The 56608-nt window shown below is 64.9% G+C and carries 50 protein-coding genes (1 of these 50 cut by a window edge); 26 read left to right on the top strand and 24 right to left on the bottom strand.

Features of this window, described 5'->3' with window-relative positions:
* From petA to AC0L3A_RS26275, 5 genes are all read left to right on the top strand, one after another.
* Positions 1 to 138 carry the 3' end of a ubiquinol-cytochrome c reductase iron-sulfur subunit gene (petA, locus tag AC0L3A_RS26295; RefSeq protein WP_007595042.1) on the top strand. 393 nt of this gene lie to the left of the window's left edge, so 138 of the gene's 531 nt are visible here — the last part of the coding sequence; its start codon lies off the left edge, out of view; the stop codon is at positions 136 to 138.
* A 62-nt stretch (positions 139 to 200) separates the two neighbouring features.
* Entirely contained in the window at positions 201 to 2273 is a 2073-nt protein-coding gene (gene fbcH, locus AC0L3A_RS26290; protein WP_219684503.1) for a cytochrome b/c1, read from the top strand.
* A gap of 144 nt (positions 2274 to 2417) precedes the next feature.
* Positions 2418 to 3092 (top strand): dienelactone hydrolase family protein, encoded by a 675-nt coding sequence (locus AC0L3A_RS26285; RefSeq protein ID WP_007595039.1) that lies wholly within the window; start codon positions 2418 to 2420, stop codon positions 3090 to 3092.
* 396 nt (positions 3093 to 3488) lie between these two features.
* The gene (locus AC0L3A_RS26280; protein ID WP_007595037.1) at positions 3489 to 5654 is read left to right on the top strand and encodes an anthranilate synthase component I; all 2166 of its coding nucleotides are present in this window, start codon (positions 3489 to 3491) and stop codon (positions 5652 to 5654) included.
* An 8-nt stretch (positions 5655 to 5662) separates the two neighbouring features.
* Entirely contained in the window at positions 5663 to 6202 is a 540-nt protein-coding gene (locus tag AC0L3A_RS26275) for an adenine phosphoribosyltransferase (protein ID WP_007595035.1), read from the top strand.
* Positions 6203 to 6241: 39 nt separating this feature from the next.
* Here the strand turns inward: AC0L3A_RS26275 and AC0L3A_RS26270 are convergent, their stop codons facing one another.
* From AC0L3A_RS26270 to AC0L3A_RS26230, 9 genes are all read right to left on the bottom strand, one after another.
* Positions 6242 to 6910 (bottom strand): hypothetical protein, encoded by a 669-nt coding sequence (locus tag AC0L3A_RS26270; RefSeq protein ID WP_007595033.1) that lies wholly within the window; start codon positions 6908 to 6910, stop codon positions 6242 to 6244.
* Between the two features lie 60 nt (positions 6911 to 6970).
* Positions 6971 to 7723 carry a P-loop NTPase family protein gene (locus AC0L3A_RS26265; RefSeq protein WP_007595031.1) on the bottom strand — a complete coding sequence of 251 codons (753 nt, stop codon included), beginning with the start codon at positions 7721 to 7723 and terminating at the stop codon, positions 6971 to 6973.
* A gap of 205 nt (positions 7724 to 7928) precedes the next feature.
* Entirely contained in the window at positions 7929 to 9167 is a 1239-nt protein-coding gene (locus tag AC0L3A_RS26260; RefSeq protein WP_007595029.1) for a M48 family metallopeptidase, read from the bottom strand.
* A gap of 150 nt (positions 9168 to 9317) precedes the next feature.
* The gene (locus AC0L3A_RS26255) at positions 9318 to 9878 is read right to left on the bottom strand and encodes a LemA family protein (protein ID WP_007595027.1); all 561 of its coding nucleotides are present in this window, start codon (positions 9876 to 9878) and stop codon (positions 9318 to 9320) included.
* Positions 9879 to 10041: 163 nt separating this feature from the next.
* Positions 10042 to 10512 carry a hypothetical protein gene (locus AC0L3A_RS26250; protein WP_007595025.1) on the bottom strand — a complete coding sequence of 157 codons (471 nt, stop codon included), beginning with the start codon at positions 10510 to 10512 and terminating at the stop codon, positions 10042 to 10044.
* A 14-nt stretch (positions 10513 to 10526) separates the two neighbouring features.
* Complete coding sequence (locus tag AC0L3A_RS26245; RefSeq protein ID WP_007595023.1) at positions 10527 to 11495, bottom strand: small ribosomal subunit Rsm22 family protein; 969 nt, start codon at positions 11493 to 11495, stop codon at positions 10527 to 10529.
* 112 nt (positions 11496 to 11607) lie between these two features.
* Positions 11608 to 15072, bottom strand: a complete 3465-nt coding sequence (smc, locus tag AC0L3A_RS26240; protein ID WP_007595021.1) for a chromosome segregation protein SMC — start codon at positions 15070 to 15072, stop codon at positions 11608 to 11610.
* A 217-nt stretch (positions 15073 to 15289) separates the two neighbouring features.
* Positions 15290 to 15946 carry a DsbA family protein gene (locus AC0L3A_RS26235; protein ID WP_035995178.1) on the bottom strand — a complete coding sequence of 219 codons (657 nt, stop codon included), beginning with the start codon at positions 15944 to 15946 and terminating at the stop codon, positions 15290 to 15292.
* A gap of 127 nt (positions 15947 to 16073) precedes the next feature.
* Positions 16074 to 16568: a DUF721 domain-containing protein gene (locus tag AC0L3A_RS26230; RefSeq protein WP_007595017.1), complete on the bottom strand. Its 495-nt coding sequence runs from the start codon at positions 16566 to 16568 to the stop codon at positions 16074 to 16076.
* A gap of 122 nt (positions 16569 to 16690) precedes the next feature.
* Between AC0L3A_RS26230 and mutY the strand changes: the two genes are divergently transcribed.
* Entirely contained in the window at positions 16691 to 17791 is a 1101-nt protein-coding gene (mutY, locus tag AC0L3A_RS26225; protein ID WP_035993278.1) for an A/G-specific adenine glycosylase, read from the top strand.
* A 68-nt stretch (positions 17792 to 17859) separates the two neighbouring features.
* On the top strand, positions 17860 to 18282 hold the full coding sequence (locus AC0L3A_RS26220; protein WP_007595007.1) for a PaaI family thioesterase: 423 nt from the start codon (positions 17860 to 17862) through the stop codon (positions 18280 to 18282).
* 211 nt (positions 18283 to 18493) lie between these two features.
* On the opposite strand, the gene AC0L3A_RS26215 is transcribed toward AC0L3A_RS26220, so the two are convergent.
* Positions 18494 to 19771, bottom strand: coding sequence for a flavin-dependent oxidoreductase (locus tag AC0L3A_RS26215; protein ID WP_007595005.1), 1278 nt, complete (start codon positions 19769 to 19771; stop codon positions 18494 to 18496).
* Positions 19772 to 19912: 141 nt separating this feature from the next.
* Here AC0L3A_RS26215 and AC0L3A_RS26210 point away from each other — a divergent pair, with 141 nt between their 5' ends.
* Positions 19913 to 20533 carry a glutathione S-transferase family protein gene (locus tag AC0L3A_RS26210; protein WP_007595003.1) on the top strand — a complete coding sequence of 207 codons (621 nt, stop codon included), beginning with the start codon at positions 19913 to 19915 and terminating at the stop codon, positions 20531 to 20533.
* A gap of 126 nt (positions 20534 to 20659) precedes the next feature.
* Here AC0L3A_RS26210 and AC0L3A_RS26205 read toward each other — a convergent pair whose 3' ends face one another.
* Positions 20660 to 21577: a LysR family transcriptional regulator gene (locus AC0L3A_RS26205; RefSeq protein WP_007595001.1), complete on the bottom strand. Its 918-nt coding sequence runs from the start codon at positions 21575 to 21577 to the stop codon at positions 20660 to 20662.
* Between the two features lie 90 nt (positions 21578 to 21667).
* On the opposite strand from AC0L3A_RS26205, the gene AC0L3A_RS26200 reads away from it, so the two are divergent.
* A complete protein-coding gene (locus tag AC0L3A_RS26200; RefSeq protein ID WP_473255437.1) occupies positions 21668 to 22111 on the top strand; it encodes a nuclear transport factor 2 family protein in 444 nt (147 codons plus the stop codon).
* Between the two features lie 335 nt (positions 22112 to 22446).
* Positions 22447 to 24456: a HAMP domain-containing methyl-accepting chemotaxis protein gene (locus AC0L3A_RS26195; RefSeq protein ID WP_007594997.1), complete on the top strand. Its 2010-nt coding sequence runs from the start codon at positions 22447 to 22449 to the stop codon at positions 24454 to 24456.
* A 58-nt stretch (positions 24457 to 24514) separates the two neighbouring features.
* Here AC0L3A_RS26195 and AC0L3A_RS26190 read toward each other — a convergent pair whose 3' ends face one another.
* The 3 genes from AC0L3A_RS26190 to AC0L3A_RS26180 all read right to left on the bottom strand — a co-directional run bounded on the left by AC0L3A_RS26190 (position 24515) and on the right by AC0L3A_RS26180 (position 26958).
* Positions 24515 to 25201: a glutathione S-transferase family protein gene (locus tag AC0L3A_RS26190; protein ID WP_007594996.1), complete on the bottom strand. Its 687-nt coding sequence runs from the start codon at positions 25199 to 25201 to the stop codon at positions 24515 to 24517.
* A gap of 132 nt (positions 25202 to 25333) precedes the next feature.
* The gene (locus AC0L3A_RS26185) at positions 25334 to 25660 is read right to left on the bottom strand and encodes a hypothetical protein (RefSeq protein ID WP_007594994.1); all 327 of its coding nucleotides are present in this window, start codon (positions 25658 to 25660) and stop codon (positions 25334 to 25336) included.
* Positions 25661 to 25827: 167 nt separating this feature from the next.
* The gene (locus AC0L3A_RS26180) at positions 25828 to 26958 is read right to left on the bottom strand and encodes a DNA methyltransferase (RefSeq protein WP_473255436.1); all 1131 of its coding nucleotides are present in this window, start codon (positions 26956 to 26958) and stop codon (positions 25828 to 25830) included.
* Between the two features lie 410 nt (positions 26959 to 27368).
* Here AC0L3A_RS26180 and ypfJ point away from each other — a divergent pair, with 410 nt between their 5' ends.
* Together ypfJ and moaB are read left to right on the top strand one after the other, a co-directional pair.
* Entirely contained in the window at positions 27369 to 28304 is a 936-nt protein-coding gene (gene ypfJ, locus AC0L3A_RS26175; protein WP_007594991.1) for a KPN_02809 family neutral zinc metallopeptidase, read from the top strand.
* 155 nt (positions 28305 to 28459) lie between these two features.
* On the top strand, positions 28460 to 29023 hold the full coding sequence (gene moaB / locus AC0L3A_RS26170) for a molybdenum cofactor biosynthesis protein B (protein ID WP_007594989.1): 564 nt from the start codon (positions 28460 to 28462) through the stop codon (positions 29021 to 29023).
* 184 nt (positions 29024 to 29207) lie between these two features.
* On the opposite strand, the gene AC0L3A_RS26165 is transcribed toward moaB, so the two are convergent.
* Together AC0L3A_RS26165 and AC0L3A_RS26160 are read right to left on the bottom strand one after the other, a co-directional pair.
* On the bottom strand, positions 29208 to 30134 hold the full coding sequence (locus AC0L3A_RS26165; RefSeq protein WP_007594986.1) for a bifunctional helix-turn-helix transcriptional regulator/GNAT family N-acetyltransferase: 927 nt from the start codon (positions 30132 to 30134) through the stop codon (positions 29208 to 29210).
* Between the two features lie 61 nt (positions 30135 to 30195).
* On the bottom strand, positions 30196 to 30771 hold the full coding sequence (locus AC0L3A_RS26160) for a glycosyltransferase family protein (RefSeq protein ID WP_007594985.1): 576 nt from the start codon (positions 30769 to 30771) through the stop codon (positions 30196 to 30198).
* A gap of 323 nt (positions 30772 to 31094) precedes the next feature.
* Between AC0L3A_RS26160 and AC0L3A_RS26155 the strand changes: the two genes are divergently transcribed.
* On the top strand, positions 31095 to 31934 hold the full coding sequence (locus AC0L3A_RS26155) for an RMD1 family protein (protein WP_007594984.1): 840 nt from the start codon (positions 31095 to 31097) through the stop codon (positions 31932 to 31934).
* A 132-nt stretch (positions 31935 to 32066) separates the two neighbouring features.
* Here AC0L3A_RS26155 and AC0L3A_RS26150 read toward each other — a convergent pair whose 3' ends face one another.
* Both AC0L3A_RS26150 and AC0L3A_RS26145 read right to left on the bottom strand, forming a co-directional pair.
* Positions 32067 to 33347, bottom strand: a complete 1281-nt coding sequence (locus AC0L3A_RS26150; protein ID WP_473255435.1) for an acetate/propionate family kinase — start codon at positions 33345 to 33347, stop codon at positions 32067 to 32069.
* An 8-nt stretch (positions 33348 to 33355) separates the two neighbouring features.
* Positions 33356 to 35770 carry a phosphoketolase family protein gene (locus tag AC0L3A_RS26145; protein ID WP_007594982.1) on the bottom strand — a complete coding sequence of 805 codons (2415 nt, stop codon included), beginning with the start codon at positions 35768 to 35770 and terminating at the stop codon, positions 33356 to 33358.
* A gap of 211 nt (positions 35771 to 35981) precedes the next feature.
* Here AC0L3A_RS26145 and AC0L3A_RS26140 point away from each other — a divergent pair, with 211 nt between their 5' ends.
* The 4 genes from AC0L3A_RS26140 to AC0L3A_RS26125 all read left to right on the top strand — a co-directional run bounded on the left by AC0L3A_RS26140 (position 35982) and on the right by AC0L3A_RS26125 (position 40152).
* On the top strand, positions 35982 to 37145 hold the full coding sequence (locus AC0L3A_RS26140; RefSeq protein WP_007594981.1) for a PA0069 family radical SAM protein: 1164 nt from the start codon (positions 35982 to 35984) through the stop codon (positions 37143 to 37145).
* 24 nt (positions 37146 to 37169) lie between these two features.
* Positions 37170 to 37625 (top strand): VOC family protein, encoded by a 456-nt coding sequence (locus AC0L3A_RS26135; protein ID WP_007594979.1) that lies wholly within the window; start codon positions 37170 to 37172, stop codon positions 37623 to 37625.
* A gap of 83 nt (positions 37626 to 37708) precedes the next feature.
* A complete protein-coding gene (locus tag AC0L3A_RS26130; RefSeq protein WP_354162095.1) occupies positions 37709 to 38545 on the top strand; it encodes a ribonuclease HII in 837 nt (278 codons plus the stop codon).
* Between the two features lie 98 nt (positions 38546 to 38643).
* On the top strand, positions 38644 to 40152 hold the full coding sequence (locus tag AC0L3A_RS26125) for a glycosyltransferase family 39 protein (protein WP_007594977.1): 1509 nt from the start codon (positions 38644 to 38646) through the stop codon (positions 40150 to 40152).
* 120 nt (positions 40153 to 40272) lie between these two features.
* Here the strand turns inward: AC0L3A_RS26125 and AC0L3A_RS26120 are convergent, their stop codons facing one another.
* Positions 40273 to 41082, bottom strand: coding sequence for a uracil-DNA glycosylase (locus AC0L3A_RS26120; RefSeq protein WP_007594976.1), 810 nt, complete (start codon positions 41080 to 41082; stop codon positions 40273 to 40275).
* Between the two features lie 135 nt (positions 41083 to 41217).
* Between AC0L3A_RS26120 and AC0L3A_RS26115 the strand changes: the two genes are divergently transcribed.
* The 3 genes from AC0L3A_RS26115 (at position 41218) to AC0L3A_RS26105 (ending at position 45984) form a co-directional block, all read left to right on the top strand.
* A complete protein-coding gene (locus AC0L3A_RS26115; RefSeq protein WP_007594975.1) occupies positions 41218 to 42879 on the top strand; it encodes an electron transfer flavoprotein-ubiquinone oxidoreductase in 1662 nt (553 codons plus the stop codon).
* Positions 42880 to 43210: 331 nt separating this feature from the next.
* Positions 43211 to 45013: a tetratricopeptide repeat protein gene (locus AC0L3A_RS26110; protein WP_007594974.1), complete on the top strand. Its 1803-nt coding sequence runs from the start codon at positions 43211 to 43213 to the stop codon at positions 45011 to 45013.
* Between the two features lie 86 nt (positions 45014 to 45099).
* Positions 45100 to 45984 carry a 4-(cytidine 5'-diphospho)-2-C-methyl-D-erythritol kinase gene (locus AC0L3A_RS26105; protein ID WP_007594972.1) on the top strand — a complete coding sequence of 295 codons (885 nt, stop codon included), beginning with the start codon at positions 45100 to 45102 and terminating at the stop codon, positions 45982 to 45984.
* Here AC0L3A_RS26105 and AC0L3A_RS26100 read toward each other — a convergent pair.
* From AC0L3A_RS26100 to AC0L3A_RS26080, 5 genes are all read right to left on the bottom strand, one after another.
* Positions 45981 to 46841, bottom strand: coding sequence for an alpha/beta fold hydrolase (locus AC0L3A_RS26100; RefSeq protein WP_007594970.1), 861 nt, complete (start codon positions 46839 to 46841; stop codon positions 45981 to 45983). The genes AC0L3A_RS26105 and AC0L3A_RS26100 overlap by 4 nt on opposite strands.
* Before the next feature lie 7 nt (positions 46842 to 46848).
* Entirely contained in the window at positions 46849 to 47481 is a 633-nt protein-coding gene (locus AC0L3A_RS26095) for a LysE family translocator (protein ID WP_007594968.1), read from the bottom strand.
* A gap of 60 nt (positions 47482 to 47541) precedes the next feature.
* Positions 47542 to 48798, bottom strand: coding sequence for a beta-ketoacyl-ACP synthase II (gene fabF / locus AC0L3A_RS26090; RefSeq protein WP_007594967.1), 1257 nt, complete (start codon positions 48796 to 48798; stop codon positions 47542 to 47544).
* Between the two features lies 1 nt (position 48799).
* Positions 48800 to 49315, bottom strand: a complete 516-nt coding sequence (locus AC0L3A_RS26085; RefSeq protein WP_007594966.1) for a winged helix-turn-helix transcriptional regulator — start codon at positions 49313 to 49315, stop codon at positions 48800 to 48802.
* Between the two features lie 315 nt (positions 49316 to 49630).
* Positions 49631 to 50638: a polyprenyl synthetase family protein gene (locus AC0L3A_RS26080; protein ID WP_007594965.1), complete on the bottom strand. Its 1008-nt coding sequence runs from the start codon at positions 50636 to 50638 to the stop codon at positions 49631 to 49633.
* 132 nt (positions 50639 to 50770) lie between these two features.
* Between AC0L3A_RS26080 and AC0L3A_RS26075 the strand changes: the two genes are divergently transcribed.
* The 6 genes from AC0L3A_RS26075 (at position 50771) to glyS (ending at position 56426) form a co-directional block, all read left to right on the top strand.
* Complete coding sequence (locus tag AC0L3A_RS26075) at positions 50771 to 50998, top strand: putative signal transducing protein (protein WP_007594964.1); 228 nt, start codon at positions 50771 to 50773, stop codon at positions 50996 to 50998.
* Complete coding sequence (locus tag AC0L3A_RS26070) at positions 50991 to 51761, top strand: tRNA1(Val) (adenine(37)-N6)-methyltransferase (protein ID WP_007594958.1); 771 nt, start codon at positions 50991 to 50993, stop codon at positions 51759 to 51761. The genes AC0L3A_RS26075 and AC0L3A_RS26070 overlap by 8 nt, the downstream gene beginning before the upstream one ends.
* Before the next feature lie 211 nt (positions 51762 to 51972).
* The gene (locus tag AC0L3A_RS26065) at positions 51973 to 52881 is read left to right on the top strand and encodes a S49 family peptidase (protein ID WP_473255434.1); all 909 of its coding nucleotides are present in this window, start codon (positions 51973 to 51975) and stop codon (positions 52879 to 52881) included.
* Between the two features lie 118 nt (positions 52882 to 52999).
* Positions 53000 to 53191 (top strand): hypothetical protein, encoded by a 192-nt coding sequence (locus AC0L3A_RS26060; RefSeq protein ID WP_007594955.1) that lies wholly within the window; start codon positions 53000 to 53002, stop codon positions 53189 to 53191.
* Positions 53192 to 53391: 200 nt separating this feature from the next.
* On the top strand, positions 53392 to 54327 hold the full coding sequence (locus AC0L3A_RS26055) for a glycine--tRNA ligase subunit alpha (protein WP_007594954.1): 936 nt from the start codon (positions 53392 to 53394) through the stop codon (positions 54325 to 54327).
* Positions 54327 to 56426 carry a glycine--tRNA ligase subunit beta gene (gene glyS / locus AC0L3A_RS26050; RefSeq protein ID WP_007594953.1) on the top strand — a complete coding sequence of 700 codons (2100 nt, stop codon included), beginning with the start codon at positions 54327 to 54329 and terminating at the stop codon, positions 56424 to 56426. Before AC0L3A_RS26055 ends, glyS begins: the two co-directional genes overlap by 1 nt.
* Positions 56427 to 56608 lie beyond the last annotated feature (182 nt).

Genomic DNA, 56608 nt, shown 5'->3' with positions numbered 1-56608 from the left:
AATTACGACGGGTTCTTCTGCCCCTGCCATGGTTCGCAGTACGATTCGTCCGGCCGCATCCGCCAGGGGCCCGCGCCCGCGAACCTGCCGGTGCCGCCGTACCAGTTCGTTTCCGACACCAAAATCCAGATCGGCTGAGCTTCGGGCCCTCGTCCGAAGCTTCGCGCCGTCTCGTCGTACTATTTCCTCAGGATCGCATCATGAGCGGACCATCCGACTACCAGCCGAGCAATCCGGCCCTGCAATGGATCGAGCGACGTCTGCCGATCCTCGGCCTCATGCACTCTTCCTTCGTGGTCTATCCCACCCCGCGCAACCTGAACTATTGGTGGACCTTCGGCGCCATCCTCTCCTTCATGCTGGGGATCCAGATCCTGACCGGCGTGATCCTGGCGATGCACTACACACCGCATGCCGACCTCGCCTTCAAGTCGGTCGAGTTGCTCGTCCGTGACGTCAATTACGGCTGGCTGCTGCGCAACATGCATGCCGTCGGCGCCTCGATGTTCTTCGTCGCCGTCTACGTCCACATGCTGCGTGGCCTTTATTACGGCTCCTACAAGGAGCCGCGCGAGGTGCTCTGGATCCTCGGCGTCATCATCTACCTTCTGATGATGGCGACCGGCTTCATGGGCTACGTGCTGCCCTGGGGCCAGATGAGCTTCTGGGGCGCAACCGTCATCACCAATCTGTTCTCGGCCATCCCCTATGTCGGCGAGAGCATCGTGACGCTCTTGTGGGGCGGCTATTCGGTCGGCAACCCGACGCTGAACCGCTTCTTCTCGCTGCACTATCTATTGCCGTTCCTGATCGCGGGCGTCGTCGTGCTCCACGTCTGGGCGCTGCATGTCTCCGGCCAGAACAACCCTGATGGCGTCGAGCCCAAGACGGAGAAGGACACGGTTCCGTTCACGCCGCATGCGACCATCAAGGACATGTTTGGCGTGTCCTGCTTCATGCTGCTCTACGCCTGGTTCATCTTCTACATGCCGAACTATCTGGGTGACGCCGACAATTACATTCCGGCGAACCCGGGCGTGACGCCGCCGCACATCGTGCCGGAATGGTATTACCTGCCCTTCTACGCGATCCTGCGCTCGATCCCGAACAAGCTCGCGGGCGTGATCGGGATGTTCTCGGCGATCATCATCCTGTGCTTCCTGCCCTGGCTTGATGCTGCCAAGACCAAATCGTCGAAGTACCGTCCGCTGGCCAAGCAGTTCTTCTGGATCTTCGTCGCGGTCTGCATCCTGCTCGGCTATCTCGGCGCGCAGCCGCCGGAAGGCATCTATGTGATCGCCGGCCGGGTCCTGACGTTCTGCTACTTCGCCTACTTCCTGATCGTGCTGCCGCTGCTCTCGCGCATCGAGAAGCCGCGTCCGGTGCCGAACTCGATCTCGGATGCCGTCCTGGCCAAAACCGGGAGCAGGTCGACGCCGATGGTGTCGAGCGCGATCGTGCTTGCGCTGGCGGGCGCGTTGTTTGCGGGCTCAGCCGATAGCGCGCGTGCCTCCGAAGGCAGCGACAAGCCGCCGGGCAACAAATGGTCGTTCGCCGGTCCGTTCGGCAAGTACGACCGCGGCTCATTGCAGCGCGGCCTGAAGGTCTACAAGGAAGTCTGTGCCAACTGCCACGGCCTGTCCTATGTCGCCTTCCGCAACCTCGCGGAAGCCGGCGGTCCCGGCTATTCGGTCGCGCAGGCTGCAGCCTTCGCCTCCGACTACAAGGTCAAGGACGGTCCGAACGACGCCGGCGATATGTTCGAGCGCCCGGGCCGGCCGGCGGATTATTTCCCCTCGCCATTCCCGAACGAGCAGGCCGCGCGTGCGGCGAATGGTGGCGCGGCGCCGCCGGATCTGTCGCTGATCACCAAGGCGCGCTCCTACGGCCGCGGCTTCCCCTGGTTCATCGTCGACTTCTTCACCCAATATCAGGAGCAGGGTCCGGACTACGTCTCGGCGGTGCTTCAGGGGTTTGAGGACAAGGCGCCCGAAGGCGTGAGCATCCCGGAGGGGTCCTACTACAACAAGTATTTCCCGGGCCACGCCATCAAGATGCCGAAGCCGCTCAGCGACGGTCAGGTGACCTATGACGACGGCTCGCCGACCACGGTCGCGCAATACGCTAAGGACGTCACCACGTTCCTGATGTGGACCGCCGAACCGCACATGGAAGCGCGCAAGCGCCTCGGTTTCCAGGTCTTCATCTTCCTGATCATCTTCGCCGGCCTGATGTACTTCACCAAGAAGAAGGTCTGGGCCGACTCGCACTGAGCGGCCTGAGGCGAGAATGAAGAGGCCCCCGCAAGGGGGCTTTTTTGTTGGGCACGAGAGTGTGTTGTCAGGCGCGATTGCCTATCGCCCGCTCAAACGCCAAAATGCCGCCAACCGCTCCCCAAAAACTCGTCGGAGGACATCATGGGAACCGCCATCACCTTCAAGCGCCCGGACGGCAAGGACGCATCGGGCTATCTCGCCAATGCCGCGCGCGGCAACGCGCCGGGCGTGGTGGTCATCCAAGAATGGTGGGGCCTGTCGGACCAGATCAAGGGCCTGTGCGACCGCTTCGCGCTGGCCGGGTTCGATGCGCTCGCGCCCGATCTCTACAGGGGCAAGGTGGTGCCGTATCACGACACGGACGCGGCCGGCAAAGAGATGAACTCGCTCGATTTCATGGACGCCACCACGCAGACGGTGCGCGGCGCCACGCAATATCTGTCGCGCAACGGCGCCAAGGTGGGCCTGACCGGCTTCTGCCTCGGCGGCGCCGTCACCATCATCGGCGCGGTGCATGTGCCGGAGCTCGCCGCCGGCGTGGTGTTCTACGGCATCCCGCCAGAGCAGGCGGCCAAGCCCGCCGACGTCAAGATCCCGCTCCAGGCCCATTTCGCCAACAAGGACGATTGGTGCACGCCGGAACTGGTCAATGGCTTCGAAAAGGCCATGAAGGCCGCCGGCAAGTCGCTGGAGCTGTTCCGCTATGACGCCGAGCACGCCTTCGTCAACGAGCAGCGCCAGGCCGTGCACGACCGCGAAGCCGCCGAGCTGGCCTGGGGCCGGGCGACGGAGTTTTTCCGCAAGCATCTGGGGTAGGTTGGGCGCCAATCGCGCTACAATTTCGGTGTCGTCCCGGCGAAGGCCGGGACCCATAACCACAACACTTTGTGGTCGGGGCGAGCTGCCACTGCGAGTCTTCGCCAAACTCAATTTTGTGGCTATGGGTCCCGGCCTTCGCCCGGACGACGGTGGAGATTGACATCACTGCCGGGCTACGGCGCAGGGGCCTACCCTTGACGCCGTCCCCGCGCCATGATGAGTATCCGTCCATGAGCACCGCCGTCCGCCCATCCCGTCTTTGGTGGCGCACCTCCTGAGAGGTGGCCGGTGCGATTTATTCTCCCAAAATCGTCTGAGGTCGCCCACGCAGTGCGGCGGCCTGATCGTTTGTCCTGTGTGGCGTTCCCTCGACAAGTTTCGTAAGAGGACCCCATGAACAGGACCGTCTTTGCCCTTCCGGCTCGAAGCGACTATGTGACCCGCGCGGGGCTTGCGATCACGCGCGTGGCGGAACAGTTTTCCGGCGGCGCCAACCGGCTCGACGATCTCGTCAACCTGCTCGACCGCCGCCGCGGCGTGGTGCTGTCCTCGGGTACGACCGTGCCCGGCCGCTACGAAAGCTTTGACCTCGGCTTCTCCGATCCGCCGCTCAAGCTCGAGACCACTGGCGTCAATTTCAAGCTGGAAGCGCTGAACGCGCGCGGGGAGGTCCTGATCGCCTTCCTCGCCGACGTCTTGCGCGAACCCTGCGTCGTGATCTCCGAGAAGACGCCCACGCGCCTTGCCGGTCATATCATCCGCGGCGAAGCCCCGATCGACGAAGATCAGCGCACGCGGCGCGCCAGCGTGATGTCGCTGGTGCGCGATCTCGTCGCCGCTTTCTCCGCCAATGACGACGGGGTGCTGGGTCTGTTCGGCGCCTTTGCCTACGACCTCGTGTTCCAGATCGAGGACCTCGTGCAGAAGCGCGCACGCGAGGCCGACCAACGCGACATCGTGCTCTACGTCCCCGACCGGCTGCTCGCCTATGACCGCGCCACCGGCCGCGGCGTCGTGCTCACTTACGATTTCGCGTGGAAGGGCAAGTCCACCGCGGGCCTGCCCCACGAGACCGCCGAGAGCCCCTACCTCAAGACACCGCGCCAGGGTTTTGCCGATCACGCGCCCGGCGAATATCAGGCTACGGTCGAGACCGCGCGCGCTGCCTTTGCACGTGGCGATCTGTTCGAGGCGGTGCCGGGGCAACTCTTTGCCGAGCCCTGCGACCGCTCGCCGGCAGAAGTGTTCCAGCGGCTCTGCGTCATCAACCCGTCGCCTTACGGCGCGCTGATGAATCTCGGCGAGGGCGAATTTCTCGTCTCGGCCTCACCGGAAATGTTCGTGCGCTCGGACGGACGCCGGGTCGAGACCTGCCCGATCTCGGGGACGATCGCGCGCGGTACCGATGCGATCGGCGATGCCGAGCAGATCCGCCAGCTCCTGAACTCCGAGAAGGACGAGTTCGAGCTCAACATGTGCACCGACGTCGACCGCAACGACAAGGCGCGCGTCTGCGTCCCCGGCACGATCAAGGTGCTGGCACGCCGGCAGATCGAGACCTATTCAAAACTCTTCCACACGGTCGACCATGTCGAAGGCATGCTGCGTCCCGGCTTCGATGCGCTCGATGCGTTCCTCACCCATGCCTGGGCCGTCACCGTCACCGGCGCGCCAAAGCTCTGGGCGATGCAGTTCGTCGAGGATCACGAGCGCTCGCCGCGCCGCTGGTATGCCGGCGCGATCGGGGCGGTGAATTTCGACGGCAGCATCAACACCGGCCTCACCATCCGCACCATCCGGATGAAGGAAGGCCTCGCGGAAGTGCGTGTCGGTGCCACCTGTTTGTTCGACTCCGATCCCGCCGCCGAGGACCGCGAATGCCAGGTCAAGGCCGCGGCCCTGTTCCAGGCGCTGCGCGGCGATCCGCCGAAGCCGCTGTCGGCCTTCGCGCCCGATGCCACCGGAAGCGGCAAGCGGGTACTGCTGATCGACCATGACGACAGCTTTGTGCATATGCTGGCCGATTACTTCCGCCAGGTCGGCGCCGACGTCACCGTGGTCCGCCATGTGCATGCGCTCGACATGCTCAAGCAGAAGCGGTGGGATTTGCTCGTGCTGTCGCCCGGCCCCGGTAGGCCCGAGGATTTCGGGATCAAGAAGACCATCGACGCAGCGCTGGAGAACAAGCTGCCGGTGTTCGGGGTCTGCCTCGGCGTCCAGGCGATCGGCGAGTATTTCGGCGGCGAGCTCGGGCAGCTCACGCATCCCGCCCACGGCCGGCCCTCGCGGGTGCAGGTGCGCGGCGGGCGGCTGATGCGCAATCTGCCGAACGAGATCGTGATCGGCCGCTATCACTCGCTTTATGTCGAGCGTGACAGCATGCCGGAGGTGCTATCCGTCACCGCCAGCACCGAGGACGGCGTCGCCATGGCGCTCGAGCACAAGACCCTGCCGGTCGCCGGCGTGCAATTCCATCCGGAATCGCTGATGTCGCTGAGCGGCGAGGTGGGCTTACGAATTGTCGAGAACGCGTTCCGCCTGGATGCGCGCGCTGATTGAGAGGCACCATGACTTTTGACCACGATCTGAAGGCGAGCGTCCGCACCATCCCGGACTACCCGAAACCCGGGATCTTGTTCCGCGACATCACCACGCTGCTCGCGGATGCGCGTGCGTTCCGCCGCGCGGTCGACGAACTCGTCAATCCCTGGGCTGGCAACAAGATCGACAAGGTCGCCGGCATGGAAGCGCGCGGCTTCATCATAGGCGGCGCCGTGGCGCACCAGGTTTCGGCCGGCTTCGTGCCGATCCGGAAAAAAGGCAAGCTGCCGCACACCACCGTGCGGATCGCTTACTCCCTCGAATACGGCATCGACGAGATGGAGATGCATGTCGACGCGATCCAGCCCGGCGAACGCGTGATCCTGGTCGACGACCTCATCGCCACCGGCGGCACCGCGGAAGGCGCGGTGAAGCTGCTGCGTCAGATCGGCGCCAATGTGGTCGCCGCCTGCTTCATCATCGACCTGCCGGACCTCGGCGGCGCCGCCAAGCTGCGCGCGATGGACGTGCCGGTGCGCACGCTGATGACGTTCGAGGGGCACTGAGCCAGGACGCCGAGGAGTATCGCCCGGGTAAATTATCGCCTAGGACCGTTGCAGGATCAGGCTGAGCTCCAGCTCGCGGAAGGCGAGATAGTTCCGCCGGGTCCACTGGTGCAGCTCGGTCGAGGCATCCTTCTCCTGGCGCAGATAGCCGGTGAAGGAGAAGTTCAGCCGGCCGATATAGGTCTTGAGAAAGCCGGGCAGCGCAGGCAGGCGGAATACCCGTCCGGCAGCCATCGCCGCCGGCAGCTCGCCGCGTATGATGTGCTCGTTGTCCACCGTGATCAGGTTAATCCGCGGGATCTGTTCGCGCAGCATCTCGTGGGCGCGGGCCGAGACGCGGTCGGTGTCGGCGACGAACAGGATCATCGGCGCGACGTGGCGGCGCGCCGCCTCTTTCAACAGGCCGATCTCCTCGGTCATCTTGAAGAACTCGTCAAAGGCGTGGAAGCCGAGGTCGATCACCTTGGCAACCCCGTCATCGACGATGACGCGATCCATCAGCTGCATCTTGCCGTAGGTGTCGATCACGTCGGCGGTCTCCGTGATCGTTGGCAGATAGTCGAGCAGCGACGGCTCCTTCAGGTTGACGTCGAAGGCCACGACGTTGCCGTTCTTGAGCAGCAAAAATTCGCTCAAAAGCCGCGCCAGCAGGGTCTTGCCGACCTGCGGGCGGGGCGAGCAAATGATGTAGAGGGGCGTCGCGGGCATCGATAGCTATATCAGTCGAACTCGGCGACCAATCCAGCCGTATCCGCCCGGCTTGCGCAACTATTTTTCGCTGTTGCGGGTCGTGGGCTTGGAGCCGACAATGTCGGTCAGCCGGATCCGGTCGAATTCGCTCCAGACGTTCGCCAGCCAATGCCGGACATAGCCGCGCAGCACGAACGAATAGTTCGCGGCCTCGTCGTTGATACCCTTGTTGGCGACGAATTTCAGGAACGGAACGGAAGACACCTCGACCTGCTCATAGGCCATTTCGTTGAGCTTGGGGATGGTTAGCTCGGTCGCATCCTTGATGCGGTGGAAGTAGGAATTATAGGTCGCCTGGTCCCACTGGAAGAACTGGGTGTCGTTGATGAAGTTCTTCACCAGGAAGTATTTGGCGCCGGTCATGAAGCCCGCGGTCTCGGCGATTTCGTCCAGAGAGGCGATCGAGGGTCCGAGGATGTGGAACACGGCAAAGGTGATCTGGCCGGCCTTGGCGGCATCGAGGAAACCGATGTCGCGCAAGGAGGCGAGCGCCGGCGAGAGCAGGCCGGCGCGGACGTCGATCACGGTGACCGACGGGCTCGTGGCGTTGAGCGTATCGAAGATCTTCATCTGATCCGACGTCGTCGTCATGTCGACGATCTCGGTGATGTCGGGGTGGAAGCGCTTCAGGGTTCCGCGCGGTGACTCTGTGTCGAAGGCGCGCGTCGGCACGTTGTTGGCGGAAAAATAATCGAGCAGGGTGCGCGATACCGTGGTCTTGCCGACCCCGCCCTTGTCCGCGCCCACCACAACCACTGCCGGCTTTGCCATTGCTGTCCCCTAACGCGCGCCCCCGATCGCGAGGTCGCAATCGGACGGGCCCCAAATCGATGTCGCAAAGATGTCCCAAGTCTGCTGTTGGGCGCGAACATGGCAGAAACAAGGGAGAATTCAATTCCGCAGGCCCCAGTTACGGCAATTCCCGAGGTTTTTCCCAATCGCGATCAATCCTTCCGCGCATGGCGTCAAATCGCGCTCAATGGCGGCCCCAAGGACCCATAGGATTTCCCAAGGGATTGCTTACCCGATTGCCTATTGGGTTGCTGCTGGCGGTTCCGGGTGCGGGCACGGGCGGCGGACTGGCCGTGCCGCCTGCGTCGTTCCAGGGACCCTGGCGCAGCGGCGGTGGGGTGTTCTGGCGGTCGGCTTGCGTGTCTGGCTCCTCGCCCTCGTAGGCGGGAGGCGGCAGCGGGCCAGGATCACGGCCGCCGGCGAACTTGACCAGCGCGTCCACCCGGGACTGCACCGAGGGGTGGGTCGCGAATAAATCGGCGAAGCCCTCGCGCGGATTGTCGACGCAGAGCTCCATCACCGCCGAGGTTGCGCCCGGCAGCTCGCCGCGGTTCTCGATCTTGCGCAGGGCCGAGATCATGGCGTCCGGGTTTTTCGTCAGCTCAACGGAGCCCGCGTCCGCGAGATATTCCCGCGAGCGCGATAGCGCGAGCTTCACCACCTGCGACAACAGCCAGGCCACCACGATCAGCACGACCGCGATGATGATCACGATCACCGCGCCGCCGCCCGAACTCTTGCTGTCGCTCGACGACGAGGACGATCGTGAGGACGAGGAGGAGCCCGACGACCACGAGCCGCCAGAGCCGGAGCTCCAGCTGAAATTCGTGAACAGGCGGAAGAAGAGTTCGCCGAAGAACCCGACCACACCCGCGATGATGACGGCGACCACCATGAGCTGCACGTCGCCGTTCTTGATATGGGTCAGCTCGTGACCCAGCACCGCCTCGATCTCCTTGTCGTCCAACGCATTGAGGAGACCGGTGGTGACGGTGATCGAATATTGCCGCGGGTTGAGGCCGGTCGCGAACGCGTTCAGCGCCGGGCTCTCCATGATCTTCAGCTTCGGCATCGTGATGCCGCGCGAGATGCAGAGATTTTCGAGCAGATTATAGAGCCGCGGCTCTTCCTGCCGGGTGACGTCGTGGCCGCCGGTCACCGCATCGATCATCGACTGGTGGAAGAAATAGGCGATCACGATCCAGGCCGCTGCCACGACGGTCGCAACCGGAGCGGCCACTTTCAGGTCATAGAAGGCACGGCTCAGATAATAGACGACGGTCTCGTCGCCGTTGATGACGACTTCAGCGATCAGCGCGCCGGCATAGACCAGCACATAGACCAGCGCGAACAGGCCGGCGAGCAGCAGCATCGAACGAAACTTGTTCGAGGCGATGTGCGTGTAGAGACCATACGCGGCCATGACGCGCCTTCCTCAATGTCCGTCGTTCCGGGGCGCGCCGAAGGCGTGAACCCGGAACCTCGAGATTCCCTGGTGCGCAAGCGCGCACCATGGTTCGTCGCCTTGCGACGCCCAGGAATGACGAAGAAAAACGATGGACATGTCAGGCAATCAGAACTTCACCTGCGGCGTGGCTTCGACCTCGGAGCGGCTGGCACCAAGATCGAAGAAGTCCTTTTTGGTGAAGCCGAACATGCCGGCGAACAGAGCGGCGGGCATCTGCTGGATGCCGGTGTTGTATTCCTGGACCGCGCTGTTGAAGAAGCGGCGGCTGGCCGCGATCTTGTTCTCGAGGTCGGACAGCTCGCTGGCGAGCTGCTGGAAATTGGCGTTGGCCTTGAGGTCGGGATAGGCCTCCGACAGCGCGATCAGCCGGCCGAGCGCGCCCGAGAGCTGGTTCTCGGCCGCGGACACCTGCGCCGGTCCCTGCGCCGACATCGCCGAATTGCGCGCCTTGATGACGTCGTCGAGCGTGCCGCGCTCATGCGAGGCATAGCCCTTCACCGTCTCGACCAGGTTCGGGATCAGATCGTGACGCTGCTTGAGCTGCACGTCGATGTCGGCAAAGGCCTGGCCGACGCGCTGGCCCAGCGCCACCAGCCGGTTGTAGGCGGCGAAGGCAAAGAACACGAGGACGACGATAACGCCGAGGACGATCCAGCCGGTCGACATGGAGAACTCCTGAAGGGGGAAGAAGGCGGGCGCTAGGGTAGACCAAATTGGCCCCGAGCGAGAGCCCGGCGCAGAGGAGAGGTAGGATTTGGTCGGATGAGGAGCTATCCGAGTTCAAGGCGAAAGCGGGTAACGAGGTTAATTTTCGGACAGGACCGGCGTCTCAGTACTTCGTATCGAGCCTGGGTATGCCCGTGGCTTCGGCCAATCGCGCTGCGACCCTGCCTGCTTCCTGGATAGTTGCTTCCCTGACCGGAATGTCGTGCCGCCTTCCGCTGAGCAGCTCGACATAAACGCCATACGAGGCATGCCCGTCGCTCTCGTATTCGATACGACCGAGCGCGCGGCATTGGTCGAGCGGGCAATCCACGATCGTCTTGCCCCATCGGCCAAACAAACGACGAAGGATCGTCAGCCGCCTTGCGCGAAGATCGATGTGAACGATTGTTCGCTGGGACGCGATGGAGAAGAACATGCACGCCAGCAATAGCCACAGGACGACGCTGCCTCCGGCTACAGCCCCGCCTGAGCTGGCTACAACAACGGCAACGCCGACCAGACCCGCTGGAATCATCCAGATTATTGCCGAGGGCTTCCGCTCGAATACCAAGACTGCTGAGCTATCTCTGGCCATGAGGGACTTCTACCTCAATTTGTGGCTGTGCCCCAGCGCCACCGCCTTGCGTCCGCATAGGCGGCCTTGTCCCGCCGGGGGACCTTGGCGAGTTCGACACCGTCCTCCGTGCAGAGCTTTGCAGCGATCTCGGCCTTGCCGACATCCGGCGGCGCCAGCACGCGCGCGGCGCGGGCTGCGGGCGGCGTGCGGGTCAGCGCCACATAGATGAACCGCTCGTCCTCGAACGGCACCTCGGCGCCCTTGATCTGGCGGTGAGCCTGCGAGCGCGGCAGGCGCTGTGAGAAATGGCACCAGTCGGGCGCCGTCAGCGGACACGGCTTTTCGTGCGGGCAGGGTGCGGCGACATAGGCGCCCGCCGCGATCAGTTGCTGGCGCAAAGCGAGGATGCGGGCGTAGCCGGCGGGCGTGCCGGGCTCGATCACGACCAGCGCGTGGCGCGCTTTCGCCCACATCGCTTCCGCGAGATTGCGTTGATCGCCCTCACTGAGCTCGCCAATGACATAACTCGCGACGACGAGATCGGCTTGCGAGAACTCGGCGAGGTTCGCGCCGGCATCGCCCGGCAGATAGCGGCAGTCCGCCAGACGCGTGCTGTCGCGCGCCAGTTCGAGCGCGAGACGGCTCAGCGTGGCGTTGGCGTCGAGCAGGGTGAAATCCTGCAGCGAGGAGAACGCCTCCGCAGCGGCCCAGCTCGCGGTGCCCGGACCTGCGCCGACGTCGAGCAGCGTTTCCGGAGCGAGGTCAGTTACGATCTCGGTCAGCGCATTCAGACTGGCCGCCACCGCCGCGTAGGTCGCCGGCATGCGCGCGAGCGCATAGGCGAGCGCGTCGGCATCCGACTTGATCGTGCCGGAGCCGCCGCCTGTGCGGTAGGTGGTCGAGATTCTCTGCGATCGCTGCGCTGCGTCGGTGCGCGAGAACCCCTGGAGCTTGCCGTCGAGGGCGGCCTTTAGCTCAGCGGGAAGCGTGGGCGAGATCATCTTAATTCGCCGTCATTCCGGGGCGCGCGTAGCGCGAATCCGGAATCTTGAAATGGTGGCGCGAGATTCCGGGTTCGATGCTGCGCATCGCCCCGGAATGACGGCCAAAAAATCACGCCACGTTCTGGTCGAGAATGTCCACCGCCTCTTGCAGGTTCACCGACACCAGCTGCGAGACGCCGCGTTCGGCCATGGTGACGCCGAACAGGCGGTTCATCCGCGCCATCGTGATCGGGTTGTGCGTGATGATGATGAAGCGCGTGTCGGTCGAGGCGGTCATCTCGTGCAACAGGTTGCAATAGCGCTCGACGTTGTGGTCGTCGAGCGGCGCGTCGACTTCGTCCAGCACGCAGATCGGCGAAGGGTTGGTGAGGAACACCGCGAAGATCAGCGCCATCGCGGTCAGCGCCTGCTCACCGCCGGAGAGCAGCGACAGCGTCTGTGGCTTCTTGCCCGGCGGCTTGGCGATGATTTCGAGGCCCGCTTCGAGAGGATCATCGCTCTCGATCAAATGCAGCGCGGCTTCGCCGCCACCGAACAGCTCGACGAACAGGCGCTTGAAGTGGTTGTTGACGACCTCGAACGACGTCAGCAGCCGCTCGCGCGCCTCCTTGTTGAGGCTCTGGATACCCTGGCGCAGCCGCTTGATGGCCTCGACGAGATCGTCGCGCTCGGTGACCAGACCGTTGTGCTGGGTCTCGACCTCGCGCAGCTCTTCCTCGGCGCGCAAATTGACCGCACCCAGGCGCTCGCGATCGCGGCGCATTTTTTCGAGGTCTTCCTCGATGTCGTGCAGCGGCGGCAACTCCGTGCCGGGTTCGATCTCGGCGAGGCCGGCAACGGCCTGCGGTTCGACTTCCAGCATGTCGCGGATTTCGCGCTCGATGTCCTCGAGCCGGCGACGCGCACCTTCCATGCGCTCCTCGGCGCGGGCGGTGGCCTCGCGGGAGCTTGAGAGTGCCTCGAGCGTCAGCTTCGCGACGCGATCGGTTTCGGCCATCGCGGTTTCCGCGCTGGCGAGCGCATCGGCGGCCATGCGGCGGTCGTTTTCGGCATATTCGATCTCGGTGATCAGCGCGCTACGCTTCTCCGCGAACACGGCCGGCGCGTTCTCGAGATCGCTGCGCTCGATCGAGACTTCGGCGATGCGCGCCTGGATGGTGTCGATGTGGGAGGTCGCGCTCTCCTTTCGGTTCTGCCACTCGGTGCGTTCGGCGAGGATCGCCTGCACGCGGCGGTCGGCCAGCTCGGCTTCGCGCGCCAACGCCTGTGCCTCGGCGCGGACCTGGGCGGCCATGCGGCGATGGCCTTCGATGTCGCTGCGGACGGCGGCGAGACGGGTTTCGGTGTCCTCGCTCGACGGCAGCTCGGAGATCCCGGCTTCGGCGTATTCGTAGGCGGCTTCGGCCTCGGCACGGTCGGCGGCCAGACGGCTGTGCGCTTCCGACAGCGTCGCCTTGCGCGCGGCGTGGCGGCTGATCTCGCGCTCGACCGTGGCATGGCGCTCGCGCGCGACGTTGAGCTCGCGCTGTGCGGCGCGCCAGGCTTCGCGGCTCGCACCTTCGGTGCTGGCGGCCATCTGCAGCTCGGCCTCGGCGTTCTCCAGCGCCTGACGCTTGATCTGCGCGTCGATGCGGGCCTGCTCCAGTTCGTTCTCGATGTCGATGAGGCGGGCGCGCTCGGCGAGCCGCCGTGCTGCGCCGGTCGGCGCGTGGGCGGCTGCGACAAAGCCATCCCAGCGCCAGACGTCGCCTTCGGGCGAGACCAGCCGCTGGCCGGTCTTGAGCTGCGAGACCAGTTCGGCGCCGCGCTCGCGCGGCACCACGCCGATCTGCGCCAGGCGGCGGGTCAGCTCGGCCGGGGCTTGCACGTGGCTGGCGAGCGGCACGACGCCTTCGGGCAGTTCCGGATCGCCGTCGGTGACGCCGGCATTGGTCCAGCGCATCGGCGCGGACGGATCGACCGGGGCGTCGAGATCGTCGCCGAGGGCTGCGCCGATCGCCTTTTCGAATCCCTTGTCGACGGTGATGCCGTCGATGATCGGCGGCCACAGATTCTTGGTCTCGCCGTTGAGGATCTTGGAGATCGTGCGCGCCTCGGTATCGAGCCGCTGCACGCGCTTGTCGGCTTCGACGAGCGGCGAGCGCGAGGATTCCAGCGTCTGCCGCGCGGCGACATGCGCGGCTTCGCTGGCCTGAGCCGCGGCTTCCGAGGCCGCCAGCGTCTGCTCGGCGTTCTCGACGGTCGCGGTCAGCTCGTCGAGATCGCCGAAGCCGCCGGTCGCCTCGGTGAGCTTCTGCTCTTCCGCCGCGACGTTCGAAATCTCCTGATCGAGCCGGGCGAGCTTGTCGCGGTGGGTGCGAACGTTGGCTTCGAGCTGATTGCGCTTGGCGGTGAGGTCGGCGAGCGCGGTGGTGAGCTCGGCGAACTGCTGCTCGGTTTCGGTCAACACCGCCTCGGCTTCGGCGACACGCTCGTCGACGCCGGAGCGCTTCTCGACGCGCGACTTGATCTCTTCCTTCAGCTCGGCATCTTCGGCGTCGAGGCGCTGCAGCGCGACGTCGGCGTCCATGGTCTGCTGCTGGGCACGCGAGATATCGCCTTCGAACTGTGCGAGGCGCCGCTCGAGCTCCGCGACGCGCTCCTTGGCGCGCTCTTCCTCGCGATCGAGCAGCTCGCGGGCGTTGGTGAGGCGCTGCAGCCCGGCTGCCGCGCGCGCTTCCGCATCGCGCAGCGCCGGCATTTCGGCGGCGCGGATCGCCTGGATGCGGGCGGCCTCGGCCTGGTGCTGGGTCCGCTCGGCCATCTCGCGGACCGCGAGATCGTGGGTGTGGCCGGATTCGTTGACGTCGGCATGGGCGCCGATCCAGCGCAGGTGGAACAGGGTTGCTTCGGCCTTGCGGACCTTGGCCGCAACTTCGCGATAGCGCACGGCCTGGCGGGCCTGCTTCTTCAGGCCTTCCATTTGCCCCGCCAGCTGGCCGATCACGTCCTCGACGCGGGTGAGGTTGGTTTCGGCCGCCTTGAGCCGCAGCTCGGCTTCGTGGCGGCGGGCGTGCAGGCCGGCGACGCCGGCGGCGTCTTCCAGCACGCGGCGGCGTTGCTCGGGCTTGGCCTGAATGATCTCGCCGATCTTGCCCTGGTGGACCAGGGCTGGCGAGCGCGCGCCGGTGGCGGCGTCGGCGAACAGAATCTGCACGTCGCGGGCGCGCACGTCGCGGCCGTTGATGCGGTAGACCGAACCTGCCTCGCGCTCGATACGGCGGGAAATTTCCAGAAGCTGGCTGTCGTTCATCGCCGCCGGCGCGGTGCGATCGGAATTGTCGATCGTCATCGTCACTTCGGCGTGGTTGCGCGCGGGACGATTGCCGGAGCCGGCGAAGATCACCGCGTCCATGTCGGCGGCGCGCAACGACTTGTAGGAGGTCTCGCCCATCGCCCAGCGCAGCGCCTCGACGAGATTCGACTTGCCGCAGCCGTTGGGGCCGACCACGCCGGTCAGGCCGGGCTCGATGACGAAGTCGGTGGCCTCAACAAAGGACTTGAAGCCGTGAAGGCGCAGGCGGGTGATTTTCATAAGCACGCATCTCTGTTGGCAGGCGCGAATCCCCCTGCCGGGACAATACCATGGAAGGCAATGTCGCTATCCGGGCGAGTCGCGCGAGGCGCCTCATGCGGCTGGACAATGGCCGCGGTGCGCTGCGAGGGCAACCGGCGAAAGCCGCTTTTCCAAGGGATTTATGCCGGGAAAGATACGGCTATCGAGATGCGAATCAGGGATTGTGCCGTGCGAATCAGCTCTTCAGCAGCGGATTGATCTTCTTGGCGAATTCCTCGAACGAGGTCTCGCCCTTGATCTTCTCGCCGTTGATGAAGAACGTCGGCGTCGAATCGACCTTCAGAACGTCGCTGGCATATTTCTGGTCGGCGGCGATCTTGTCGAGCAGCGCCTGGTCCTTCAGACAGGCCTCGACCTGCTGCTGGGTGAGGCCGGCTTGCTTGCCGATCCGCGTCAGGGTCTCCGTGGTGTTCTTCGCCACCCAGTCGTTCTGCTGGCGGAACAGCATGTCAGTGACCGCAAAGTATTTCGGTGCGTCGCCATTGGCGATGCAGCGTGACAGCATCGAGCCGGCGGCGGCTTTGATGTCGAGCGGGAACTCGCGGAAGATGTAACGGACCTTGCCGGTGTCGATGTATTCCGACTTGATCTTGGGAAACACCTGCTCATTGAAAGCCGCGCAATGCGGGCAGGTCATCGAGGCGTATTCGGTGATGGTGACCGCGGCGTCCTTCGGGCCCAGCGCCATGTCGGGCAGTGACACCGGCTTGGCGACGTCGCCAGCGGCCTGCGCGATAGCTTCCGAGATGAACCGCAGCGGCGAGAACCCGGCGAGCGCGGCAAGCCCGGTCAGCGACAGCATCGAGGTGAAGGCGCGGCGGGTGATGATCAAGGTCGGCTCCCGGATTGGCGTGGTCTCGCCCGAAATTCCCATTCAGACGGCCTGTCGCTAGCTTGAAACGTCGTTTGAGGCAATGGCGAGCGGCAAGGACAGGTCCAGTTTGGCCGCCGAATAAGGCTCAATTTCGCTTGATAGCGGCCCCCAGGCGCGCCAGCGCCGACTTCAATTGTTCATCTTCGATGTCGCCCAGGCGCTCAGCCACCTCGGCCACCGATTTGGCGTCCGGCGGGGCGGGCCGGGTTGGCCGCCGGGCGCGCGATAGTGGAGCCTGGCGGAAGGCCAGCTTGCCGACCGCGCTCCAGCCGAAGAAGCGGTTGACCCGCTGCAGGATCACATCGGCGGAGTGCTGGATCTCCAGCGCCATCGGCCCCTCGACCCGCAGCACCAGCGTGGCCGGCTCCTGCGGCTGACCCTCGACCGGCCGCGGCCATTGCATCTTGAGCGGCTCGGCATGGGCCGCGATCTCCGGTCCGGCAATCTGCGCCCACCGCGTCACCAGCTCGCGCGCGGCAAAACCCTGCTTGGCATAGGCCTCGGCGAAGACGTCGTTGAGCAGGAGCGACAGCGGCTTGGCGCTGATAGGACCGGGTTTGATGGGGCGAAGCTTGGACATGGGACCTTATAGCACTCCGGCGCGTCGGCCACAGGCTCTTCGCCGCGAAGAAAAACGTGGACGCCCGCGACCAGCGTGGGCACGACGTGGAGAGATCGGTGCATTGCCGTTACAGTGCGAACATGAGCCCCAAATCCGCCCTCAGGGCGAAATCGGAACCAGTTCCGCCGCAGACCTCGTCGCGCCCGCTCGCGCTGCTCGATTGGTACGACCGCCACCGCCGCCGCTTACCCTGGCGCGCTGCGCCCGGCGAGGCATCTGACCCTTACCGCGTCTGGCTGTCCGAGATCATGCTGCAGCAGACCACGGTGAAGGCGGTCGGGCCCTATTTCGAAAAATTCGTCGCGCGCTGGCCTGATGTCACCGCGCTCGGACGGGCCTCGCAGGACGACGTGCTGCGGATGTGGGCCGGGCTCGGCTATTATTCTCGCGCCCGTAATCTCCATGCCTGCGCGGTCGCGGTGATGCGCGAGCATGGCGGCACCTTTCCCGACACCGAACTGGGCCTGCGCGCGCTGCCGGGCATCGGGCCCTATACAGCGGCAGCGATCGCGGCGATCGCGTTCGACCGCCGCACCATGCCGGTCGACGGCAATATCGAGCGCGTGGTCTCGCGGCTCTTTGCTGTTGAAGAAGAACTTCCGCAGGCCAAACCGCGGATCCAGCACTTGGCTGCGACGCTGCTCGCCGACTCCCGCGCCGGTGATAGCGCGCAGGCGCTGATGGATCTGGGTGCCTCGATCTGCACGCCGAAAAAGCCAGCCTGCTCGCTATGCCCACTCAACGAGGACTGCACGGCGCGCACGCTGGGAACGCAGGATACGTTTCCGCGCAAGGCGCCGAAGAAGAGCGGCGCGCTACGGCGCGGCGCCGCTTTCGTTGTCACGCGCGGCGACGAGCTTCTCGTCCGCAGCCGTCCCGAAAAGGGTCTGCTCGGCGGCATGACCGAGGTACCGGGATCGGATTGGCTGGCCGAGCAGGACGATGCCAAGGCAAAACAGCAGGCGCCCGAGCTGAAGGGGCTGTCGCGCTGGCAACGCAAGGTCGGCGTGGTCACCCACGTCTTCACGCATTTCCCGCTGGAACTGGTGGTCTACACGGCCAAGGTGGAAGCGCGCACGCGGGCACCGGCAGGCATGCGCTGGGTGCCGATCGCCACGCTCCCCGACGAAGCATTGCCCAACGTCATGCGTAAGGTGATTGCGCATGGATTGGACCCCTAGCAGCCCATCCTGCTGACAACATGCTGGCAGCAGCCCTGCGTTAGCTGTGATCGGCAACGGAGGCTCGCATGATCAAGACCGCGCTCGACAACTTTCCCAGGCCGCCTTGTGCCGAGCTATTGGGGTGGCGTCTGCTCGATGCCCGTCCCGGGGAAGGCTGGATCAAGCTCGCGTTTGACGGCAAGCCGGAGTTCTGCAATCCGGCCGGCTTCATCCAGGGCGGCATGCTCTCGGCCATGCTCGACGACACGATGGGCCCCGCCGTGCTGGTGATGAGCGAAGGCCGGCTCTACACCACCACCATCAGCATGACCGTGAATTTCCTGGCGCCCGCAAAGCCCGGACCGATCATCGGTGAGGCCAAGGTGACGCAGCTCGGCAAGACGATTGCGTTCGTCGAGGCAAAGCTGATGGCGGAAGACGGAACAGTGCTGGCGACGGCAAGCGCGAGCGAGCGGCTGCTCGAAGCGGCGAGGGTGGTGGGCAAATAGTCTAGCCGCGTAGGCGCTACCCCTTCTCCCCTTGCGGGAGAAGCTGGCGCGAAGCGCCGGATGAGGGGTATCTCTCGGCGAGGTCAAGTTGTCAGAGATGCGCTCGCGGAGACAGACCCCTCACCTGAGTGAGTCCGCGTCTACCGGCATCGCTGCCCTCTCTCACAAGGGGCGAGGGCGCATCAACGCGCGTCTCGCTTCGCGCGAATACTCATTTCGTCGCGCGCGCACCCGCGCTCACGATGGGCGGCTTCGCATTCAGCGCTTCCACCTGGAAGCCGGCGACGCGCTTGTAGTTGGCGGCAACATCCTCCAGCTCCTGTTGCGACAGCACGTCGGTGACGACCTTGTAACCATCCGGCGCGCGCTCTTCGACGAGCTGCATCACCTGCTCGGGGCCGTTCTTGCGGTTGAGCAGGACGAGACTGGTGGTTGCAGGCCGCCGCTCGGCCTCATAGGCGAGCAGGGCCGCTTGCGTCGGGCCGTGCGCCAGGATCTCGCGGGTGATGGTGCGGGCATCGAGGATCGCCTGCGAGGCGCCGTTGGATCCGATCGGGTACATCGGATGTGCGGCGTCGCCCATCAGCGTGACGCGGCCGAAAGTCCATTGTGACACCGGATCGCGATCGACCAGCGGATATTCATAGGCGTGCGGGCAGTTCTTGATGAGGCCGGGCACGTCGAGCCAGTCGAACCGCCAGCTCTCGAACCAGGGCAGAAACTCTTCCAGCCGCGCGGTGCGGTTATAGTCTTCGCGCCGCCATTGATAGGTCGGCGGCATGTGGCGCTCGGCAACCCAGTTGATCAGATGGTTGCCCGCGGCGTCCGGTTCCTTCGAGATCGGATAGCAGACGAATTTCAGGATCTCGTGGCCGGCCATGATCATGGTACGGCCGCTGAGGAACGCCTTTGCAGGCGTGACGCCGCGCCAGAGGATGCGGCCGTTCCAGATCGGCGGGCCTTCGTCGGGATAGAGTTTTTCTCGCGCAGCCGAATGGATGCCGTCGGCGGCGATCAGGATCGTGCCGTCGTAAGTCCCCGCGGCCTTGCCGGTGGCCTTGTCGATGAAATCGGCGCGCACGCCGTCTGCGGTTTCGCTCCAGCCGGTCAGATGATGGCTGGTGAGGATGTTGTCGCGGCCGAGCCGCTCGATAGCGGTGTCGAGCAGGAGCTGCTGGAGCGTGCCGCGATGGATCGAGAATTGCGGCCATTTGTAGCCGGCCTCCAGTCCGCGCGGCTCGCTCCAGATCGGCTTGCCGTGCTTGGAGAAATAGGCGAGCTCGCGGGTGCGCACGCCGCTGGCATCGAGCTTGTCCATCAGCCCGAGCTCGATCAGCTCGCGCACCGCATGCGGCAGCACGTTGATGCCGACGCCGAGCGGCCGCAGCTCGGCGACGCTCTCGAACACTTTCACGGGAATGCCGATTCCGTGCAGGCTGAGCGCAAGCGTCAGGCCGCCGATGCCGCCACCGGCGATGAGTACGGTCATGGGAAAGCCCCTCCAACTAGAGGCGTCTTGGCACAGCCGGGCGCCGGTGGGCAACTGCGAAGAGCAAGGGCACTGAGAACGCCGTGCTATGGACCTCGGGGCCGGCAGCCGTTAACTTCCGGCTTTCCCATGAGGTCCGACATGCTCAAGCTCTACTACGCCACCGGCACCTGTGCGCTCGCCACCTACATCACCCTGGAAGAAGCCGGCGCCGACTACGCGGCCGAGCGGCTGAGCTTCAAGACCAACCAGCAGAACAGCGCGGAGTATCTCGCGATCAACCCGAAAGGCCGCGTGCCCGCGCTGGTGACCGATCGTGGCGTCCTGACCGAGACGCCGGCGATGCTGGCCTATCTCGCGCAGACCTTTCCCAAGGCGAAGCTCGCGCCGCTCGACGATCCCTTCGACTTCGCCCAGGTGCAGTCCTTCAACTCCTATCTCTGCTCGACCGTGCACATCAACCATGCCCACAAGATGCGCGGCGCGCGCTGGGCGAGCGAAGAAAGCTCGTTCGCCGACATGAAGGCGATGATTCCGAAGACCATGGGCGCCTGCTTCGGCCTGATCGAGCAGAAGATGTACAAGGGACCCTGGGTGATGGGCGAGCAGTACACGATCTGCGATCCTTATCTCTACACCCTGTCGACCTGGCTCGAAGGCGACAGAGTCGACGTCAACGCAACGCCGAAGATCGCCGATCATTTCAAGCGCATGTCCGATCGCCCCGCCGTGCGCAAGGTGATGGACGCGCAGAAGGCGTAGGGCTCTTGTAGGGTGGGCAAAGGCGCGTAGTGCCGTGCCCACCATCTTTGATCACTTCAACAGAAGTAGTGGGCAAGCTTCCGCCCTCGCTCTTCGAGCTACGGCGGACAAGTCGCTTTGCCCACCCTACGAAGCCTTCCGCTTCTCCAATTCCCGTCCCGTCTCCAGCATCAGCCGCCTGAGCCAGATCGAGCCGGGATCCATCTGTGCGCGGGTCGGGTAGAACATGAACTGCTCGTCGATCCCGGGGTCGAGCGGTGGCGTCACCGTAACGAGGCCGAGCTGCTTGGACAGCGCCGCGATCAGCCGGCGCGGCACGAAGGCGACGAGGTCGGTGCGGGCAGCGACGTGCAGCGCTTCGAGATAACCCGGGACCACGAGAGCGATGTGCCGGTCGATGCCCTTGGTCCGCAGCCAGGTGTCGATCAGGTCCTCGGGCTGGCCGCGGATAATTACTCCGACATGGCGCGCCGCCAGGAACGTCTCGCGCCGTTTCAGCTTCGCAGCCATGGGATGGCCGCGCCGCACTGCCAGCGCGTCCCTGTCGGTGTAGAGCAGCTGGCGATGAAAGCCCTTGAAGGCGTTGCCGATCGAGATTACGAGATCGATGGTGCGGGCGAACTCGGCGTGGAAGATCGCCGGTCCCCGCCACGGCACCACGTCGATCCGGACGTTGGGAGCGGCCTGCGTCACCTTTTCCATCAAGGGCGGCATCAACAGCTCGACCGCGAGGTCCGGCATCATCAGTCGGAATTGCCGCTCGCTGCGCGCCGCATCGAATTCATCCGATACGAACAGCCCGCGCACCTGGTCGAGCGCCTGCGCCAGCGGCGCGCGCAAGGCTTGCGCCCGCGGCGTCAGCTCCATCCGCGTGCCTGTGCGTACCAGGAGCGGATCGCCAAGGATGTCGCGCAGACGCTGGAGCGCATGACTGGCCGCCGGCTGCGACAGCCCGATCCGCAAGGCGGCGCGGCTGACGCTGGCCTCGCGCAGCAGTGCGTCGAGCGCGGTCAGGAGATTGAGGTCGAGCGAATTCAAATTCATGAGGCGAATAGATATCATATCCACTATCGATTTGAAGAATTTAGAGCCGGCGGCGATGATCTCGGTGTTCTCACCGAAGGAGATGCCGCCATGAGCGCGAGCGCCAACAAGAAACTGATGCAGGATATCTTTGCAGCCGCCGCCAGCCCCGATCCGGCTGCGCGCGACCGCGGTTTGTTCACCGAAAGTCTTGCCGATGACGCCAAATGGATCGTGACCGGCCAGTACTCCTGGTCGCGCACCTTTTCGGGCAAGCAGGCGATCCTCAACGATCTGCACGCCTATGTGCGGACCCGCCTTGTCGACCGGACGCGGACGGTTGCCCACCGCTTCATCGCCGACGGCGATGTCGTCGTCGTCGAAGCAAAGGGCGACAATGTTACGCCCGAGGGGGTGCGCTACGACAACGATTATTGTCTCGTGTTTCGGCTCGAGGACGGCAAGATCAAGGAGATCCGGGAATATTGCGACTCGGTGCTGACCGAGAAGGCCCTCGGCCCGTTTCCGCAAACGGCCGTGAGGGCCGCGAGCTGAGCGGATCGAGCGGCGTCACGTCCGCCGACCGGTGCCGTCCGCCGCGGTCGGCGAGGGGCGGACGGTCGCACAGGCCGGTAGACTGCAGCGGCATGCATGCCGCTGCGGGCTTCGGGCCAAAACCTTGCTCACCTGCCGATAAAATCAGCAGATGTTGTGCCGTCTGGCGCATGCGCGCGCGAAAAATTTGAAGGTTCAATTAACGAGTGTCGCCCATTGTGTCGCGGTGCAGCGTGGTTCGCGAACAACGCGACCCGCGGCTGCCGGGGTGGCGCGACAAATCGCCGGACTTGTTCGTCCGCCCGAATTCACATGCTTCTGAGTGGACAGTGGGAATGCCGAGTTTTCGTTTGCGGATCAGGGGACGCCTGTACGCTGGTTTCATGGCCTTGGTGGCGGTTGGTCTTGTGATGGCGGTGGTCGCCATCTGGAATTTGCGGTCCGTCCAGGATCAGGTCGCAAAACTCTCCAAATTGTCGGACAGCACGGCGCACATCCTGGAGATATCGACCCATCTTCAGGCCATCCAGCGGGCCAATCTGCGCTACATTTACGATGCCAACGAACCTGCGATGCGGGAGGCTGCCGAGCGAGAGACCGCGGCGACCGGGCTGTTGCAGCTCGGAGCAAAGGGCACCCTCTCGGAGGAGCGGCGGAAGCTCTACAACGATCTGATCGCCGACATCGCCAAAATGAAAAGCCTGCGTGACAGTCTCGGCGACGCCGTCAACGAGGCGCGGACCGGCAAGGCGACTCTGTTGCCAAGTGGCGAAGAGCTGACCGTCAAGATGGCCAAGCTGGTCGATGTGGCCCGCGCCGCCGCCGACGACGACACGGTGTCGCTCGTCGCGGACCTCGAGTCCCGGGTTCTGTTGGTTCGAATCGCGAACTGGCGCTTCCTCGCTCTGCGCGACACCAACGGCCCCACCGCCTTCAGAACCAATGTCGACAGGGCGGTACAGCGGCTGGCAGCCGTCGAAAGGAGCCCGCAGGCGGCGGACCTTCGGTCGTCTCTGACGCCTGTGAAGACCGCGCTCGGTATCTACAAAGCCGCGTTCGAAACGACCTCCGCCGCGATGCTGCGGTCCGACGAGATCTACCACAAGGATCTCGCACCGCTCATCTCCGCGAGCATCGCCAAGCTCAAGGTCACGGAAACCACCTTGAAGGCGGATTACAACGATTCGCGCATGGCGGCCGATGCCGTGATCGACGGCACGACCTCGCTACAGGAGATCGCGGGCGGCCTCGCCGTCCTGTTCGGACTGATCGTCGCCTTCCTGACCGCCCGCAGCATCGTGGGGCCGCTGACCTCGATGACGCGCGCAATGGGGCTGCTTGCCGGGGGCAATCTCGCCGTCGAGATCCCCTCGCGCGGCAAGGCCGACGAGATCGGCGATATGGCCAAGGCGATCGACGTCTTCAAGACCAACATGATCGAGACCGAAAGGCTGCGCCATGAGCAGACCGCAACCGAGGCTCGGCAGGCCGAGGGCCGCAAGGCCGACATGGCCCGGCTCGCCAGTCAGTTCGAGCAGGCGGTGGGCGAGATCGTCGATACCGTATCCTCGGCATCGCAGGAGCTCGAGGGCTCGGCCGGCACCCTGACCGCGACCGCGAGGCGCGCGCAGGATCTCTCCACCGAAGTGCAATCCGCCTCCCAGGAAGCCTCGGCCAATGTGCAGGCGGTCGCCTCCGCGACCGAGGAATTGTCCTCCTCGGTGACGGAGATCGCGCGCCAGGTGCAGGAATCCGCGCGCATCGCGGGCGAAGCCGTCGGTCAGGTGAGCAAGACCAACGCGCGCGTCAGCGAGCTCTCCAAGGCTGCAGCCCGCATCGGCGACGTGGTCGAGCTGATCAGCACCATCGCCGGCCAGACCAACCTTCTGGCGCTGAATGCTACCATCGAGGCGGCGCGCGCGGGTGAAGCCGGCCGCGGCTTTGCCGTGGTCGCCTCGGAGGTCAAGGCGCTCGCGGAGCAGACCGCGAGGGCCACCGGTGAGATCGCCCAGCAGGTCTCGGGCATCCAGGCCGCGACGGAGGAGTCGGTCGGCTCGATCAGGGAAATCAGCGGCACCATCGAGCGGCTGTCGGAGATCTCGTCGACGGTTGCCGCCGCCGTGGAGGAGCAGGGTGCGGCGACGCAGGAGATCTCCCGCAACGTCCAGCAGGCGGCCCAGGGCACGCAGCTTGTGTCGTCCAACATCGGCGACGTGCAGCGCGGCGCTTCCGAGACCGGCTCGGCCTCTTCGCAGGTGCTTTCGGCGGCACGCTCGCTGTCGGCCGACAGCAACCGCTTGAAGCAGGAAGTCGCCAACTTCCTGAACTCGGTCCACGCCGCCTGAGCATGAAAAGCAAAAGGCCACGCGCATGCGCGTGGCCTCGCATTGTGACGTGGTGCGATCAGGCGACTTTCGTCGTCATGTGCTTGAACATGTTGCTGCGGGCCTCGTCGTCCATCTCCGCCTTGAACGTGAACTTGTCCTTCAGCGCGATCGCGCGCGTCGCCGCGGGCCGGGCCGAGATCTCGTCCACCAGCCGCTTCACGTCCGGATATCGCGCGAAGGCGTCGTCGCCAAGCTTGAATGGCACCATCCGCGCCCAACCCCACAGCGCCATGTCGACGATCGAATAGTTGTCGCCGACCATGTAGCGGCGACCTTTGAGGTGACCGTCGAGAATCTTGTAATGGCGATCGGTCTCGAACTGGTAGCGGTTATGCGCGTAGTCGTGGTTCTGGTCTTTCGGCGCAAAATGCTTGAAGTGCACGGCCTGGCCCGAATACGGCCCGACGCCGGTGGCGACGAACATCAGCCATGACAGCATCTCACCGCGAACATTGGCGGCGGGCAGGAATTTGCCGGTCTTCTCGGCCAGATAGAGCAGAATGGCGTTGGAATCGAACACGATGGTGCCGTTGTCATCGATCGCCGGCACCTTGCCGTTCGGATTGATCTTCAGATAGTCCGGCGTGAACTGCTCGCCCTTGCGGGTGTCGATCTTCACCGGCTCGAAGGGCAGGCCGGCCTCTTCGAGATAAAGCGCGACCTTGGTCGGGTTCGGCGAACCGTTAAAATAGAATTTGAGCATCGGGCATCTCCCCTGTGTTTGTTGGCCGAGAGTGGAGGCAGCAACATGTCCGCAAGCGGCCTTGTCTTGCCTGAACCTTGTCGGGGAGGGCAACCGGCGAGTTTGCCGGGCGGTATCTGCGCGCGACGCAGATCAGCCGGCGTAACAAAGGCCGATCGCCGCCGTAATGACCATGGCCGCGCCCACAGCCTCGAGGCGCAGCCCGATCCGCGTGGCGATATGCATGTCGGAGGCCCGCGCCGCGCGCTCCGATCCGCGCGCATAGCCGTGAACGATGACGTCGTGATTGAAACTGTCATGGGCCTCGTTGCTGCTGGCGAGCCCGACACAGACCACGAGCACGCCGAACAAGGCGAGGCCGAAAAATCCCAGCAGCGCAATCAGGAACATCGGAAACATGCCGACCAGAAAGATCGGAAGCAGCGGCACCAGCAGCAATGTCTCGGACTGTCGTCGCATGGCTCGACCGGTCAAGACGGGGCGTAGACAGTCAATCTAGTCCCGGCCGTCGCGTCATTCAAGACGCCGTAGGGTGGGCAAAGGCGCAAAGCGCCGTGCTCACCGAACATCGCGGCGAGAATGGTGGGCACGCTTCGCTTTGCCCACCCTACAACATCACGGGAAGGCTACCCCGCCACCATGCCGGCGCGGATCTCGGCGCGGAGCTCGTCGATCAGCTTGAGACCCTTCTTGGTCTCGATGTGCCAGAAGGTCCATCCGTTGCAGGCTTGCGCGCCTTGCGCCACCGCGCCCATGCGGTGAATGGAGCCGACCTTGTCGCCGAACATGATGGCGCCGTCGGCGCGGACCAGCGCGCCGAGCTTCTTCTTGGCGTCGAACAGCTTGGTGCCGGGCATGATCATGCCGCGCTCGATCAATTCCGAGAACGCAACCCGCGGCGCTTCGCGCGCCGTCATGAACGGGGCGAGGCTTGCCTCCGGCAACGGCTCGACCGCGGCGATGCGCGCTTGTGCCGCTTTCGCATAGGTCTTGTCGCGCTCGAAGCCGATATAGGAGCGGCCGAGGCGCTTGGCGACCGCGCCGGTGGTACCGGTGCCGTTGAAGGGATCGATCACGAGGTCGCCGGGTTTGGAGGACGACAGCAGCACGCGCGCGAGCAGGCCTTCCGGCTTCTGCGTCGGGTGCACTTTCTTGCCGTCGGCGCCCTTGAGGCGCTCCTCGCCGGTGCAGAGCGGGATCAGCCAGTCGGACCGTGCCTGCACGTCCTCGTTGGCGGCCTTCAGCGCCTCGTAGTTGAACGTGTAGCCCTTGGCCTTCTCGTCGCGCGCGGCCCAGATCATGGTTTCGTGTGCGTTGGTGAAACGGCGGCCGCGGAAATTCGGCATCGGATTGGTCTTGCGCCAGACGATGTCGTTCAGGAGCCAGAAGCCGAGATCCTGCATGACCGCGCCGACGCGGAAGATGTTGTGATAGGAGCCGATCACCCAGATCGTCGCCGACGGCTTCATCGCGCGGCGGGCGGCGAGCAGCCAGGCGCGGGTGAAATCGTCATAGGCGGAGAACGAATCGAACTTGTCCCAGTCGTCGTCGACCGCATCGACATGGGATTCGTCGGGGCGCTTGAGATCGCCCTTGAGCTGAAGATTGTAGGGTGGATCGGCGAACACCAGGTCCACCGAACCAGCCTGAAGCTTCGACATCTCTGCGACGCAATCGCCGAGGACGATGCTGTGCGAAGGAGACTCAAAATTTGTGCGGGGCGCCCTTGCAGACGCCCCGCGACGCGACTCTACCATGACTCAAGAACTCTGACTCAGGCGACGCTGTCGGCGACGCGGGACCAAACAACCGACTGACCGTTACATTGAAGCGGCAAAGTAAAAATCGACTTAACCCGCCGCTTTCGTAAGCAGCCCTCGCATCGCGCCTCGCACGCGGTTCGCTCCGCGTATTCGCCGTGTTTTGCAGTGTATTTCGCGTTTCTTCGCGTTGCGGCTGTGATCGGAGCGCAAAAAGACTCGAAATTCCTCTCGGAAAAAATTGCTCGATGCCCGGAAAAAATTGCTGGCATTGCCATGCTGTCGCACTAGGCAATAATTGCCGAGCGGGATATTGATTAACGCAATGGAAATTTTACGTGCATGGTGCGTTGAGCTTTGCCGCCTTTACGCCCAATTGATGCCAGCCAGGACCGAGGGAAGCCGCCATGCGCTACGATGATTTCCGCCGCAGCGACGACATCGAGGATCGTCGCGACGATGGTGGCGGGGGCGGTGGAGGAGGCGGGTTCGGCCTCCCCATGGGCGGCGGCGGGCTCGGGATCGGCACCATCATCGTGCTCGGCTTGGTCGGCTACGCCTTCGGCATCGATCCGCGCATCCTGATCGGCGGCGCCGAGATCCTCACCGGCGGCGGCCAGGCGCCGTCCTACCAGACCGATCGCCAGTCGTCGTCCAACGCCAAGCGCGGCGCGCCGACCGACGAGATGGGCAGCATGATCTCCGGCATCCTCGGCGAGATCGACGATCGCTGGAGCGAGATCTTCCAGGCCTCGGGCCAGTCCTTTACCGGTCCGAAGGTCGTGCTGTTCCGCAACGTCACCAATGGCGGGCGTTGCGGCCGGGCCGAGTCGGCGATGGGACCGTTCTATTGCCCGCCGGACAAGACCATCTTCCTCGACACCGGTTTCTTCCGCGAGGTCGAGACGCGTTTTCGCGGCTGCTCCGGCAAGTCCGCTTGTAACTTCACCACCGCCTACATCATCGCCCATGAGGCTGGCCATCACATCCAGAACCTGCTCGGCATCATTCCACGCGTGACGCGCCTGCAGCAGCAGGCCGGCAGCAAGGCGGAGTCGAATGCGCTCCAGGTGAAGGTCGAATTGCAGGCCGACTGCCTGTCCGGTGTCTGGGTCAATCGCGAGGCGAAGAAGCGGCCGAACTTCCTGGAGCCGGGCGACATCGACGCCGCACTCACCACGGCGAGCGCGATCGGCGACGACACGCTGCAGCGCCAGTCCACAGGCCGCGTCGTGCCCGATTCCTTCACCCACGGCTCGGCGGCGCAACGCAAACAGTGGTTCATGACCGGCTACCAGCAGGGCACCGTCCAGGCCTGCAACACGTTTGGTGGCGGACAGTAGGCTGACGGTTTCGTGCCGCAGCGCAGCATGTAATGCTGCGCTGCTGAGCCGGGGCCCATAACGCCGGCGCCTCTGAGATTTCACGAGCATGGGTCCCGGCTCTGCGACGCACCGCTGACGCGCTGCATCGCGTCCGGGACACGAGAGGAAGTACAATGACCTCCATCGACGAAACAAAACAATTCGTCCCGCTCAACATCGCAGTGCTCACCGTGTCCGACACGCGCGTGCTCGCGGATGACAAATCCGGCCAGACCTTGGCCGACCGTCTCACCGCGGCCGGCCATCATCTCGCCGCGCGCGAGATCGTCACCGACGACGTCGAGGCGATCCGCACCGTCATCCGCCGCTGGATTGCGGACGCAGGCGTCGACGTCGTCATCACCACCGGCGGCACCGGCTTCACCGGGCGCGACGTCACGCCGGAGGCGATCGAGCCCTTGTTCGAGAAGCGCATGGACGGTTTCTCGATCGCATTCCACATGCTGAGCCACGCCAAGATCGGCACGTCGACGATCCAGAGCCGCGCCACGGCCGGCGTCGCGGGCGCAACCTACATCTTCTGCCTCCCAGGTTCGCCCGGTGCCTGCCGCGACGGCTGGGACGGCATCCTCAAAGCCCAGCTCGATTACCGCACGCGTCCCTGCAATTTCGTCGAGATCATGCCGCGGCTGGACGAGCATCTGCGTCGGCCGAAGGCCCAGGGCGCGACGGTGTAGTGCTTGCTTCCCTTCTCCCCTTGCGGGGGAAGGTGGCGCGAAGCGCCGGATGAGGGGTATCTATCGGCACGGAGTGCTCGGAGACATACCCCTCACCCTAGTGAGTGAGTGTCTACCAGCAGCGCTGTCCTCTCCCGCAAGGGGCGAGGGCGCATTCATGCGCATCTCGCTCGTTGCGAAATAGTCAGAGATCCCGCTCCCAGGTCTCGCCGATCAGATCGACACCGAAGCTGTGGTGCTTCTCTTCCTTCACGAGCTTGAAGCCTGCACTTTGATAGATGCCACGCGCGGCGACCAGGATACTTTGCGTCCACAGCGTCATCTTGCTGTAGCCCCTCTCGCGCGCACCCTGGATACATTGCTGGACCAGCGCGCGGCCGACACCGAGTCCCCGCGCTTTCTTTTCCACCTGCAACAGCCGCAGCTTGGCAATCTCGTCCGTGGCCTTGACCAGAAAGATCGAGCCGACCGGCTCGCCATCCACTTCCGCAATCCAGCAGTGCTCGCGCGCGGGGTCATAGTTTTTGATGAACTGTGCGCAGATCTCGGCGACCAGGGCCTCGTAGCTGATATCCCAGTTGTAGTCGGCCGCATAGGCGGCGGCCTGCCGGGAGATGACCCAGCCCATGTCGCCGGCGCGATGGCTGCGCAGCATGAAAGCCGCGGGCTGGCTTCGACGCTCCAGCACAGCCTCGATGGTCGCCATAGCCTGCGTGAGCCGCGTTGCATCGCTGGCCGAAAGCTGAGCCAGCATAGCGGCGACCTCATTTTGCGAGCCCAGGTTCAGCTTGGCAAAGGCCTGGCGCCCTTTGGCGGTGAGGCTGAGCTGGTATTGCCTGCGATCCGCGGGCAGGGGCCTGCGGGTGATCAGGCCCTTTTCGTCGAAGCTTTGGACTATGCGGCTGAGATAGCCGGGGTCGAGGCCAAGCTCGTTGCCGATCTCCTTGGCGGCAAGGTCGTCCCGTTGTGCGAGCTCGTAGAGCACGCGGGCCTCGCTGAGCGAGAACGGGCTCTTTCCAAGGTGCTGGTCGAGCACGCCAAGTTTGCGGGTGTAAAAGCGGTTGAAGGCGCGGACCGCTGCGATGTGGTCGTCGGTACCGTTAAATGACATGGGTCACCTTGATACTTGCCATTGTCAAACAATTATTTGACTTTGGCAAGTATCGAGAGTGTTAGCCGACCATGACGATCCGACTGCGCAGCATGATCCGCGACGAGCGGCCGAGCCGCCGCAGCAGCCGCGCCTCGGAGCGGCGGGCTTGGGGCGCGTAGCCGCCGATGCGGTCGTAGTGATCACGCGCGATCAAAAGTCCCTGATCGCCGAAGGGACCGACGAGCTTGCGCATCAGGGCCCAGAGAATATCGCGGAAGCCGGCATCGGCGTAGGGCGAGCGGGCATAGCGGAAGACGGCCGCACGATCCCGGCCGCTGGTCGAGACGGACTGGATGAACTGGGTGGTTTCCTCGATCCAGCCGGTTTCCAGCACAGCGCCCGCAGGGAGGAACATCAGCCAGGACGAACGGGCCTGGAGTGCGCCGGCGGCGAGCGCGGCGCCTTGCGTGGATCCTTCGAAGCCGATGAAACGGCAGCCCGCGACGTCGGCAACGCGCTCGATGACGCCATTGCGGGTGCCGTCGACCAGGAGCACTTCCCGGATGATGCCTGCGGCGGCACCGGGTACCAGCGCGGCCAGAGTGGCGACCGCCGTCTGCTCGACGCCTTCGGTCGGAATGATGACGCTCAGCATGATTGAGGCTTCAGTGTCCACACTTCGGGAGAAGCGTAGCTCATTATGAGGGCGTCATAAAACATGTGGCGCTGCCGAGCAACTTTCCGGCCGCGCTTCGGGTATACGATGGTAAACCGCTGCAGCTGTCGCATCCAAATGTGTCCCGTACGGGGCGGCGATATTGCCGAATGTGTCGCCCCAAGCCTGTCCTGTCCGTATTAGTCCGGAGACGAACCGCAACATTGCGAGGCGCGCCGGCCGTTCGTAAATCCTGCAAGAGGAGGATGCGATAGCGGGAGAACGGGAAAAACCGTGCAATGGTGCTGCTGACGAGGCTTTGAATGAACGCCGATCAACTTGCTGTTAACTCGCCGGCAACATCTCCCAGGCCGGACGGCGCGCCGACCTTGCGGATCCGCGCCGTGATGCTGGGTGAACGCATCAATCCCTCCGGACTCGAAATGGGCGCGACAGTCTCCTCGATGCCGGCCGCCTTCCGCGTCCATGCCGGCCTTGCGGTCATCTTCCGCTACGGCGTCGTGGTGCTGATCGGTCTCCTCCCTTCGGAGGAGAAAGTGCTGATCGACAGCCTGAAGCCCCGCGTGATCGGCGAGTTCAGCCCCTACGAGGAGGAGATCGCGCATGCGCAACTCTGCAAGGACGAAAGCGCCGAGGCTATCCAGCCGGGCGGCCCGATCTGTCTCGCCAAATTCTCCGACGACCGGCTGCTGCTGATCGCGGACGCGCTTGCCAAGAGCACTTCGCTCGCACGTGACGAGCGCCGCGTCGCCGCCGTCTTCGACGTGATCGAGCCATTTGCGCGCAAGCTCGCCGAGCAGGGCCGCACGCCGCCCCGGCGCAAGGGCATCTTGCAATTGATCGGCAATGCGCTTCTCGTCCAGCAGCGCGTCGCCGGCCGTGTTGCGGTGGCCGAGAAACCCGACGTGCTCTGGGAGAAACCCGAACTCGACCGGCTCTATGCCCGCCTTGAAGACGAGTACGAACTGAAGGAGCGCCTGGACACGCTCGAGCGCAAGCTCGCCGCCGTGTCCGCGACCGCCAACGCACTTACCGACATCATCGATACCCAGCGCTCGCTCCGCCTCGAAATCGCCGTGGTGGTGCTGATCGTGATCGAGGTCGCGATCGGGTGTTTCCAGATTTGGTCGGGGACGCATTAGAACGCGCGGGCCGCTGGATCAATTTATCCCGCGAGCGAGATGCTCGTGACTGCGCCCGCGCCCCCTTGCGGGAGAGGGCAGCCCCGCAAGGAGACACAAACTTACAGGGGTGAGGGGTATGTCTCCGCATACTCACATGCATACGTGAGCGACCAAAGAACCCCTCATCCGGCGCTTCGCGCCACCTTCTCCCGCAACGGGCGAAGGGAAGCGACGCCGACGTACGCCGTTGATCACGAGCTGACGGCCCGCCGCACAATGCCGCGCGATCATCAGTTCCTCATTCGTTGGAATGACGAAGACATCGACTGCGCTATCGCCATCGTTGATGCGCTCGCGCGCCGCCTCATTCGCAGCGGCATCGATGCGCACACCGAGCCAGTCGAGACGCTCACCGATCGCGCTGCGGATTTCCCCGGCGTGTTCGCCGATGCCGCCGGTGAAGATCAGGCAGTCCAGCCCGGCAAGCGTTGTCGCCATCGCCGCCACCTCCTGCGCGGCGCGGAAGGTGAAGAGCTCGACCGCCTCCCGTGCCGCAGCTTCGCTGCTCGCAAGCAGCGTGCGCATATCCGAAGCGATGCGGGAGACGCCGAGCAGGCCCGATTCGTGATAGAGCAGGTGCTGGACATCTTCGACCGACATTTTCTCGTGCTGTTGCAGATAGAGCAGCACGCCCGGGTCGATCCTACCGCAGCGCGTGCCCATCACCAGTCCGTCGAGCGGCGTCAGTCCCATCGTGGTGTCGATGCTGCGGCCGTCGCGCACGCCGCACAGGCTCGCGCCGTTGCCGAGATGCGCGATCACAGTGCGCTTCGCCACGAGCTGTGGTGCGATTCGGGCGAGCCGTCCCGCGACATATTCGAACGAGAGGCCATGAAATCCGTAGCGCCGGACGCCGCGCTCTTCATAACCTCTCGGAATGGCGAAGCGGCTGGCGGGCGGCGCAATGCCGTGGTGGAAAGCGGTGTCGAAGCAGGCGATCTGCGTCAGGTCGGGCCTTATCGCCGTGATGGTGCGGACCGACGCCAGGCAGCGCTGCTGGTGCAGCGGCGCCAGCGGCGTCAGCGCTTCCAGCTTTGCGGTGACATCATCCGTCAGCTCGACCGGAGCGGAATAGTCCGGACCGCCATGGACGACACGATGGCCGACGGCGCGCAAGCGATAGTCGCCGAAACGATCCTCGATGAAGCCGAGCACGTCGGCGAACAGATGATCGCTGTCCGCATCCGATGCTTCCCTCCGTTTCTCGAACAGGTCCTCGCCCACGGGGCCCTTCACGACGAGCCGCGGCTTCGTCTCGTGCTCGTCGAGCAGGCCCTTGCAGAGCAGGGTGGGCTCGGCCGCCGAGATCTCGAACAGGCCGAATTTGACGCTCGACGATCCCGAGTTGAAAACGAGTACCGTGTTCGACATGGCTGCTGTCAGTCGCCTGCCTGCGCCGGCGTGTTGCCGCCGGCGCTGTTCTGCCAGACCCATTCCTGGATTTCCGGCATGTCCTCGCCGTATTCGCGCACATAGCGCGAATGCTCGATCAGCTTGTCGCGGAATTGCTGCTTCACCTGCGCCGCCTTGGTGGCCAGTCCCGGCACGCGCTCGATCGCCTCGATCGCGAGGTGATAGCGGTCGAGCTCGTTGAGCACGACCATGTCGAACGGCGTCGTCGTGGTGCCTTCCTCGGCAAAGCCGCGGACGTGCATGCCGGCGTGGTTGGTGCGGTTATAGGTCAGCCGGTGGATCAGATAGGGATAGCCGTGATAGGCGAAGATCACCGGCTTGTCGCGCGTGAACAGGCCGTCGAAGTCGCGATCGGACAAACCGTGCGGGTGCTGCTCCCTGGGTTGCAGCGTCATGAGGTCGACGACGTTGACGACGCGGATCTTCAACTCGGGCAGCGCCTTGCGCAGCAGGTCGACGGCGGCGAGTGTTTCCAGTGTCGGCACGTCGCCGGCGCAGGCCATCACGACATCGGGCTCGCCATTCGCGTCTTCCGTGCCGGCCCAGCTCCAGATACCGATGCCGGCGTCGCAATGCGTGGCCGCCTCCTGCATCGACAGCCATTGCGGCGCCGGCTGCTTGCCGGCGACGATGACGTTGACGCGGTCATAGGTGCGCAGGCAATGATCGGCGATCCACAGCAGCGTGTTGGCGTCCGGCGGGAAGTAGATGCGGACGATGTCGGCCTTCTTGTTGGCGACGAGATCGACGAAACCGGGATCCTGATGGCTGAAGCCGTTGTGGTCCTGACGCCAGACATGCGAGGTGAGCAGATAGTTGAGCGAGGCGATCGGTCGCCGCCACGGCAGATGCCGGGTCACCTTCAGCCATTTGGCGTGCTGGTTGAACATGGAATCCACGATGTGGATGAACGCCTCGTAGCAGGAGAAGAAGCCGTGCCGGCCCGTGAGCAGATAGCCCTCTAACCAGCCCTGGCAGAGATGCTCGCTCAGGACTTCCATCACGCGTCCGTCCTGGGCGAGATGCACGTCGTAAGGTTTTGTCGGCTCCATCCAGACGCGTTCCGTGGCCTCGAACACCGCATCGAGCCGGTTTGACGCGGTCTCGTCCGGACCCATGATGCGGAAGTTGCGGGCCTCGGCGTTGAGGCGGATGACGTCGCGCAGGAATTTCCCGAGCTCGCGGGTCGCCTCCGCCACGACGCCGCCCGGCTGAGTTACCTCGACGGCGAAGCTGCGGAAGTCCGGCAGCTTCAGCTCCTTCTTCAGAAGGCCGCCATTGGCGTGCGGATTGGCACCCATGCGGCGATTGCCTTCGGGCGCGAGCGCCTGGAGCTCGGCAATCAGCGCGCCGTTGGCGTCGAACAGCTTTTCCGGCTCGTAGCTGCGCATCCAGTCTTCGAGAATCTTCAGATGCGCCGGATTCTCGCGGCAGTTCGCGACCGGCACCTGATGCGCCCGCCAAAAACCTTCGACCTTCTTGCCGTCGACTTCCTTGGGGCCGGTCCAGCCCTTCGGGCTGCGCAGCACGATCATCGGCCAGCGCGGGCGTTCGATGCTCTTGCGGCCGTCGCGGGCGTGCTGCTGGATCGACCGGATGCTGGCGAACGCGACATCCAGCGCGTCCGCCATGGCCTGATGCATCGGCTTGGGATCGTCGCCCTCGACGAACAGCGGCTCGTGGCCGAGCCCGCGGAACAGATTGCGGATCTCGTCGTCGCGCATCCGCCCGAGCACGGTCGGATTGGCAATCTTGTAACCGTTGAGATGCAGGATCGGCAGCACCGCACCGTCATGGGCAGGATTGAGGAACTTGTTGGAGTGCCAGGACGCGGCGAGCGGGCCGGTCTCGGCCTCGCCGTCGCCGACGACACAGGCGACGATCAGGTCGGGATTGTCGAAGGCCGCGCCATAGGCATGCACCAGCGCGTAGCCGAGCTCGCCGCCTTCGTGGATCGAACCGGGCGTTTCCGGCGCCGCGTGACTCGGGATGCCGCCGGGGAAGGAGAACTGTCTGAACAGCTTGCGCAATCCGTCGGCATCGCGCGCGATATCGGGATAGATCTCGCTGTAGCTGCCTTCGAGATAGGTGTTGGCGACCATGCCGGGGCCGCCGTGGCCGGGACCGCAGACATAGATCACGCTCAGGTCCAGCGCGCGGATGACGCGGTTGAGATGGGCGTAAATGAAGTTCAACCCGGGCGTCGTGCCCCAATGGCCGAGCAAACGCGGCTTGATGTGCTCGGGCCGTAACGGCTCGCGCAGCAGCGGATTGTCGAGCAGGTAGATCTGCCCGACGGAGATATAGTTCGCGGCGCGCCAGTAGCGGTCGAGCAGATCGAGGTCGCTGCTCGCTGCGGCCAATTGTTGTTGATTTGTCATGTTCCTGCCGACCTTCACCCGGGATCGTCACCAACCGAGTTCCGGCGAGATCGATCCTTCGGCAGCATCAAACGGGATCGCCGTGACGCCACTGTTGCGTGAGGTCAAAAGCGGGCGCGCGAAGTTTGGGCAGCTCTACTGTGCATGGGGTTGTTTTCACGTTTTTTGTTTGTGTTCTTGATTTGTTCCTTTGGCGTGCTATCTTGGCTTCATGAGTCCAGCATCCTCTCATGCTCTCAAGCACCCGCCGGTCACGGCGCCCTCCGAGCCGGCGGGTGCGCCTTCTGACTTCCCTGAGCTGGCGGTCGCCATCGACCGCCAGCGCAGGCGAGGCCGGGGCGCGCAGTCCAACGCCAGCGGCCGGTTCGAGGCCGAGGCGCGCGTCGCATTCGACGATGGCTGGCAAAGCCTTGAAGAACTGCCTCCGTTCAAGACCACGGTCGGGATCGACACCTCGCGCAAGGTGATTACCCGCAACGATTCTCCCGACATCGGCTTCGATCGTTCGATCAATCCCTACCGCGGCTGCGAGCACGGCTGCGTTTATTGCTTCGCGCGGCCGACCCATGCCTATCTCGGCCTGTCGCCGGGGCTCGACTTCGAGTCGAAGCTGTTCGTGAAGCCCGAGGCGCCGGCGCTGCTCGAGAAGGAGCTTGCAGCGCCGGGCTACGAGCCGCGGATGATCGCGATCGGCACCAACACCGATCCCTATCAGCCGATCGAACGCGAGCGCAAAATCATGCGCGGCATTCTGGAGGTGCTGGAGCGCGCCGGCCATCCCGTCGGGATCGTCACCAAGTCGGCGCTGGTGACCCGCGACATCGACATTCTCGCGCGCATGGCCAAGCGCAACCTCGCCAAGGTCGGGATCTCCGTGACCTCGCTCGATCCGAAATTGGCGCGCACCATGGAGCCGCGGGCGTCCACGCCGCCGAAGCGGCTGGAGGCGCTGAAGCAGCTTTCCGAGGCCGGCATTCCGACCACCGTCATGGTCGCCCCCGTCATCCCCGCGCTGAACGATTCCGAGATCGAGCGCATCCTGGACGCCGCCGCTCATGCCGGCGTCAAGGAAGCCTCCTACGTGTTGCTGCGGTTGCCGCTCGAGGTGCGCGATCTCTTTCGGGAATGGCTGATGGCGAACTATCCGGACCGCTATCGCCACGTCTTCACGCTGATCCGCGACATGCGCGGCGGCCGCGACTACGACGCGAAATGGGGCGAGCGCATGAAGGGCACCGGTCCGATGGCCTGGACCATCGGCCGCCGCTTCGAGATCGCCTGCGACAGGCTCGGGCTGAACAAGCGGCGCTCCAAGCTGACGACGGATCATTTTGCCAAGCCGAAGCGGAACGGCGATCAGCTCAGCCTGTTCTGAGGGACGAAGTGGGAGAGGCGTCGTATGAGTCAGGAACTGCCAGCTCCAATCCCGCGGCTCACCGTCATCACGCTGGGCGTGAATGACATCCGCGCCAGTATTGCCTTTTACGACGCGCTCGGGTTTTCGCGCCGGCTCAAGGTGACCGGTGAGGCCGTTGCGTTCTATGACACCGGCGGTCCGGTGCTCGCGCTGTTTCCCTGGGACCAGCTCGCGGTCGACGCCAGATTGCCGGATCATCCGAGGCCATCGACGTTCCGCGGCATGACGCTCGCTTGGAACTGCCGCGCGCGTGAGGAGGTGGATGCGGTGCTGGCTTTCGCCATCGGCAAGGGAGCCGCGCTGCTGAAGGCCGCGCATGAGACCGATTACGGCGGCTATTCCGGCTATTTCGCCGATCCTGATGGCCATCCATGGGAAGTCGTGGTCGCACCCGGCATCGACGTCGGCGAGGACCGGCGGGTGCATCTGGCGGAATAGGGCGGCTGACTTGAATCTTGAATAGCGGGAATTGTCCGAGGTTCCCGGTTGCGCAGGCCGTGCCGCTTGCGCACGATCCCGCCATGATTCGGGATCAGTCCGCCAAGAAGCCGGCCAAAGGTGCGCCCAAGAAGGCTGCGCCTGAAAACAAGAAAGCTGCGCCCAAAAAAATCGCCAAGGCGCTGGCCGGCACAAAGAGCGCCATCATCGTCGCCCCAAGCTTCCGCCGCGAGCGCGCGCTGATGAAGCGCGGCGTCTGGCCGGTGGCGGGCTGCGATGAGGCCGGCCGCGGGCCGCTGGCGGGTCCTGTGGTGGCGGCGGCGGTGATTCTCGATCCCGACCGCATCCCGCGCGGCATCGATGATTCCAAGCGCCTGACGGCCGAGGAGCGCGAAAGACTGTTCGACAAGATCTGCGCGACCGCCCAGGTCTCGGTGGCCGTCGCCTCGCGCGCCCGCATCGACCGCGACAACATCCTGCGCGCCTCGCTGTGGGCGCTGAAGCGCGCCGTGGTGGCGCTGCCCGAGCAGCCCCGGCACGTCTTCGTAGACGGCCGCGACCGGCTCGACACGGAATGCGATTGCGAGGCCGTGATCGGCGGCGACGGCATCGTCCTGTCGATCGCAGCGGCCTCGATCATCGCCAAGGTGACGCGGGACCGCCTGATGTGCGCGTTGGCTCAGGACTGTCCCGGCTACGGTTTCGAGCAGCACAAGGGCTACGCTGTGCCCGAGCACCTCGACGCGCTCAACCGCCTCGGTCCCACCGTCCACCATCGCAGCTTCTTCGCCCCCGTCGCCGCCGCCCGCGCCAAGCACATGCCCTGGACGGTCGAGCCGGCACAGGATCTGTTTGCGGTGACCGAGATCGAGCTGCAGGTGGACACGAGCCTGGAAGTCGACGCGTCGGCAAATCTCTAGACGAGACTCGGTTGCCACGACGCGCCGCGCCCTCTATCAAAATAGTCGTGAGCGAATAGGGCCGGCTTCACGGGTTGGCTGCATCTTTCGGACGTTGCATGCGGTTTACCTCCCTGGTCATCGAGCTCATTCGCGCGCGGCCGCGGCTGATCGTCTGGATCGCCGTGCTGCTCCAGGCCGCGATGTGGCTGCTCGTGGCGCTGGTGTTTTATCGCAGCCCGCCCGGCAGCCTCGCGACCCTGCTGGCGTTCGGCCGCGAATACCAGGTCGGCACTGATTTGGGTCCGCCCTTGCCGGTCTGGCTCGCCGACATCGCCTATCGCGCCGCCGGCGGCCACGTGTTCGGCGTCTACGTCCTGGCGGAGCTCTGTGGGGTCGCGACCTTCATCGCGCTCTATCATCTGTCCCGCGCGGTGGTCGGCCCCCAGCAGGCAGTGCTGGCCGTGCTGCTGACCATGACGCTGCTGGCCTTCTCCTCGCCCGCACTCGACTTCGGCCCCCTGGTGCTGGCGCGGCCGCTCTGGGCGCTGCTGCTGCTGCATTCCTGGCAGATCATCGGACAGCGCCGCGGCAATGCCTGGTTCGCCTGGTCGATCGAGGCGGGCCTCTTGCTGCTGACGACGCCGGCTGCGATCTTCTTCTTGCTGCTGATCGTCGTCTTCGCGCTCGCAAGCGCGGACGGCCGCCGCACGCTGCGCGCATTCGACCCACTGTTTGCGCTGGTGGTCGTCGCCGTGCTGGCATTGCCCTATGCCGTCTGGCTGATGCGCGCCGAGGTGCTCGTCCTGCCGGCCTTGCCTGAGGTCGCCCAGCTCAATGCCCGCGCCCTGCACGCGGCCTGGCTGCTCGGGGGGCTCCTGCTCGGTGCGGCGGCGATCCCGGCGCTGACGGTCCTCAACACCGGCCTGTTCGTTCCCAAGAGCGAGGAGGCGCCGATCATCTACCGCCCACCGGTCGAGCCGCTCGCGCGCAACTTCGTCTATTTCTTCGCGCTGGCGCCGCCACTCGGCGCGGTGCTGATCTCCGGCCTGCTGGGCCTCGACGCCGTCGTCGGCGGCGCCGGCGTCGTGCTGGTGTTGTCGGGGCTTGCCGTGGTCGTGGGGGCCGGCGATCTCATCGCGATGCGCCGCGCGAGGATGCTGCGGATGGTCTGGGCGGCCGCCGTCGTCGCGCCCGCACTCGGCGTCGTGCTCGCCGTCCTGCTCCTGCCGTGGACCGGTGCCAACGAGATCGCGACCTCGATGCCGGCGCGCGCGATTTCGGACTTCTTCGACGAGAGCTTTGCCCGTCGCACCAATCATCGCCTGCGCGCGGTCGCCGGCGAGACCCAGCTTGCGAGCCTGATCACGCTGCATTCCGGCCGGCCGCATCTCTTCATCGATGCCGAGCCTGCGCGGACGCCTTGGATCAATCAGGCCAAGTTCAGCGAGACCGGCGGCGTCGTGGTCTGGCGCGCCTCTGATACCGGCGGCACTCCGCCGCCGGACATCCTCGCGCGCTTTCCCGGCATCGTCCCGGAAGTCCCGCGCGCCTTCGAATGGCTGGTGACCGGACGCCAGCAACTGCTGCGCATCGGCTGGGCCATCGTGCGGCCGAAGGGGACTTAGTCGCTCGCCCTTTCCCTCGTCATTGCGAGGAGCGCTTGCGACGACGCAATCCAGAGTCCGCGGAAAGATTCTGGATTGCCTCGCTGCGCTCGCAATGACGGGGAAGGGTCGTACGGCTCCTCACGCCCCCGCCAGCGCCTTCGCGATCGCGCGCAGATCCTGCCAGGCCAGCCGCTTGTACGACGGCGAGCGCAACAGATAGGCGGGGTGGAAGGTCGGCAGCGCGCGGATGGTGCGCGCGCCCGTCTCGTAGTCGAACCAGCGGCCGCGGGTGCGCATGATGCCTTCGCGGGTCGACAGCAGCGTCTGCGTCGAGGGATTGCCGAGCGTCACCAGCACATCCGGATTCACCAGCTCGATCTGGCGCTGGATGAACGGCAGGCAGATTTGCGTCTCCTGCGGCGTCGGCGTGCGGTTGCCGGGCGGCCGCCAGGGGATCACGTTGGCAATGTACGCGGTGGTGCGGTTGAGGCCTATGGCTCCTATCATCAAATCGAGCAGCTTGCCGCTGCGCCCGACGAAGGGAAGCCCCTCGATGTCCTCGTCGCGGCCCGGTGCCTCGCCGACGAACATGATGCGCGCCTGCGGATTACCGTCGGCGAAAACCAACCGTGTCGCTGTGTGCTTCAGCGCGCAGCCGTCGAAGCCCTGCATCAGCTCGCGCAGCGCCTCCAAGGTCGGCGCGGTGCGTGCGGCCTCGCGCGCCGAGGCGATCGCGATGTCGGGTGCGGGCGCAGCCTCGCCGCGCAACACCGCCGGCGCGGCGGCCGGCCGTGGCGCCTCGAGCGGAGGTGGGGCGCGCGGGGCCGCAGGTGGAGCATCCAATTCCGCCAGGCGGTCGATCGGTTCCTCTGCGAGCGTGCAATCGACTCCGGCCTCCAGATAGAAGGCGAGAAGCTCTCGGACCGTGGGTGCGGGTTCTGGGATCATTGGAAAGTCTGACTATTAGTCCAGTTTGGGGCGCCTTGCACCCCGGCGAAACGCATTTCCGAGGTTGTCCTACCCGGAAAAATCGGAAACAAGAGGGCGCAATCGACCAAGGACCGTCTCAAGGGCTGAGATCAGATGAGCACCGAAGAACTTCCCCCGCGCGAATCCATGGAATTCGACGTCGTCATCGTCGGCGCCGGCCCCTCGGGCCTGGCTGCAGCGATCCGGCTGAAGCAGATCAATGCCGAACTCAATGTCGTCGTTGTGGAGAAGGGCTCCGAGGTCGGTGCGCATATTCTCTCCGGCGCCGTGATCGACCCGGCCGGGCTCGACAAGCTGATCCCGGACTGGCGCGAGGATTCCGATTGTCCTCTGAAGACCCAGGTGAAGGACGATCGCTTCTACTGGATGACGGGCGGCAGCGCGATCAGGCTGCCTAACTTCATCATGCCGCCGCTGATGGACAATCATCACTGCTATATCGGCTCGCTTGGCAATGTCTGCCGCTGGCTGGCGCGCAAGGCAGAGGCCCTCGGCGTCGAGATCTATCCGGGCTTTGCCGCGGCCGAGGTGCTCTATGACGAGCAGGGCGCGGTGAAGGGCATTGCCACCGGCGACATGGGCATCGGTCGGGACGGCAAGCCGAAGGACTCCTTTACCCGTGGCATGGAATTGCTCGGCAAGTACACGCTGTTCGCGGAAGGCGCGCGCGGCAGCCTGACCAAACAGCTCATCGCGAAGTTCGCGCTGGATACCACGAGCGAGCCGGCGAAATTTGGCATCGGGCTCAAGGAAGTCTGGCAGATCGATCCCGCCAAGCACCAGAAGGGCATGATCCAGCATTCGTTCGGCTGGCCGCTCGATCTGAAGACCGGCGGTGGCTCGTTCCTCTATCACTACGACGACAACCTCGTTGCCGTCGGCTTCGTCGTGCATCTCAACTACGACGACCCGTATCTGTCACCGTTCGACGAGTTTCAGCGTTTCAAGACCCATCCGTCGATCCGCTCCACCTTCGAAGGTGCCAAGCGGCTCGCCTATGGCGCGCGCGCCATCACCGAGGGCGGCTATCAGTCGGTCCCGAAACTCAGCTTCCCCGGCGGCGCCCTGATCGGCTGCGCGGCCGGCTTCGTCAACGTTCCCCGGATCAAGGGCGTGCACAACGCGATGGGCACGGGCATGCTCGCCGCCGAGCACGTTGCGTCCGCCATTGCCGCCGATCGCGCCAATGACGAGATCGTCGATTACGAGAACACCTGGCGCTCCTCCTCGGTCGGCAAGGATTTGTTCCTGGTCCGCAACGTCAAGCCGCTGTGGTCGAAGTTCGGCACAGTGCTCGGCGTTGCGCTCGGCGGCTTCGACATGTGGTGCAACACGCTGTTCGGCGGGTCCCTGTTTGGCACCCAGTCGCACGCGAAGCCCGATCGCGCGACGCTCGATCCGGCCAAGACCCACGCGCCGAGAACCTACCCGAAGCCTGACGGCAAGATTTCCTTCGACAAGCTCTCCTCGGTATTCCTGTCCAATACCAATCATGAGGAGGACCAGCCGGTCCATCTCAAGGTCACGGACATGAACCTCCAGAAGACGTCCGAGCACGACGTGTTTGCAGGTCCCTCGAATCGCTATTGCCCGGCCGGCGTCTATGAGTGGATCGAGGAAGGTTCCGGCCCGCGCTTCCAGATCAATGCCCAAAACTGCGTTCACTGCAAAACCTGCGACGTGAAGGACCCCAACGGCAACATCACCTGGGTTCCCCCCGAGGGCGGCGGCGGTCCGAACTACGAGGCGATGTAGGCGGGGTCCGCAAGATCCAGGTGACCAAGGCCCAAGGGCGACCAATATTGCGTGACCTTGGCCCTGCGACGCACGTTCGCGTGAGAACCCGGCCGCGGTCGCGGTCCGTGGTCACGATAAGGCCATACTGGCGGCGTCTTGGGGCGCTCTTGACCGGTCACTTGGCCGATTTGGGGCGTGCGGAGGGGATCGCCCGGCCCGAATCCTTGCGGTGAAGCGCCAAAAGCGGCATTGTCGGCCCGACGGTTCCGGGTCCCCATGCCACCGGCCGCGTTCGCATGCGATACGGCCTTCTTCAGACCCAGGCACTACCAACTCAAGGCGAGCCCTGATGTTTTCAAATCGTTTCAACCGCTGGACTGTTGCCGCCATCGCCCTCATGGGCACAGCGATCGCGACGGTCCCCGGCAGGGTCCTGGCGCAGACGCCGGATCATCCGTCCGACACGGCGGCGCAGTTTCCGACCCGAAACGATCTGAAGGCGCTGACCACTTCTGGCAGCTACCTCGCCGCCCGCCACGCCAGCGTCGAGCGCGATGCGGCCTCCGCCGCCGCGTTCTATCGCTCGGCCCTGCGCACCGATCCCAAGAACAACGAGCTGCTCGACCGCGCCTTCATCTCTTCGGTCGCCGACGGTGACATCGACGAAGCCGTCAAACTCGCCGAGCGCATCCTGACCATCGACAAGACCAACCGCGTTGCGCGCCTCGTCGTCGGCGTGCACGATCTCAAGTTCAAGAAGTACGCGACCGCGCAGACCAACATCAACCAGTCGATCCGCGGTCCGATCACCGATCTCGTCGCCACGCTGCTGTCGGGCTGGGCCGCCTATGGTGCGGGTGATGCCAAGGGCGGCGTCGCCACCATCGACAAGCTGGCCGGTCCGGAATGGTATCCGCTGTTCAAGGATCTCCATGCCGGCATGATCCTCGAGCTCGCCGGCAAGGAGAAAGACGCGGGCGCCCGGTTCGAGCGTGCCTACAAGCTCGACGATTCCATGTTGCGTGTCACCGAGGCCTATGCGCGCTGGCTGTCGCGCAACAAGGACTCGGCCGCCGCGACCACCGTCTACCAGGCTTTCGACAAGAAGCTCGCCCGCCATCCGCTGATCGTAGAAGGGTTGCGCGACACCAAGGCCGGCAAGAAGATGCCGCCGCTGGTCGATAGCGCGCAAGCCGGCGCCGCAGAAGCACTCTACGGCATCGGCGCCACACTGACCCGCCGCGGCGGCGAGGATCTGGCGCTGGTCTACCTCCAGCTCTCGCTCTACCTCCAGCCCACCCATCCCCTGGCGCTGCTCTCGCTCGCCGATCTCTATGAATCGGTGAAGCGGCCGCAGATGGCGATCAAGGTCTATGAGCGGGTGCCGGCGTCCTCGCCGCTCAAACGCAACGCCCAGATTCAGCTCGCCATCGATCTGGATTCCGCCGACCGCACCGACGAGGCGATCAAGATCCTCAAGGGCGTCACCACTGAGGATTCCAAGGATCTCGAAGCCATCATGGCGCTCGGCAACATCGAGCGCGGCCGCAAGAAGTTCGGCGAATGCGGCGCGACCTATTCGCAAGGCGTCGACGTGCTGCCGGCCGGCAACGACAAGGCCAACAGCGTCTGGTATTATTATCGCGGCATCTGCGAGGAGCGCTCCAAGCAGTGGGGCAAGGCCGAAGCCGACATGAAGAAGGCGCTGGAGCTGCAGCCCGACCAGCCCCACGTCCTCAACTATCTCGGCTATTCCTGGATCGACCAGGGCATCAATCTCGACGAAGGCATGAAGATGATCAAGCGGGCGGTCGAGCAGCGCCCGGATGACGGCTACATCGTCGACTCCCTTGGCTGGGCCTATTACCGCATCGGCAATTACGAGGACGCGGTGAAGAACCTCGAGCGCGCCATTGACCTCAAGCCCGAGGATCCCACGATCAACGATCACCTTGGCGACGCCTATTGGCGCGTCGGCCGCACGTTGGAAGCCAAGTTCCAGTGGGCGCACGCCCGCGATCTCAAGCCCGAAGCGGATGAGCTTCCGAAGATCGAGGCCAAGATTGCCAACGGAATGACCGACGACAATTCGAACTCCTCGGCTGCGCAGGCGGAGAAGGAGAAGAAAAAGGACGACGGCAAGGGCGGCTGAGTTGAGCGCATGATCCGGAAAAGTGTGTAGCGGTTTTCCGGCAAGATCATGCGTAGGAAGAACTAAGTTCTGGGGGCGTGTCGTCAATGCCGGCGTTGATTGAAGAAGGGCGCGCGAAGGTCAATCTGAGCCTTCGCGTGGTCGGCCGTCGTGCCGACGGCTATCATGATCTCGAAAGCGTGGTCGCGTTTGCCGACTGCGCCGACCGGCTCACGCTTGAGCCCGGCAGCGAGCTGAAGCTCACCACGACAGGGCCACTCGCGGCGGCCTGCGGCGATATGGCCGACAACCTCGTATTCAAGGCGGCCAAGCTCCTGGCCGAAGCCGTTCCGAACCTGAAGCTGGGCGCCTTTGCGCTCGACAAAGTGCTCCCGGTCGCGGCCGGAATCGGCGGCGGCTCGGCCGACGCGGCTGCGGCGCTGCGGTTGCTGGCGCGTCTCAACAATCTTTCGCTCGACGACCCGCGGCTGCAGAAGGTTGCGCTTGCGACCGGTGCCGACGTGCCGGTGTGTCTGTTCTCGCGCGCCTGCGACATGACCGGTGTCGGCGAACAGCTGCTGCCGCTCGCGTTGCCGGGCATGCCGTGCGTGATGGTCAATCCGCGCGTGCCGGTCGCGACCAAGGACGTGTTCCAGGCGCTGGGCCTGCGCAACGGCGAACTCCTGGTCGGCGCCACCTCCGTCCTCGACGCTCCGGCCTGGCCGGGCGAGGGCGCCTCCATTGCCGATTGGGTCGACACGCTCGAGACCGTCGCCAACGATCTCGAAGCCCCCGCGATGCGCATCGAGCCTGTCATCGGCGACGTGCTGGAAGCCTTGCGTGGCTCCGCCGGCGTCAAGCTTGCCCGCATGTCCGGCTCGGGTGCGACGTGCTTTGCGATCTATGGCGAATCTTCCGAAGCGCACGCCGCCGCCGAGACGATCCGCAGGGATCATTCCGGCTGGTGGGTGCACGCGGGGACGCTGAGCTAGGCCAGCCCGAGAAACTCCCGGATCTCACCTAACACCTCCTGCGGCTTGTCATGTTGCAGCCAGTGTCCGGCCCCGGCGATGGTCTCGACGCGCGCCTGCGGAAAGTAGCGCTCCAGGCCTGCGGCTCTCGCGCCAGCCAGAAAGCTTTCGCCGGCATTCAAGAGCAGCGTCGGACAGGTGATACGGGACCATAGCGCGACGTGGTCGTCCGGCCAGAGCCGGTGCGGCGCAGAGGCGCGCTGATAAGGATCGAACTTCCAGCTATAGGTACCGTCCTCGTTCTGCCGTGCGCCATGCGTTGCTAGATGCAGCGCGAGCTCGCGGGACAGCCGCTTGTTGTGAAGCACCATCTGCGCGGCGGCGGCCTCGAGGGTCGAATAGCGGCGCGGTGCGCGGTCGTGCAGCTTGTCGAGTTGACCGACCCATTTGCCGATGCGCTCATGCACCGGCGGTTTTGGAGTATCCGGCAACATCGTGACACCGTCGAGCACGACGAGCTTCGAGACCTGTTCGGGGAATGACCCTGTAAAGATCAGGCTGACCATGCCGCCCATGGAATGGCCGATGAGAGTGACTTGAGGTGCCGCGACGACGCGGACGAGCTGGACGAGATCGTACACATACTCGGTCAGCGCATAGCTGCCGCCTTTGGTCCAGTCGGAATCGCCGTGACCGCGCAGGTCGGGTGCGAGCACGTGAAAATGCGGCTGCAGCGACCGGGCGATGACGTCCCAGCTCCGGCAGTGATCGCGGCCGCCATGAACCAGGATGGCGACCGGCGCGCCGTCGTTGCCCCAATCGGCATAATGCAGCCGCAGGCCGTGAGACTCGTAAGTGCGGCTTTGCGGGGCGAGCATGGTGGAGCTATCCATTCACGGGCCGCCGCGCCAGTGCGAGCGACAGGCCGAGCCCTGCAATGAAGACGCCGGAGCCCTGGGTGAGACGTCGCATCAGATGCGGCCTTCCGATCAACTGCGTGCGTGTCGCGGAGGCCATCAGCACCACCACGATGTCGACGAGCGTGTTCAGCGTCACCGAGATCGCACCCAACATGATGAATTGCAGTGTCGGGTTCGATCCCGCGGGGTCAAGGAACTGCGGAATGAAGGCGAGGAAGAAGGCGGCGGTCTTCGGGTTCAGCGCCTCGACCAGCACGCCGTCGCGAAAGGCGCGCTTGTCGCCGACGGGCTCGCTGTCGAATGACAGCGTGCGGCCGGCGCTGCGAAAGGTCCTGATGCCGAGCCAGACCAGATAGAGTGCGCCGACAAACTTCACGGCGGCGAACAGCTCGGCGCTGGCAAGAATGATGGCGGAGATGCCGAGGCTGCCTGCGACCACATGAACCAGCCCGCCGAGCGCGGTGCCCACGGTCGATGCAAAACCGCTGGCGCGCCCTTCCGACAAGGTCCGTGCCGCGACGTAGAAAATACCGGGGCCGGGAACGGCGGCGATGAGACAAGCGGCGGCCAGGAACAGCCAGAAATTCGTGTTGATCATCCTGCTTTGGTAGCGATGCTTGCCGCGATTGCAAGGCCCCGTCGTCTACAAGGCTTGCGTTTAGCCCATCCGGCGGAAGATCACGCTGGCATTCACCCCGCCGAATCCGAACCCGTTCGAGATCGCGTGCTGCATCGGCATCGGGCGCGCCACACCGGCGACGATGTCGATGCCGTCAGCGGCGGGATCAGGGTTTTCGAGATTGAGCGTCGGCGGCGCGATCTGGTCGCGCAGGGCGAGCACGGTGAAGACCGCTTCCAGCCCACCCGCGGCGCCGAGCAGATGGCCGGTGGCCGATTTGGTCGCGCTCACGGCGATGCCGCGGTGACGACCGAACAGGGCGGCAATCGCGCCAAGCTCGCTCTCGTCGCCGGCCGGTGTCGACGTCGCATGCGCGTTCAGTTGCTGCAAATCCGCAGGCGCAAGCTTCGCCTGCCGGAGCGCGATCTCCATGGCGCGCCGCGCGCCGTCACCGTCAGGCGGACCCGATGTCATGTGATAGGCGTCCGCGGTCGTACCGTATCCGACAATCTCCGCGATCGGCGTCGCGCCACGCGCCAATGCATGCTCCAGCTCCTCGATCACCAGGATGCCGGCACCTTCGCCCATGACAAAACCGTCGCGGTCGCGATCGAACGGGCGCGAGGCGCGTGCGTCATTGAACCCGCTCGACAGTGCGCGGGCCGCAGCGAAGCCGCCGAGGCTGACGATGTCGATGCAGGCTTCCGCGCCGCCGCAGATCGCCACATCAGCCTCGCCCGCGCGGATCATGCGCGCGGCATCGCCGATCGCCTGAACGCCGGCGGCGCACGCCGTGACCGGTGTGCCCAGCGCTCCCTTGTAGCCGTATTTGATCGAGACGTGCCCCGCAGCGAGATTGGCGAGGAAAGAGGGGATCGTGAACGGCGACAGCCGGCGCGGGCCGCGCAGTTCGGTGATGCGCACCGCCTCCGCCATCGCCGGAAAACCGCCGACGCCGGAGGCGATGATCGTCGCGGTTCGTTCCTGTGCTGCCGCGTCCTGCGGTGTCCAGCCGGCCTGCGCCACAGCTTCTGCAGTGGCGAGCAGCGCGAACAGGATGAAGCGGTCCATCTTGCGCTGGTCTTTCGGCGCGGCGGCCTGCGCGGGATCGAAGCCGCCGTCCACATCATCGGCCTTGTCGGGCACGAGGCCGGCAATGCGTGCCGGCAGCGCCTGCGACCATTCCGGCAGCGGGCGCAGCCCGCTTTGACCGGCCAGCAGCCGGCGCCACGACAGTTCGACACCGCAGCCAAGCGGCGACACCGCGCCCATTCCCGTCACGACGATACGACGCATGTCAGTCTCCAGCCGGCGCGACGGCCGGGTTCATGGCTTTGAGCGAGGTCAGCCGTTTGCGCATGAGACGGCTGGCGCGGGGACCGGCGATGATGACCGCATTGGTGAGCGTAATCGGCTGCATGTCGGCGGCATCGACCACCACCGGATTGAATGGACGACGATCGCGCCGGTTCGCGAGCAGGATCGCTTCGCCCTTCGGTGCGAGATGCTTGTTGCCCCAGGCGAGCAGGGTCGCGACCACGGGGAAGAAGTCCCGGGCCTTGTCCGTCAGCACATATTCATAGCGCGGCGGCCGTTCATTGTAGCGGCGGCGGACGAACATACCGCTTTCGGTGAGATGGGCCAACCGCCGCGACAGGATGTTCGGCGCGATCCCGAGGCTTTGCGAAAATTCGTCGAACCTCGTTGCGCCCTGGAACGCATCCCGCAGGATCAAAATGCTCCACCATTCGCCGACCGTCTCCACGGCGCGGCCGACCGGACATTCCTGGATGGAAGGGGATTTGGGCTGCATGAGGCAAAGGTAGGAGAGTGGCTTGCAAAATGCAAGTTACTTGGCGAGCAGTGGCCGATGCGGGTGGAGGGAGCCAAGGCAGCTGCGAAGCTGGAGCTGTCGCTGCGCTCGCAATGACGGTGTTGATGAAGTGGTGAGGCTATCTCAACGATGTCGTCCCGGCGAAGGCCGGGACCCATAGCCACGACTGTTGTTGTGGTGGCACGATGGTGGCCACAGCGCGCTCAGACGACGCTGACCGGGGTAATGGATCCCGGCCTTCGCCGGGACGACACTGAGGGTGTGGCGACCAGCAAGCGCTAAGGATGCGGAGCCCTAATGCGACCGTGCCAGACAGAACGCCACGACCTGCTCCAGCGCGCTCTTCATTGGCGAGGATGGGAACAGCGCCAGCGCGTCCACCGCCATGGCGCCGTAGTGCTGGGCGCGGCTGCGCGTGTCTTCGAGCGCACGATGCTTGTTCATCAGCCCGATGGCGTGGTCGAGGTCGGTGTCGCCGATTTCGCCGCGCTCGAGCGCGCGGATCCAGAAGGCGCGCTCGGTGTCGTTGCCGCGGCGGAAGGCGAGCACGACGGGCAGCGTGATCTTGCCCTCGCGGAAATCGTCGCCGGTATTCTTGCCGAGCTTCGCGCTCTTGCCGCCATAGTCGAGCACGTCGTCGACGAGCTGGAAGGCGATGCCGAGATTCATGCCGACCGAGCGGCAGGCGGTCTGCTCCGCCTTCGGACGATTGGCGATCACGGGGCCGACCTCGCAGGCGGCCGCGAATAGCTCGGCGGTCTTGCCACGGATCACGGCGAGATATTCGTCCTCGGTGGTCGCGGTGTTCTTGGCGGCGGCAAGCTGCATCACCTCGCCCTCGGCGATTGTGGCGGCGGCCGCGGAGAGAATGTCGAGCGCACGGAGCGAGCCGACCTCGACCATCATGCGGAAGGCCTGGCCGAGCAGGAAGTCGCCGACCAGCACGCTCGCCTCATTGCCCCAGAGCATGCGCGCCGACAGCTTGCCGCGGCGCATCTCGCTCTCGTCGACGACGTCGTCATGGAGCAGGGTGGCGGTATGCATGAATTCGACGCTGGCGGCGAGCTTGATATGGCCGTCGCCGGTGTAGCCGGCGAGGTTGGCCATGGCCAGCGTCAGCATCGGCCGCAGGCGCTTGCCCCCGGAGGAGATCAAATGGTTGGCGACCTCCGGGATCATGGTCACGTCCGAACCGGTCCGCGACAGGATCGTGGCGTTGACGCGCTCCATGTCACCGGCGACAAGGGCAACCAGCTCTTCGATCGACGCGCCGGGAGTTTCGAAAGGTACGATGACGGCCACGCCGGTCTCCAATATTTGCCCCGGAAGGGCTATTCTGATGGAAAGACAATAGAAACTGGACGGGGATGCGGCAAGGGCCGTGGAACCATTGACATTTGGCGCTTAATCCCCGTCAGGCAGGAGGCCTGTGTTTTGCGAGAACTGGTTCGGACCAACGATATGGTGCTGGTGTCGGCGATCGGCGCGCTGCTCGACGGCGCCAACATCCATCATCTGGTGCTGGACCAGAACATGAGCATCATCGAGGGCTCGCTCGGCATTTTGCCGCGGCGGATCCTGGTCCACGAGGACGACGCCCTCGAAGCCCGGCAGCTTCTGACCGAGGCAGGCCTCAGCCACGAACTGCGCGGCGATGAGTGAAGCCCTGGCAGACCTCACCGAGGACGCCTTTCTCGGCGGCCAATTGCGGCTGAAGCAGAAGCGGTCCGGCCATCGCGCCGGGCACGATGCCATTCTGCTCGCGGCGGCGACGGAGGCGAGGGCGGGCGACCGTGTCGTCGATCTCGGTGCCGGCATCGGCACGGCCGGGCTTGCGTTGGCTCGGCGCGTTGCCGGGATCAGGCTCGGCCTGGTCGAGATCGATCCCGAGCTGGCGGAGCTTGCGCGCGCCAATGCGGCAGCGAATGCGATTGCCGCCGAGACAATCGTGCTCGACGTCACCGCGGACGCGCAGGCCTTCGCGGCCAGCGGGCTCGCGCCCGACAGCGTCGACGTGGTGCTGACGAACCCGCCCTTCAACGATCCCGCTCGCCATCGCGGCTCGCCCGACCAGGCGCGCCAGATCGCGCATGTGGCGACGGATGAGACGCTGAATGCCTGGGTGCATGCGGCGCGGCGCATCCTCCGATCGAATGGCGCGCTGACATTGATATGGCGCGCAGACGGGATCGCGGAGGTTTTGGCGGCGCTGTCTCGCGGCTTCGGCAGTCTTGTGATTCTGCCGGTTCACGGTGAAGCCGGGCGGCCCGCGATCCGCGTGCTGGTTCGCGCGATCAAGGGCGGAAGGGCTCCGGTACGATTGTTGCCGGGCCTCATGCTCAACGAGGAGTCCCGCGTGCCTAAAAAAGAGGTGATGGATATTCTGGAGGGAAGGGCGGTTCTACCCCTGGTGGAACCGTGCTGAGCTATTGCGGAAGCGATTCCGACTGCTGCTCTTGCGGAGTCGTCAGGCGGATCGCCATGAACAGCGCACCGATCAGCAGCATCAGCAGATAGATTTTCATGGTGTTCTCCGCTGGCCCATTGCAGCCTCTCAACGGGGTTTTTGCAAAACACGTTCCGGGCCCTTCCAATGACAGTCGCGTGATAAGAAATGGTTAATCAGAGGTAACGGCATGGCCGAACAATTGAACGATCGTGAGAGTTCCGGCCTGGCCGACAAGCTCATGCAATATCTGCCGGCGCGCTTCCGTCCCGGCACGGCCGTGGTGCCGGTGGTGCGGTTGTCCGGGGTGATCGGCGCGGTGACGCCGCTGCGCCCGGGCATGACGCTCGCGACCGTTTCGCGGGTGCTGGAGCGGGCGTTCTCGATGCGCAACGCCAAGGCGGTGGCGCTGGTGATCAATTCGCCTGGCGGCTCGCCGGTGCAGTCGCGCCAGATCTACCTGCGCATCAAGCAGCTCGCGGCGGAGAAGAAGCTGCCGGTGCTGGTGTTCGTCGAGGACGTCGCGGCCTCCGGCGGCTACATGATCGCCTGCGCCGGGGACGAGATCATCTGCGATCCGTCCTCGATCCTCGGCTCGATCGGCGTGGTCGGCGGCAGCTTCGGTTTCCAGGAGGCGATCAAGCGGCTCGGCATCGAGCGGCGCCTGTACACTGCCGGTGCGCACAAGGCGATGCTCGACCCGTTTCTCCCTGAAAACCCCGACGACGTCGCCAAGCTGAAGGCGCTCCAGCGCGAGATCCACCAGATCTTCATCGCGCTGGTGAAGGAGAGCCGCGGCACACGGTTGAAGGGCTCCGACGACACCCTGTTCACGGGCGAATACTGGGCCGGCGAGACTTCGATCGCGCTCGGGCTCGCCGACAGCATCGGCGATCTCCGCTCAACTCTTCGTGCCCGCTATGGCGAGAAGGTTCTCACCCCCGTGATTGCCCAGCCGACCGGTCTGCTCTCCAGCCTTTTGGGCCGGAAATCGCCCGGCGCGGGGCAGCTTTCGGCTCTGGAATCGATGGCCGGCCTGCCGGACGACCTGATCTCGGCGGTCGAGACGCGCGCGATCTGGGCGAAATTCGGGTTCTAGACGGAGCCCCTCCGCGCCATTTGGCCCCAAGGAGACTTGAAGCCGTACCAATTGCGGCGCGGCCCGGTCTGCGCAAGAATGAGCGTGGGGGCTGAGCATTGTGAACAAGGAACGACCAATGCCGCCGTTCGTCGCATTCGCGGGCGTCCTGGGTGGGCTTGCCGTGGTCCGCTGGGCCTACAAGACCGCTATCAGGATTAACCAGGAGCTGGAGGAGATGCGCCTCTCGCGCGTCGCCGAGGCCGCCCATGCCGGGGATATTCAGACGCTGAAGCGTGACCCCGTGAGTGGATCTTACCGGCCGGGGTAGCCGCCACAGGCGTCATGCCCGGGGCTTGTCCCGGGCATCCACGTTCTTCGTACCGCGGGGAAGGCGTGGATGGCCGGGACAAGCCCGGCCACGACGAAGAGTTCGTCGCCCTGCGAATCCACCCCCTTCGCCTTGATTCCCACCCCTGCCGTCGATACGGTCCCGCGCGATTCAACCCCCCGCGAGAGCCCGATCTGACGATGGACGCCTCCTTGCCCGCCCATATGCGCCCGGAACGCTCGTTCCAGGGTTTTATCCTCGCGCTCCAGCGGTTCTGGGCCGAGCAGGGCTGCGTGATCCTGCAGCCCTACGACATGGAGATGGGTGCGGGCACCTTCCATCCGGCGACGACGCTGCGCGCGCTCGGGCCAAAGCCGTGGAATGCGGCCTATGTGCAGCCCTCGCGGCGGCCCAAGGACGGCCGCTACGGCGAGAATCCGAACCGGATGCAGCACTACTACCAGTTCCAGGTGATCATGAAGCCGTCGCCGCCGAACCTTCAGGAGCTGTACCTGAAGTCGCTCGCCGCGATCGGCATCGATGCCGCCATGCACGACATCCGCTTCGTCGAGGACGATTGGGAGAGCCCGACGCTGGGCGCCTGGGGCCTCGGCTGGGAGTGCTGGTGCGACGGCATGGAAGTCAGCCAGTTCACCTATTTCCAGCAGGTCGCGGGTGTCGAATGCGCGCCGGTCGCGGGCGAGCTCACCTACGGACTCGAGCGGCTCGCGATGTACGTGCAGGGCGTCGATCGCGTCTACGACCTCAACTTCAACGGCCGCGACGGTGACGCCAAGGTCACCTATGGCGATGTCTTCCTGCAGGCCGAGCGGGAATATTCGAAGCACAATTTTGAGATCGCCGACACCGCGATGCTGTTCGAGCAATTCAAGATGGCGGAATCCGCTTGCAGGAAATATCTCGACGCGGGTTGGAAAGATGGCAAGCGCGAGGCGCATCTGATGTCGCTGCCAGCCTATGACCAGTGCATCAAGGCGAGCCATGTGTTCAACCTGCTCGACGCGCGCGGCGTGATTTCGGTGACCGAGCGGCAGAGCTACATCCTTCGCGTGCGCGAACTGGCAAAGGCTTGCGGCGAGGCCTGGATACACACCGAAGCCGGTGGAGCGGCCTGATGCCTGATTTGTTGCTTGAACTGTTCTCCGAAGAAATCCCCGCGCGCATGCAGGCCAAGGCGGCGGAGGATCTGCGCCGCATGGTCACCGACAAGCTCGTCGCCGAAGGTCTCGTCTACGAAGGCGCCAAGGCGTTCGCGACGCCGCGCCGCCTCGCGCTCACCGTGCACGGCATCCCTGCGCGCCAGCCTGACCTCAAGACCGAACGCCGTGGACCAAAGATCGGCGCGGCCGATGCGGCCGTGCAGGGTTTTCTGAAAGCGACGGGGTTGACGTCGCTGGACGAGGCCAAGATCCAGCGCGACCCGAAGGGCGACTTCTACATCGCGCTGATCGAGAAACCCGGCCGCGACGCGATCGACGTGCTCGCGGAAATCCTCCCCGTGGTCATCCGCACCTTCCCCTGGCCGAAATCGATGCGCTGGGGCGCGCGCTCCGGAAAACCGGGCTCGCTGAGCTGGGTGCGTCCGCTGCACGCGATCACCGCGACGTTCGGGCTCGAGACCGAAGAGCCCGATGTCGTCAAATTCTCGGTGGACGGCATCGAGGCCGGCCAGACCACCTACGGCCATCGCTTCATGGCACCTAGCGCGATCTCCGTGCGCCGCTTCGAGGATTACGAAGCGAAGCTGAAGGCCGCAAAAGTCATCCTCGATCCGCAGGCGCGCAAGGACATCATCTTCGCCGACGCCAAGGAGCTGACCTTCGCGCAAGGGTTCGAACTGGTCGAGGACCAGGCGCTGCTCGATGAGGTTTCGGGCCTCGTCGAATGGCCCGTCGTCATGATGGGATCGTTCGAAGCGGAATATCTCGCGATCCCCGACGAGGTGATCCGCGCGACCATCCGCAACAACCAGAAGTGCTTCGTCGTCAAAGATCCCAAGACCGGCAAGCTGACCAACAAGTTCGTCCTCACCGCCAATATCGAGGCGCCCGACGGCGGCAAGACCATCGTCGCCGGCAACGAACGCGTGATCCGTCCGCGGCTGAGCGATGCGAAATTTTTCTACGAGACGGACCTGAAGACGAAGCTGGAAGACCGGCTGCCGAAGTTCGAGCAGATCGTGTTTCACGAGAAGCTTGGCACGCAGGCCGCGCGTATCAAGCGGATCGAACGCCTCGCCGCCGAGATCGCGCCGCTCGTCGGTGCCGATGTCGCGAAGGCGACGCGTGCCGCGCATCTGGCGAAGGCGGATCTGCTGACGGAAGTCGTCGGCGAATTCCCCGAGGTGCAGGGCCTGATGGGCAAGTACTACGCGCTGGCCCAGGGCGAGGATGCCTCCGTGGCCGCCGCTTGCGAGGAGCACTACAAGCCGCAAGGGCCCGCGGATCGCGTGCCGACCGATCCGGTCAGCGTCGCAGTGGCGCTCGCGGACAAGCTCGATACGCTGGTGGGCTTCTGGGCAATCGACGAGAAGCCGACGGGAAGCAAGGACCCGTATGCGCTGCGTCGTGCGGCGTTGGGCGTGATCAGGCTGATCGCTGAGAACGCACTGCGTCTGTCGATCATGAAGATGGCGGCGTCCGCACTCGCCGGCTTGTCCTTGAAGCCTGCCGATGCGCAGAAGCTTCCGACCGACCTGCTTGCTTTCTTCGCTGATCGCCTGAAGGTTCAGCTCCGAGAGCAGGGCGCGCGGCATGATCTCGTCGACGCCGTGTTCGCGCTCGGCGGCCAGGATGATTTGCTGATGATCGTTCGCCGCGTCGAGGCGCTCGGCAAGTTTCTCGAGACCGACGACGGCAAGAATTTGCTCGCCGGCATCAAGCGCGCCAGCAATATCCTCGGCATCGAGGAGAAGAAGGACAAGCGCAGCTTCGACGGCGCGCCCGATGCCGCGCTCTACGGTCTCGGCGAGGAGAAGGCGCTGGCCAAGGCGATCGACGAGGTGAAGGCGGAAGCCAGCGCTGCTGTCGCGAAGGAAGACTTCGCTGCCGCGATGAGTGCGATGGCCAAGCTACGCCCGCCGGTCGATGCGTTCTTCGAGAAAGTTCGCGTCAACGACGAGGATGCGAAGGTGCGCGAAAACCGCCTGAAGCTGCTCAACGAGATCCGCAGCGCCACGCGTGCGGTGGCGGATTTCTCGAAGATCCAGGATTGACCTCGTGCCCCGGACGCGGCGCAGCGCGTAGCGTTGCGGCGCAGAGCCGGGACCCAGAATCTTTTGCGGCGGCATGGGCCCCGCTCTGCAGCGCACCGCTAAGAAGCGCTGCGCCGCGTCCGGGGCACGAGGTCAATCCTGGATCTTCGAGAAATCCGCCACCGCACGCGTGGCGCTGCGGA

The organism is Bradyrhizobium sp. MI1.3 (assembly GCF_055811695.1).
Note: the sequence above shows the minus strand (reverse complement) of the source record. Positions and strands in the feature narration are given on the sequence as shown.

Excerpts from the sequence above, each read along its gene's own strand:
- fbcH (WP_219684503.1), top strand. The coding sequence starts at position 201 with ATGAGCGGACCATCCGACTACCAGCCGAGCAATCCGGCCCTGCAATGG.
- AC0L3A_RS26285 (WP_007595039.1), top strand. The coding sequence starts at position 2,418 with ATGGGAACCGCCATCACCTTCAAGCGCCCGGACGGCAAGGACGCATCG.
- AC0L3A_RS26280 (WP_007595037.1), top strand. The coding sequence starts at position 3,489 with ATGAACAGGACCGTCTTTGCCCTTCCGGCTCGAAGCGACTATGTGACC.
- AC0L3A_RS26275 (WP_007595035.1), top strand. The coding sequence starts at position 5,663 with ATGACTTTTGACCACGATCTGAAGGCGAGCGTCCGCACCATCCCGGAC.
- AC0L3A_RS26270 (WP_007595033.1), bottom strand. The coding sequence starts at position 6,910 with ATGCCCGCGACGCCCCTCTACATCATTTGCTCGCCCCGCCCGCAGGTC.
- AC0L3A_RS26265 (WP_007595031.1), bottom strand. The coding sequence starts at position 7,723 with ATGGCAAAGCCGGCAGTGGTTGTGGTGGGCGCGGACAAGGGCGGGGTC.
- AC0L3A_RS26260 (WP_007595029.1), bottom strand. The coding sequence starts at position 9,167 with ATGGCCGCGTATGGTCTCTACACGCACATCGCCTCGAACAAGTTTCGT.
- AC0L3A_RS26255 (WP_007595027.1), bottom strand. The coding sequence starts at position 9,878 with ATGTCGACCGGCTGGATCGTCCTCGGCGTTATCGTCGTCCTCGTGTTC.
- AC0L3A_RS26250 (WP_007595025.1), bottom strand. The coding sequence starts at position 10,512 with ATGGCCAGAGATAGCTCAGCAGTCTTGGTATTCGAGCGGAAGCCCTCG.
- AC0L3A_RS26245 (WP_007595023.1), bottom strand. The coding sequence starts at position 11,495 with ATGATCTCGCCCACGCTTCCCGCTGAGCTAAAGGCCGCCCTCGACGGC.
- smc (WP_007595021.1), bottom strand. The coding sequence starts at position 15,072 with ATGAAAATCACCCGCCTGCGCCTTCACGGCTTCAAGTCCTTTGTTGAG.
- AC0L3A_RS26230 (WP_007595017.1), bottom strand. The coding sequence starts at position 16,568 with ATGTCCAAGCTTCGCCCCATCAAACCCGGTCCTATCAGCGCCAAGCCG.
- mutY (WP_035993278.1), top strand. The coding sequence starts at position 16,691 with ATGAGCCCCAAATCCGCCCTCAGGGCGAAATCGGAACCAGTTCCGCCG.
- AC0L3A_RS26220 (WP_007595007.1), top strand. The coding sequence starts at position 17,860 with ATGATCAAGACCGCGCTCGACAACTTTCCCAGGCCGCCTTGTGCCGAG.
- AC0L3A_RS26215 (WP_007595005.1), bottom strand. The coding sequence starts at position 19,771 with ATGACCGTACTCATCGCCGGTGGCGGCATCGGCGGCCTGACGCTTGCG.
- AC0L3A_RS26210 (WP_007595003.1), top strand. The coding sequence starts at position 19,913 with ATGCTCAAGCTCTACTACGCCACCGGCACCTGTGCGCTCGCCACCTAC.
- AC0L3A_RS26205 (WP_007595001.1), bottom strand. The coding sequence starts at position 21,577 with ATGAATTTGAATTCGCTCGACCTCAATCTCCTGACCGCGCTCGACGCA.
- AC0L3A_RS26200 (WP_473255437.1), top strand. The coding sequence starts at position 21,668 with ATGAGCGCGAGCGCCAACAAGAAACTGATGCAGGATATCTTTGCAGCC.
- AC0L3A_RS26195 (WP_007594997.1), top strand. The coding sequence starts at position 22,447 with ATGCCGAGTTTTCGTTTGCGGATCAGGGGACGCCTGTACGCTGGTTTC.
- AC0L3A_RS26190 (WP_007594996.1), bottom strand. The coding sequence starts at position 25,201 with ATGCTCAAATTCTATTTTAACGGTTCGCCGAACCCGACCAAGGTCGCG.
- AC0L3A_RS26185 (WP_007594994.1), bottom strand. The coding sequence starts at position 25,660 with ATGCGACGACAGTCCGAGACATTGCTGCTGGTGCCGCTGCTTCCGATC.
- AC0L3A_RS26180 (WP_473255436.1), bottom strand. The coding sequence starts at position 26,958 with ATGGTAGAGTCGCGTCGCGGGGCGTCTGCAAGGGCGCCCCGCACAAAT.
- ypfJ (WP_007594991.1), top strand. The coding sequence starts at position 27,369 with ATGCGCTACGATGATTTCCGCCGCAGCGACGACATCGAGGATCGTCGC.
- moaB (WP_007594989.1), top strand. The coding sequence starts at position 28,460 with ATGACCTCCATCGACGAAACAAAACAATTCGTCCCGCTCAACATCGCA.
- AC0L3A_RS26165 (WP_007594986.1), bottom strand. The coding sequence starts at position 30,134 with ATGTCATTTAACGGTACCGACGACCACATCGCAGCGGTCCGCGCCTTC.
- AC0L3A_RS26160 (WP_007594985.1), bottom strand. The coding sequence starts at position 30,771 with ATGCTGAGCGTCATCATTCCGACCGAAGGCGTCGAGCAGACGGCGGTC.
- AC0L3A_RS26155 (WP_007594984.1), top strand. The coding sequence starts at position 31,095 with ATGAACGCCGATCAACTTGCTGTTAACTCGCCGGCAACATCTCCCAGG.
- AC0L3A_RS26150 (WP_473255435.1), bottom strand. The coding sequence starts at position 33,347 with ATGTCGAACACGGTACTCGTTTTCAACTCGGGATCGTCGAGCGTCAAA.
- AC0L3A_RS26145 (WP_007594982.1), bottom strand. The coding sequence starts at position 35,770 with ATGACAAATCAACAACAATTGGCCGCAGCGAGCAGCGACCTCGATCTG.
- AC0L3A_RS26140 (WP_007594981.1), top strand. The coding sequence starts at position 35,982 with ATGAGTCCAGCATCCTCTCATGCTCTCAAGCACCCGCCGGTCACGGCG.
- AC0L3A_RS26135 (WP_007594979.1), top strand. The coding sequence starts at position 37,170 with ATGAGTCAGGAACTGCCAGCTCCAATCCCGCGGCTCACCGTCATCACG.
- AC0L3A_RS26130 (WP_354162095.1), top strand. The coding sequence starts at position 37,709 with ATGATTCGGGATCAGTCCGCCAAGAAGCCGGCCAAAGGTGCGCCCAAG.
- AC0L3A_RS26125 (WP_007594977.1), top strand. The coding sequence starts at position 38,644 with ATGCGGTTTACCTCCCTGGTCATCGAGCTCATTCGCGCGCGGCCGCGG.
- AC0L3A_RS26120 (WP_007594976.1), bottom strand. The coding sequence starts at position 41,082 with ATGATCCCAGAACCCGCACCCACGGTCCGAGAGCTTCTCGCCTTCTAT.
- AC0L3A_RS26115 (WP_007594975.1), top strand. The coding sequence starts at position 41,218 with ATGAGCACCGAAGAACTTCCCCCGCGCGAATCCATGGAATTCGACGTC.
- AC0L3A_RS26110 (WP_007594974.1), top strand. The coding sequence starts at position 43,211 with ATGTTTTCAAATCGTTTCAACCGCTGGACTGTTGCCGCCATCGCCCTC.
- AC0L3A_RS26105 (WP_007594972.1), top strand. The coding sequence starts at position 45,100 with ATGCCGGCGTTGATTGAAGAAGGGCGCGCGAAGGTCAATCTGAGCCTT.
- AC0L3A_RS26100 (WP_007594970.1), bottom strand. The coding sequence starts at position 46,841 with ATGCTCGCCCCGCAAAGCCGCACTTACGAGTCTCACGGCCTGCGGCTG.
- AC0L3A_RS26095 (WP_007594968.1), bottom strand. The coding sequence starts at position 47,481 with ATGATCAACACGAATTTCTGGCTGTTCCTGGCCGCCGCTTGTCTCATC.
- fabF (WP_007594967.1), bottom strand. The coding sequence starts at position 48,798 with ATGCGTCGTATCGTCGTGACGGGAATGGGCGCGGTGTCGCCGCTTGGC.
- AC0L3A_RS26085 (WP_007594966.1), bottom strand. The coding sequence starts at position 49,315 with ATGCAGCCCAAATCCCCTTCCATCCAGGAATGTCCGGTCGGCCGCGCC.
- AC0L3A_RS26070 (WP_007594958.1), top strand. The coding sequence starts at position 50,991 with ATGAGTGAAGCCCTGGCAGACCTCACCGAGGACGCCTTTCTCGGCGGC.
- AC0L3A_RS26065 (WP_473255434.1), top strand. The coding sequence starts at position 51,973 with ATGGCCGAACAATTGAACGATCGTGAGAGTTCCGGCCTGGCCGACAAG.
- AC0L3A_RS26060 (WP_007594955.1), top strand. The coding sequence starts at position 53,000 with ATGCCGCCGTTCGTCGCATTCGCGGGCGTCCTGGGTGGGCTTGCCGTG.
- AC0L3A_RS26055 (WP_007594954.1), top strand. The coding sequence starts at position 53,392 with ATGGACGCCTCCTTGCCCGCCCATATGCGCCCGGAACGCTCGTTCCAG.
- glyS (WP_007594953.1), top strand. The coding sequence starts at position 54,327 with ATGCCTGATTTGTTGCTTGAACTGTTCTCCGAAGAAATCCCCGCGCGC.